This is a genomic window from Pseudomonas sp. 2995-1, from assembly GCF_002742505.1.
In the GTDB taxonomy this organism is placed as follows: Bacteria; Pseudomonadota; Gammaproteobacteria; order Pseudomonadales; family Pseudomonadaceae; genus Aquipseudomonas; species Aquipseudomonas sivasensis.
On the sequence record NZ_LJSA01000249.1, the window covers coordinates 57,148 to 113,817 of the forward strand.

The 56,670-nt window shown below is 58.4% G+C and carries 54 protein-coding genes (2 of these 54 cut by a window edge); 34 read left to right on the forward strand and 20 right to left on the reverse strand.

The genetic code is table 11. From position 1 onward, the window contains the following. The 3 genes from AOA61_RS03035 to AOA61_RS03045 form a co-directional block, all read right to left on the reverse strand. Positions 1–1,090 carry the 5' portion of an ABC transporter substrate-binding protein gene (locus AOA61_RS03035; RefSeq protein ID WP_099601124.1) on the reverse strand. Its footprint begins 512 nt before the window's first position, so only the first 1,090 of its 1,602 coding nucleotides appear in the window; its start codon is at positions 1,088–1,090; its stop codon lies beyond the left edge, outside the window. A 111-nt stretch (positions 1,091–1,201) separates the two neighbouring features. Then, complete coding sequence (locus AOA61_RS03040) at positions 1,202–3,703, reverse strand: hypothetical protein (protein WP_256583331.1); 2,502 nt, start codon at positions 3,701–3,703, stop codon at positions 1,202–1,204. A gap of 883 nt (positions 3,704–4,586) precedes the next feature. Further along, the gene (locus AOA61_RS03045; RefSeq protein WP_095183826.1) at positions 4,587–5,291 is read right to left on the reverse strand and encodes an SIMPL domain-containing protein; all 705 of its coding nucleotides are present in this window, start codon (positions 5,289–5,291) and stop codon (positions 4,587–4,589) included. A gap of 396 nt (positions 5,292–5,687) precedes the next feature. Between AOA61_RS03045 and AOA61_RS03050 the strand changes: the two genes are divergently transcribed. The 3 genes from AOA61_RS03050 (at position 5,688) to AOA61_RS03060 (ending at position 9,325) form a co-directional block, all read left to right on the forward strand. Next, a complete protein-coding gene (locus AOA61_RS03050) occupies positions 5,688–6,950 on the forward strand; it encodes an ATP-binding protein (protein ID WP_032886234.1) in 1,263 nt (420 codons plus the stop codon). Then, complete coding sequence (locus AOA61_RS03055) at positions 6,943–7,503, forward strand: response regulator transcription factor (RefSeq protein ID WP_003171731.1); 561 nt, start codon at positions 6,943–6,945, stop codon at positions 7,501–7,503. The genes AOA61_RS03050 and AOA61_RS03055 overlap by 8 nt, the downstream gene beginning before the upstream one ends. Positions 7,504–7,600: 97 nt before the next feature. Further along, the gene (locus AOA61_RS03060) at positions 7,601–9,325 is read left to right on the forward strand and encodes an ABC transporter ATP-binding protein/permease (RefSeq protein WP_099601125.1); all 1,725 of its coding nucleotides are present in this window, start codon (positions 7,601–7,603) and stop codon (positions 9,323–9,325) included. A 165-nt stretch (positions 9,326–9,490) separates the two neighbouring features. On the opposite strand, the gene AOA61_RS03065 is transcribed toward AOA61_RS03060, so the two are convergent. Next, positions 9,491–9,928: a YhcB family protein gene (locus AOA61_RS03065; RefSeq protein WP_032886236.1), complete on the reverse strand. Its 438-nt coding sequence runs from the start codon at positions 9,926–9,928 to the stop codon at positions 9,491–9,493. Positions 9,929–10,075: 147 nt separating this feature from the next. Between AOA61_RS03065 and AOA61_RS03070 the strand changes: the two genes are divergently transcribed. From AOA61_RS03070 to zapE, 3 genes are all read left to right on the forward strand, one after another. Further along, entirely contained in the window at positions 10,076–10,705 is a 630-nt protein-coding gene (locus AOA61_RS03070) for an alpha/beta hydrolase (protein WP_095183828.1), read from the forward strand. Between the two features lie 24 nt (positions 10,706–10,729). After that, entirely contained in the window at positions 10,730–12,085 is a 1,356-nt protein-coding gene (locus tag AOA61_RS03075) for a tryptophan--tRNA ligase (RefSeq protein WP_099601126.1), read from the forward strand. A gap of 79 nt (positions 12,086–12,164) precedes the next feature. Next, positions 12,165–13,259: a cell division protein ZapE gene (gene zapE / locus AOA61_RS03080; protein WP_032886239.1), complete on the forward strand. Its 1,095-nt coding sequence runs from the start codon at positions 12,165–12,167 to the stop codon at positions 13,257–13,259. A 112-nt stretch (positions 13,260–13,371) separates the two neighbouring features. Here zapE and AOA61_RS03085 read toward each other — a convergent pair whose 3' ends face one another. After that, on the reverse strand, positions 13,372–14,292 hold the full coding sequence (locus AOA61_RS03085) for a GlxA family transcriptional regulator (RefSeq protein WP_177326430.1): 921 nt from the start codon (positions 14,290–14,292) through the stop codon (positions 13,372–13,374). A gap of 220 nt (positions 14,293–14,512) precedes the next feature. On the opposite strand from AOA61_RS03085, the gene AOA61_RS03090 reads away from it, so the two are divergent. After that, positions 14,513–15,649 (forward strand): acyl-CoA dehydrogenase family protein, encoded by a 1,137-nt coding sequence (locus tag AOA61_RS03090; RefSeq protein WP_099601127.1) that lies wholly within the window; start codon positions 14,513–14,515, stop codon positions 15,647–15,649. 105 nt (positions 15,650–15,754) lie between these two features. Here AOA61_RS03090 and AOA61_RS03095 read toward each other — a convergent pair whose 3' ends face one another. Beyond that, the gene (locus AOA61_RS03095) at positions 15,755–16,795 is read right to left on the reverse strand and encodes an NADP(H)-dependent aldo-keto reductase (RefSeq protein ID WP_099601128.1); all 1,041 of its coding nucleotides are present in this window, start codon (positions 16,793–16,795) and stop codon (positions 15,755–15,757) included. A 248-nt stretch (positions 16,796–17,043) separates the two neighbouring features. Between AOA61_RS03095 and rplM the strand changes: the two genes are divergently transcribed. The 8 genes from rplM (at position 17,044) to AOA61_RS03135 (ending at position 22,836) form a co-directional block, all read left to right on the forward strand. Next, positions 17,044–17,472 (forward strand): 50S ribosomal protein L13, encoded by a 429-nt coding sequence (rplM, locus tag AOA61_RS03100; protein ID WP_003171742.1) that lies wholly within the window; start codon positions 17,044–17,046, stop codon positions 17,470–17,472. Positions 17,473–17,486: 14 nt separating this feature from the next. Next, a complete protein-coding gene (gene rpsI, locus AOA61_RS03105; protein WP_003216038.1) occupies positions 17,487–17,879 on the forward strand; it encodes a 30S ribosomal protein S9 in 393 nt (130 codons plus the stop codon). A 266-nt stretch (positions 17,880–18,145) separates the two neighbouring features. Further along, positions 18,146–18,739 (forward strand): ubiquinol-cytochrome c reductase iron-sulfur subunit, encoded by a 594-nt coding sequence (gene petA, locus AOA61_RS03110; protein ID WP_032886243.1) that lies wholly within the window; start codon positions 18,146–18,148, stop codon positions 18,737–18,739. Next, complete coding sequence (locus AOA61_RS03115; protein WP_032886244.1) at positions 18,739–19,950, forward strand: cytochrome bc complex cytochrome b subunit; 1,212 nt, start codon at positions 18,739–18,741, stop codon at positions 19,948–19,950. Before petA ends, AOA61_RS03115 begins: the two co-directional genes overlap by 1 nt. Next, positions 19,950–20,729: a cytochrome c1 gene (locus AOA61_RS03120; RefSeq protein WP_095183832.1), complete on the forward strand. Its 780-nt coding sequence runs from the start codon at positions 19,950–19,952 to the stop codon at positions 20,727–20,729. The genes AOA61_RS03115 and AOA61_RS03120 overlap by 1 nt, the downstream gene beginning before the upstream one ends. Before the next feature lie 148 nt (positions 20,730–20,877). Continuing rightward, complete coding sequence (locus AOA61_RS03125) at positions 20,878–21,495, forward strand: glutathione S-transferase N-terminal domain-containing protein (protein ID WP_032886246.1); 618 nt, start codon at positions 20,878–20,880, stop codon at positions 21,493–21,495. Between the two features lie 17 nt (positions 21,496–21,512). After that, positions 21,513–21,932: a ClpXP protease specificity-enhancing factor gene (locus AOA61_RS03130; RefSeq protein WP_032886247.1), complete on the forward strand. Its 420-nt coding sequence runs from the start codon at positions 21,513–21,515 to the stop codon at positions 21,930–21,932. A 157-nt stretch (positions 21,933–22,089) separates the two neighbouring features. Continuing rightward, positions 22,090–22,836 (forward strand): FadR/GntR family transcriptional regulator, encoded by a 747-nt coding sequence (locus AOA61_RS03135; RefSeq protein WP_032886248.1) that lies wholly within the window; start codon positions 22,090–22,092, stop codon positions 22,834–22,836. 80 nt (positions 22,837–22,916) lie between these two features. Here AOA61_RS03135 and AOA61_RS03140 read toward each other — a convergent pair whose 3' ends face one another. Beyond that, a complete protein-coding gene (locus AOA61_RS03140) occupies positions 22,917–23,159 on the reverse strand; it encodes a hypothetical protein (RefSeq protein ID WP_032886249.1) in 243 nt (80 codons plus the stop codon). Positions 23,160–23,435: 276 nt separating this feature from the next. Next, the gene (locus AOA61_RS03145; RefSeq protein WP_099601129.1) at positions 23,436–24,590 is read right to left on the reverse strand and encodes a phospholipase; all 1,155 of its coding nucleotides are present in this window, start codon (positions 24,588–24,590) and stop codon (positions 23,436–23,438) included. 234 nt (positions 24,591–24,824) lie between these two features. Between AOA61_RS03145 and kdgD the strand changes: the two genes are divergently transcribed. From kdgD to AOA61_RS03170, 5 genes are all read left to right on the forward strand, one after another. Then, on the forward strand, positions 24,825–25,736 hold the full coding sequence (gene kdgD / locus AOA61_RS03150; RefSeq protein WP_032886251.1) for a 5-dehydro-4-deoxyglucarate dehydratase: 912 nt from the start codon (positions 24,825–24,827) through the stop codon (positions 25,734–25,736). A 54-nt stretch (positions 25,737–25,790) separates the two neighbouring features. Continuing rightward, positions 25,791–27,236 (forward strand): aldehyde dehydrogenase family protein, encoded by a 1,446-nt coding sequence (locus AOA61_RS03155; protein ID WP_099601130.1) that lies wholly within the window; start codon positions 25,791–25,793, stop codon positions 27,234–27,236. A 98-nt stretch (positions 27,237–27,334) separates the two neighbouring features. Next, positions 27,335–28,699, forward strand: a complete 1,365-nt coding sequence (locus AOA61_RS03160) for an MFS transporter (RefSeq protein ID WP_032886253.1) — start codon at positions 27,335–27,337, stop codon at positions 28,697–28,699. A gap of 11 nt (positions 28,700–28,710) precedes the next feature. Then, positions 28,711–30,264, forward strand: coding sequence for a galactarate dehydratase (garD, locus tag AOA61_RS03165; RefSeq protein ID WP_032886254.1), 1,554 nt, complete (start codon positions 28,711–28,713; stop codon positions 30,262–30,264). 191 nt (positions 30,265–30,455) lie between these two features. Continuing rightward, positions 30,456–31,397, forward strand: a complete 942-nt coding sequence (locus AOA61_RS03170; RefSeq protein WP_099601131.1) for an AEC family transporter — start codon at positions 30,456–30,458, stop codon at positions 31,395–31,397. Here the strand turns inward: AOA61_RS03170 and AOA61_RS03175 are convergent. From AOA61_RS03175 to gatC, 6 genes are all read right to left on the reverse strand, one after another. Further along, positions 31,394–31,774 carry a carboxymuconolactone decarboxylase family protein gene (locus tag AOA61_RS03175; RefSeq protein WP_099601132.1) on the reverse strand — a complete coding sequence of 127 codons (381 nt, stop codon included), beginning with the start codon at positions 31,772–31,774 and terminating at the stop codon, positions 31,394–31,396. The two genes, AOA61_RS03170 and AOA61_RS03175, sit on opposite strands and share 4 nt — an antisense overlap. Further along, positions 31,771–32,826 carry a calcium/sodium antiporter gene (locus AOA61_RS03180; protein WP_099601133.1) on the reverse strand — a complete coding sequence of 352 codons (1,056 nt, stop codon included), beginning with the start codon at positions 32,824–32,826 and terminating at the stop codon, positions 31,771–31,773. Before AOA61_RS03180 ends, AOA61_RS03175 begins: the two co-directional genes overlap by 4 nt. Positions 32,827–32,875: 49 nt before the next feature. Further along, complete coding sequence (locus tag AOA61_RS03185; RefSeq protein ID WP_032886258.1) at positions 32,876–33,247, reverse strand: septal ring lytic transglycosylase RlpA family protein; 372 nt, start codon at positions 33,245–33,247, stop codon at positions 32,876–32,878. 159 nt (positions 33,248–33,406) lie between these two features. Further along, the gene (gene gatB / locus AOA61_RS03190) at positions 33,407–34,852 is read right to left on the reverse strand and encodes an Asp-tRNA(Asn)/Glu-tRNA(Gln) amidotransferase subunit GatB (RefSeq protein WP_032886259.1); all 1,446 of its coding nucleotides are present in this window, start codon (positions 34,850–34,852) and stop codon (positions 33,407–33,409) included. Positions 34,853–34,862: 10 nt separating this feature from the next. Then, positions 34,863–36,314 (reverse strand): Asp-tRNA(Asn)/Glu-tRNA(Gln) amidotransferase subunit GatA, encoded by a 1,452-nt coding sequence (gatA, locus tag AOA61_RS03195; RefSeq protein ID WP_032886260.1) that lies wholly within the window; start codon positions 36,312–36,314, stop codon positions 34,863–34,865. A 16-nt stretch (positions 36,315–36,330) separates the two neighbouring features. Continuing rightward, complete coding sequence (gene gatC / locus AOA61_RS03200) at positions 36,331–36,618, reverse strand: Asp-tRNA(Asn)/Glu-tRNA(Gln) amidotransferase subunit GatC (protein ID WP_003188556.1); 288 nt, start codon at positions 36,616–36,618, stop codon at positions 36,331–36,333. Positions 36,619–36,828: 210 nt separating this feature from the next. Between gatC and mreB the strand changes: the two genes are divergently transcribed. The 8 genes from mreB (at position 36,829) to tldD (ending at position 48,053) form a co-directional block, all read left to right on the forward strand. Further along, positions 36,829–37,866 (forward strand): rod shape-determining protein MreB, encoded by a 1,038-nt coding sequence (mreB, locus tag AOA61_RS03205; protein ID WP_002555108.1) that lies wholly within the window; start codon positions 36,829–36,831, stop codon positions 37,864–37,866. A gap of 138 nt (positions 37,867–38,004) precedes the next feature. Then, positions 38,005–39,126 (forward strand): rod shape-determining protein MreC, encoded by a 1,122-nt coding sequence (mreC, locus tag AOA61_RS03210; protein ID WP_081797680.1) that lies wholly within the window; start codon positions 38,005–38,007, stop codon positions 39,124–39,126. Next, positions 39,126–39,614 (forward strand): rod shape-determining protein MreD, encoded by a 489-nt coding sequence (mreD, locus tag AOA61_RS03215; protein WP_032886262.1) that lies wholly within the window; start codon positions 39,126–39,128, stop codon positions 39,612–39,614. Before mreC ends, mreD begins: the two co-directional genes overlap by 1 nt. 51 nt (positions 39,615–39,665) lie before the next feature. Continuing rightward, complete coding sequence (locus AOA61_RS03220) at positions 39,666–40,262, forward strand: nucleoside triphosphate pyrophosphatase (RefSeq protein WP_032886263.1); 597 nt, start codon at positions 39,666–39,668, stop codon at positions 40,260–40,262. 70 nt (positions 40,263–40,332) lie between these two features. Further along, positions 40,333–41,790, forward strand: coding sequence for a ribonuclease G (rng, locus tag AOA61_RS03225; protein WP_032886264.1), 1,458 nt, complete (start codon positions 40,333–40,335; stop codon positions 41,788–41,790). A gap of 76 nt (positions 41,791–41,866) precedes the next feature. Further along, the gene (locus AOA61_RS03230; protein ID WP_099601134.1) at positions 41,867–45,682 is read left to right on the forward strand and encodes a YhdP family protein; all 3,816 of its coding nucleotides are present in this window, start codon (positions 41,867–41,869) and stop codon (positions 45,680–45,682) included. Between the two features lie 63 nt (positions 45,683–45,745). Beyond that, positions 45,746–46,594, forward strand: a complete 849-nt coding sequence (locus AOA61_RS03235) for a carbon-nitrogen hydrolase family protein (RefSeq protein WP_099601135.1) — start codon at positions 45,746–45,748, stop codon at positions 46,592–46,594. 16 nt (positions 46,595–46,610) lie between these two features. Further along, positions 46,611–48,053, forward strand: coding sequence for a metalloprotease TldD (gene tldD, locus AOA61_RS03240; protein ID WP_099601136.1), 1,443 nt, complete (start codon positions 46,611–46,613; stop codon positions 48,051–48,053). A 45-nt stretch (positions 48,054–48,098) separates the two neighbouring features. Here tldD and yjgA read toward each other — a convergent pair whose 3' ends face one another. Continuing rightward, a complete protein-coding gene (yjgA, locus tag AOA61_RS03245) occupies positions 48,099–48,620 on the reverse strand; it encodes a ribosome biogenesis factor YjgA (protein WP_017138246.1) in 522 nt (173 codons plus the stop codon). A 108-nt stretch (positions 48,621–48,728) separates the two neighbouring features. Between yjgA and pmbA the strand changes: the two genes are divergently transcribed. The 6 genes from pmbA to AOA61_RS03275 all read left to right on the forward strand — a co-directional run bounded on the left by pmbA (position 48,729) and on the right by AOA61_RS03275 (position 53,977). After that, positions 48,729–50,075, forward strand: a complete 1,347-nt coding sequence (gene pmbA / locus AOA61_RS03250) for a metalloprotease PmbA (RefSeq protein WP_099601137.1) — start codon at positions 48,729–48,731, stop codon at positions 50,073–50,075. A 141-nt stretch (positions 50,076–50,216) separates the two neighbouring features. Next, on the forward strand, positions 50,217–50,612 hold the full coding sequence (locus AOA61_RS03255) for a FagA protein (RefSeq protein WP_095183841.1): 396 nt from the start codon (positions 50,217–50,219) through the stop codon (positions 50,610–50,612). Continuing rightward, entirely contained in the window at positions 50,605–51,981 is a 1,377-nt protein-coding gene (locus AOA61_RS03260) for a lyase family protein (protein ID WP_099601138.1), read from the forward strand. Before AOA61_RS03255 ends, AOA61_RS03260 begins: the two co-directional genes overlap by 8 nt. 27 nt (positions 51,982–52,008) lie before the next feature. Further along, positions 52,009–52,437, forward strand: coding sequence for a hypothetical protein (locus AOA61_RS03265; protein WP_032886271.1), 429 nt, complete (start codon positions 52,009–52,011; stop codon positions 52,435–52,437). Position 52,438: 1 nt separating this feature from the next. Further along, on the forward strand, positions 52,439–53,050 hold the full coding sequence (locus tag AOA61_RS03270; protein WP_095183844.1) for a superoxide dismutase: 612 nt from the start codon (positions 52,439–52,441) through the stop codon (positions 53,048–53,050). A 33-nt stretch (positions 53,051–53,083) separates the two neighbouring features. Further along, complete coding sequence (locus AOA61_RS03275) at positions 53,084–53,977, forward strand: ZIP family metal transporter (protein WP_099601139.1); 894 nt, start codon at positions 53,084–53,086, stop codon at positions 53,975–53,977. Between the two features lie 37 nt (positions 53,978–54,014). On the opposite strand, the gene AOA61_RS03280 is transcribed toward AOA61_RS03275, so the two are convergent. The 5 genes from AOA61_RS03280 to AOA61_RS03300 all read right to left on the reverse strand — a co-directional run. Beyond that, positions 54,015–54,287 carry an HPr family phosphocarrier protein gene (locus AOA61_RS03280; RefSeq protein WP_032886274.1) on the reverse strand — a complete coding sequence of 91 codons (273 nt, stop codon included), beginning with the start codon at positions 54,285–54,287 and terminating at the stop codon, positions 54,015–54,017. A gap of 16 nt (positions 54,288–54,303) precedes the next feature. Continuing rightward, entirely contained in the window at positions 54,304–55,161 is an 858-nt protein-coding gene (rapZ, locus tag AOA61_RS03285; protein WP_032886275.1) for an RNase adapter RapZ, read from the reverse strand. 2 nt (positions 55,162–55,163) lie between these two features. Beyond that, positions 55,164–55,628, reverse strand: coding sequence for a PTS IIA-like nitrogen regulatory protein PtsN (gene ptsN, locus AOA61_RS03290; RefSeq protein WP_032886276.1), 465 nt, complete (start codon positions 55,626–55,628; stop codon positions 55,164–55,166). Between the two features lie 12 nt (positions 55,629–55,640). Then, positions 55,641–55,946: a ribosome-associated translation inhibitor RaiA gene (gene raiA, locus AOA61_RS03295; RefSeq protein ID WP_095183847.1), complete on the reverse strand. Its 306-nt coding sequence runs from the start codon at positions 55,944–55,946 to the stop codon at positions 55,641–55,643. Between the two features lie 75 nt (positions 55,947–56,021). Beyond that, positions 56,022–56,670 carry the final stretch of an RNA polymerase factor sigma-54 gene (locus AOA61_RS03300; protein WP_032886277.1) on the reverse strand. 845 nt of this gene lie beyond the right edge of the window, so 649 of the gene's 1,494 nt are visible here — the last part of the coding sequence; its start codon lies beyond the right edge, outside the window; the stop codon is at positions 56,022–56,024.

Below are 56,670 nucleotides of genomic sequence, written 5' to 3' on the forward strand. Positions count from 1 at the left end.
CTTCTTTAAGTAGCGCCTTGGCTTTGGTGGGATCGTAAGGGGCGTCCTTGATGGTGGGGTCATAAGACCACTGCGCCGGTGGCAGTGCGTTCTGCGCCAATTGTCCGGCGCTCTGGTACACGGCCTTGATGATCGCCGGCTTGTCGATCGCCATGTCCAGGGCTTGGCGCACCTTGAGCTGGTCCAGTGGCGGGTGGGTCACGTTGTACGCCAGGAAGCCCAGGTTGAACCCGGCTTGCTGCAGCACGCGCAAATTCGGGTCTTGTTTCATCACTTCGATATCGGCGGGGCGCGGGTAGCCGCTGACCTGGCATTCGCCGGCCTTGAGTTTTTGCAGGCGCGACGCCGCATCCGGGGTGATGGCGAACACCAGGTTATCGAGCTTTACGTCCTCGGGTTTCCAATACTGTTTATTGGCCACGTAGCGAATCTGCGAGTCCTTTTGGTAGCGCTTGAACACAAATGGTCCAGTGCCCACCGGCTTCTGATTGATGTCCGAGGCTGCGCCTTGCTTGAGCAATTGCGCGGCGTACTCGGCGGACTGCACCGAGGCAAAGCTCATGGCCAGGTTTTGCACGAAGGACGCATCGACGTTGTTCAGGTTGAAACGCACGGTATGTTCGTTGAGTTTTTCGACGCTTTTGATCGTGGTGTTCAGGCCCATGTCAGTGAAGTACGGCGATTCGGAAGGGTAGGCCTTGCGAAACGGACTGTCGGCATCGAGCAGACGGTTGAAGGTGAACAGCACGTCTTCGGCATTGAAGTCACGGGTGGGCGTGAAGAAATCGGTGGTGTGGAACTTGACGCCATCGCGCAGGTGGAAGGTATACGTCAGGCCATCGCTGGACACATCCCAGCTTGTTGCCAGACCGGGTTCGACTTCGGTGCCACCGCGCTTGAATTGGGTCAGACGGTTGAACACGGTTTCGGCGGAAGCATCAAAATCAGTGCCGCTGGTGTACTGGCTGGGATCGAATCCGGCGGGGCTCGCTTCGGAGCAATAGACCAGGGTGCTGGCGGCCTGGGCCATTGGCATGAACGCCAGCAGGCCGGCGGCGAGGAGGAGCGGTTTTAAGGCGATTCTTTCCATGGAGACCCCTGAAGTGGCAGGCATGTAACCGTAGCCAAATGAAAACGGCGGTGACCGAGGTTACCGCCGTTCAGGGGCGTCATGTAAGGGGGCGTTGTAGCCAGGCTTCGGCTATGGGGCGACCACTACTTCGATGTGAGTGGGGGCGTCTTTGTCGATCGTGAATAAACTATCCAGATCATTGCCTTCCCGGATCGTGAACGTTCTTTTGATGATCACCTCCACACCCGGAACACGGTTGATATCTTTTTCCGGGTTGGAGAGGTGCCCTTTGGAGGTGATCTGGACCGTCGTCACACTATCGGACCCGCCATTAGACACGTCGTGATTGATGTGGAACTGGGTGTCGTCAGCGCCAAAGTAGTAGCCATCCTGCAGTACCGAACTGCCGTTCAATTCAATGGTGGCCGGGGCTATTGAGCCTTGATGGGCTACTTCGGAAATGCGCGCACGTAGGTCCGCATCAGCAATTGCGCTCTCAAACTGCCTGAGCCTCGCTTGCCTGATGCTTTCGGCCGAACCCGCCGTGGCGTCCAGTTGCAGGGTCTCGGTTAGCCCATTTTCGGTCGAGGTGACGCTGTAGGGATTGCGGTTTATATCCAAAACAAAGTTGGGTGAGTATTCGCTGGAGCTGTGTTCCGTGAGCTGTGCCTTTTCACCCGATTCAACGGAAAATCCAGTCTCGTCGATGTTCCAAAACACCTTGAAATTCGCTCTGGGGCGGCTTCCGCTGACCTCGAAATTGGTAGTGGCGAAGTCGTAGTTGGTTCCCGCTTTGATTTTCAAGAATTCATCGACTCTTGCGGAACCTTCCATCTGTTTGCCGTCGGTATTGAGGAAATGATTGGCAAAGGACGGTGTGGGCTTTATTTCCTCGATTTGTGGGGGTGAGATGCTGCGCCCCCAGGGCAACCTGATACCGCCGTTTCCTTTGGCCGACACCCATTCGCCATTGCCCGAAGAGTGGACAGTCGTCACTGGCAGTCTGGTTTCGCGGTCAATGATCTGCACATAGTTGTTGCTCAGTTTGAAATCCTCCCGGATCTCGTACACCTTGCTGGTGCCGGTTGCGTCGGCGTAGCGGATGAGCCAGCGGTCGGCGCCTGTGCTCGCATCTTTGATCTGATAAATACCCTTGGCGTTGGGTGCAGTGTTTTTGATCAGTTGCTCGCCGTCCGGCACCGCGTGCTGGCTGATGTTCCCCGCTTGGCTGGGGCGCAGCCGGTTGCCAGGCAGTCCTTTAGTTGGAGCGCTGATGTCATCGGTATTTTTTGGGGGCTTGGGAGCGTTCACGAACTCAAAGTCGTGTGTCTGCGAGTTTCGCTTCCAGGTGTAATTTTCGGCACTCGGAAGGCCAGTGCCCTTGAGGGTGTCACTCAGTCCGGACTCTACAGCGCCTGGAGCAAGTTCATGGGCCAATTGCAGGCTTGATATGACCGCTGCTGCATTGCCTCCCACACGATCTTCTGCCGTCATACCGTAGAGACCATCATGGACGCCGAATACGATGTTGCCCGTGTTACCAATGACAGGGACGTACCCGAATGTATTACCCCAGAAGTCTTTCGCAGACTTCCAGTCCTGCTGCGAGGAACCAAAGACTTCAGTCTGGTCGGACCATAACGCATTCTTGGCATTCACCGCTTGATAGTGAGAGGCCACGCCATTGTTCAAGGTGCCAAACTTCAACCGATAATCACCGCCTCGGGCTCGGGTGTAGTTAAATAGTTGCGCCGCCGGTATCTCTTCATCTGAAAGAAAGTTGTGATAACCAGGGAAGTGGGCATTGGCTCCTGAGATTAACGTATCAAGCACATAGGCCGCACTTGGCCAGTGCGAATCCTTGCCTCCTTGTATGTCTCGGGTATTAAAACTTCTCAGTAAGTTGGCGTGGTTGTCTTTAGCCCAGCTTGCAAAATCTGCATCACCATGTAATTCATGGACAGAACCATTCTTGATGTCAATCATTAACCCTTGGTTGGGTCGGTGTTCATAATTTCCATCATAAGGGGTGTACGCAATAAAGGCATATCCTGACATTGGATAGCCGTATACGTTTGGAATGATGACTTGCGAGTTGTTGTCCAGGGTGCGCGCGACCGCTTGTTGCCCTTGAGGGCTTAACTTGTTAAAGCTCCCTATATCACTGCGCAGGCTTTGCAATGTTCCTTTTACAACATACGCGTCCGCTTCTCCCGAGATGGCCGCCAGTGGGCCCGAAGGATCGCGCATGGGTTTGGGTACTTCATTTTCCCAATGATTTTGAAGGGTTTTACCAACCGACTCCAGTTGGTCGATCTTCCTTTTATCCTTCGCCGCTATATCCATTTCGTTGAAGTTGACCGGGCCGCCCCGTTGCACTTTATCGTGCGCTAAAGCACCTGCTGCAATTTCCCATGCAAAGTAGGTGCGCTCCGACCTGCTGCTCAGGTTTTCCGGCTTTCCCATTCCCGTGTAGGAAGAGAACGTCACTGTGAATTTTTCATGAGGGTCGTACCCCGCGGCCAATAAACCACCGCTGAAGTAGCCGGCGGGCTCCATGAACAGTCGGGCATTCTGGAAGTTAACGCTTCTTTCACCCTGATGGATGCTGGGTATTTTTTCAGTCAGCATCATTACGCGTAAAGCGTAATCATTGATGCGCTGCTTGCGTTCTTGCAGGGTGTAGCCAGCCGAAGGCGCAGATAAAGTGTCTGACCCATAAATCACTCTTGTTTGGACAGCTGCTTCAGGATTGCTGGGCGTGGCCGGACTCGTCGTATGGCGCGAGGTGCCCCTTCCGCTCTCAGTTATATTCTGTGAAGAGGGGGGAGCGCTGATTGAATGAGCATGATGGCGATGTGCAGGTGGAAGTGGGGACGCTGAATGTATGTTCATTAAAGGCTCATTTTACTCGTGGATGTCATAGTGTTAATCGTCCGTCGCCAAGCAATAGCTTCGGTGTGACTATTGTTTTCAACTGCCGGTATTTTGATGCTGGTTAGATTATGTTTCGCGTCGTTTCCATTGGGTTAACTCTCGCAATCCCATCATCCTTATGAGCGCTCGAATAATGTTTTCTATGTCGATCTATCAGGCATAAGTGTTTGTTCCGACTTCTTGTCGGTGCCTAGTTGCCCTGTGCCTGAATGGAGTTGTGTTGTAATTGAAATTTACGGTTTTCGTGTTTTGCGCCGAAGCATAAAAGTTGTGTGATTGGTTCCTGTTGGTGTGTTCGATTAGTTAAGCAGTGAGTTAGAAGTGGTTGGCTTAACTAAGTGGCAGCCCACAAGGCAACGGTTCAATTTTTATGTTGGCGTTTTATGTGCAATTTATTTTTAAGTATAGGTCTGCTTCGTTCGGGGGCAGCTGTATCGGCATCGCCCTCTTTGATAGCGGTGACCCTATTAAAGTGTGGTTTGTTTGGCGGGCGCCGCTGGGCGTTATTGCATTGATGGAATGACAGGCAAAAAAAAGCGCAGCCATCAGGCTGCGCCGTTTTTATGAATTGAAACGGTTACTGCAAGACTTCGATCACCCCGTCGGCGCTCATGTTGACCTGGCTGGTACCGGCCTCGACTTCCGGCGTCGGTGCAGAATCCATCTCGGCAGCTTTCATCATCATCGCGCCGCGTGCGTAGGGTTGTGGATAACCATTGGTGTTGAAGTTCAGGTTGACGATTTTGTAACCCTTGCCGCCCAAGGCGTCGGTGGCCAGTTGCGCGCGCGCTTTGAAGGCAGCCACCGCGTCCTTGAGCAGGGCGTCTTCGCTGGCCTTGCGGGTGCTGTCGGCGATAGCGAAATCCATGCTGTCCATTTTCAGGGTGCTCAGCAGCTCGCCTGTGAGTTTGGACAGTGCCGGGAAGTCCGCGCTTTCCAGACGCAGTTCGGCACGTTCACGCCAGCCGGTAATTTTCTGGGTCTTGTTGTCGTAGATCGGGTAGCTGTTGCGGCTGCCCTGGCGCAGAGTCACAGCCTTGACTTCACGAGCCTGGCCCAGCGCTGTGTTCATGGCGGTGGTGATAGTGGCGGCGAGTTTGGCCGGATCACTGTTCTGGGACTCGGTGTAGAGCGTAACGATCATCTTGTCGCGGGCCACTTCCTGGCTGACTTCGGCACGCAGAGAGATCTGGTTGTAATGCAGCTCATCGGCGGCCAGCGCCGGAAGGCTGGCCAGCGCGCTGAGGGTGAGAACGGCTGCACTGCGATTGAAACGAGACATGGAAGCTCCTTGGGATATTCGTGTTCGGTATGACTGTAGACGGCGACGTGGGGTTCTTCGGGTTTACACAATACAAACAAATTGTAGAAGGACCGTTTGCCAGGCTCAGCGACTGCGCCTTGCCGGGTGGAAGCGGTGGGCCTGTAGCTGAAGTTCCATTTCAGAGCTTCCGTAACCAGCCCTCGGTCCTGCTGTGATCAATTACAGTCATGGGCACCGCCTGAGTGAAGCGTGGGAAATGCGCCTTGGGTGGTCCGTCGTTCACAGCGGTTCCTGAATGAATGCCGCAGAATATGTGTGCGAAGGTGCTGTGGCGGTTTGCCGCACGCACCCTGCCATCGTCGTGTCTTGGTTATACTCGATGCGATCTACCCGCTGCGCTCACCGGGAGAGCTCATGCTCGCCGCCGTAAAACTGACTTCCGCCACCCGCCAGAATCTCTGGCGCCTGACGTTCATTCGTACCTTGGTACTGGCCGCACAGGCCGGTTCGGTCGGGCTTGCCTATTGGTTCGACCTGCTGCCGCTGCCGTGGCTACAACTGGGCGTGACCCTCGGTTTCTCTATCGTGCTGTGCGTGTTCACTGCCATCCGCTTGCGCACTACATGGCCGGTGACCGAACTCGAATACGCGCTGCAACTGGCCTGCGATCTGTTTATCCACAGTGTGTTGCTGTATTTCTCCGGTGGCTCCACCAACCCGTTCGTGTCTTATTACCTGGTGCCGTTGACCATCGCCGCCGTGACGTTGCCGTGGCGCTACTCGGTGGTGCTGTCGGGTATCGCCCTGACCCTCTACACCTTGCTGCTGGCACAGTTCTACCCGCTGCAAACGTTCCCAATTGCCCGGGAAAACCTGCAGATCTATGGGATGTGGCTGAGTTTTGCCCTGTCTGCCGCCGTCATCACCTTCTTCGCCGCGCGCATGGCCGAAGAACTGCGCCGCCAGGAAGAACTGCGCGCCATTCGCCGTGAAGAAGGCCTGCGCGACCAGCAACTGCTGGCCGTTGCCACCCAGGCCGCCGGAGCCGCCCACGAGTTGGGTACACCGCTGGCCACCATGAGCGTGCTGCTTAACGAAATGGTTCAGGACCACCCCGATCCTGCGCTGCAAGAAGACCTCGGCGTATTGCGCGAGCAGGTCAAGCAGTGCAAGCAGACTTTGCAGCAATTGGTGCGCGCCGCCGAAGCCAATCGCCGCCTGGCGGTGGAGATGCAGGACGTGACACAGTGGCTCGACGAAGCGCTCAACCGCTGGCACCTGATGCGTCCCGAAGCCAGTTATCGTTTCAGTCTGCTGGGGCAGGGCACCGTACCGCGCATGGCGCCGCCGCCGGACCTGACTCAGGCACTGCTCAATCTGCTGAACAATGCTGCCGACGCCTGCCCGGAAGGCCTTGGCGTACAGTTGGATTGGGACGCAGAAAACGTGACCATCAGCATTCGTGACCACGGCGCCGGTGTGCCGCTGGCCATTGCCGAGCAGATCGGCAAACCTTTCTTTACCACCAAGGGCAAAGGCTTCGGCTTGGGCCTGTTTTTGAGCAAGGCCAGCGTGACCCGCGCGGGTGGCTCAGTGAAGCTCTATAGTCATGAGGAAGGCGGCACGCTCACCGAGCTGCGCCTGCCCCGTGTTGCACGAGGAGATATCGATGAGTGACGAGATCCAAGTCGAAGGCGAAGAACTGCCGCACCTGCTGCTGGTAGATGACGACGCTACCTTTACCCGCGTGATGGCGCGCGCCATGAGCCGTCGCGGCTTTCGTGTGAGCACCGCAGGTTCGGCTGAAGAAGGCCTGACCATCGCACAGGCCGATTTGCCGGACTACGCCGCGCTCGACCTGAAGATGGACGGCGACTCCGGTCTGGTGCTGCTGCCCAAGCTGCTGGAACTCGACCCGGAAATGCGCGTGGTGATTCTCACCGGTTACTCCAGCATCGCCACCGCCGTCGAGGCCATCAAGCGCGGCGCCTGCAATTACCTGTGCAAACCGGCAGACGCCGACGATGTGCTGGCCGCCTTACTCTCCGAGCATGCCGACCTCGATACCCTGGTGCCGGAAAACCCGATGTCGGTGGACCGCCTGCAGTGGGAGCACATTCAGCGTGTCCTGACCGAGCACGAAGGCAACATCTCCGCTACCGCCCGCGCCCTGGGCATGCACCGCCGCACCCTGCAACGCAAGCTGCAGAAACGTCCGGTACGACGCTGAACCTAGGCTGAACAACCCGCTTCAGGCCGCACGGAGCCCTGAACCGATCAACTATGATCGGTTCAAACGCCTGCCTTCTTTCCTACGAGCCTGAACGATGAATCAGAACGCTGAGTACTCTGCGGTCAACGACGCTGTGCGTGGGCAATTTTTTCGGCGAACCTGGGCGATGATCACGCCCTATTGGCACAGTGAAGAGAAGGGCAAGGCCTGGTGGTTGCTGGCAGCGGTGATCGCCCTGTCGCTGTTCAGCGTGGCGATTTCCGTGTGGCTCAACCACTGGTACAAGGACTTCTACAACGCCCTCGAGAACAAAGACACCGCCGCTTTCTGGCAGCAGATCGGCTATTTCTGCGGCATCGCAGCGGTGGCCATTCTCGCCGCGGTGTACCGTCTTTACCTGACGCAGATGCTGACCATTCGCTGGCGGGCGTGGCTCACTGAAAAGCATTTTGCGCGCTGGCTAAGCCAAAAAAACTACTACCAGCTGGAGCAGGGCGGTTACACCGACAACCCGGACCAGCGTATTTCGGAAGACCTCAATAGCTTCACCTCGAACACGTTAAGTCTTGGCCTCGGGCTGCTGCGCAATGTCGTCAGCCTCGTCTCGTTCTCCGTCATCCTGTGGGGCGTGTCGGGTAGCATTGAGGTGTTCGGCATCACCATCCCCGGCTACATGTTCTGGTGTGCGCTGGTTTACGCCGGTGTCGGCAGTTGGTTGACCCATCTGATCGGTCGCCGCTTGATTGGCTTGAGCAACCAACAACAACGTTTCGAAGCTGACCTGCGTTTCTCCATGGTGCGGGTGCGCGAGAATGCCGAGAGCATTGCCCTGTACAACGGCGAGCCTAACGAGAACCAGCGCTTGAGCGCGCGTTTCGGCAAGGTCTGGCACAACTTCTGGGACATCATGAAGGTGTCCAAGCGCCTGACATTCTTCACCGCCGGCTATGAGCAGATTGCGATTGTCTTTGCATTTGTCGTGGCCGCGCCTCGCTACTTTGCCGGCAAGATCGAACTGGGTGAGCTCATGCAAATCAACTCGGCGTTCGGCAACGTGCAAAGTAACTTCAGCTGGTTTATCAGCGCTTACACCGACCTGGCCGCCTGGCGTGCTACCAGTGACCGTCTGCTGAGCTTCCAGCAAGCCATGAGTGAAAACGAGCAACGCCCGGCAGCCATAGAGGTCAGCGCGGAGGGCGAGCGTCTGGTAGTGCAGGGCTTGGGCATGAACCTGAGCGATGGTCGCCACTTGCTGACCGATGCCAACATGATTGTTGAACCAGGCCAGCGCCTGATGCTCAGCGGCCGTTCCGGCAGCGGCAAAAGCACCTTGCTGCGCGCGATGGGCCATCTGTGGCTGGAGGGTTACGGCAGCATTCGCATGCCGGCGGCGCGTTATCTGTTCCTTCCGCAGAAGCCCTACCTGCCGATTGGTACGTTGAAATCCGTGTTGAGTTATCCACAGGACGACAGCACCTACCCGGCAGAACGTTATGCACAGGTCCTGCTAACCTGCCGCCTGCCGCACCTGGTCACGCGTTTGGACGAGGCCAACCACTGGCAACGCATGCTTTCACCGGGCGAGCAGCAACGCCTGGCCTTTGCCCGGGCCTTGCTGTTCGCGCCGCAATGGCTGTACATGGACGAAGCGACTTCGGCGATGGATGAAGAGGATGAGGCGACGCTGTATAAGGCGCTGATCGATGAGTTGCCGGGGCTGAGCATTGTCAGTGTCGGCCACCGCAGCAGCCTCAAGCGCTTCCATGGGCGGCATGTGCGCATCGAGGCAGGGTGGCTTCAAGAACAGCCCGTGGCCTGAAAACCAATGTGGGAGGGGGCTTGCCCCCGATAGCTGTGTGTCAGTCGCCACATGTATCAACTGATCTACCGCTATCGGGGGTAGGCCTCCTCCCCCAAGGGCGAGGCCCAACAAAAAGCCCGGTTGATCATCGATCAACCGGGCTTTTTTATTGCTTGAAAATACTTACTTCTTCAAGCCGTAATGCTCATCCAACATCCCAGGGGCGTTTGGCGTTTTTGGCGCGTAGTCCCGTGGTGGCTCCTGGTTTTCCCGAGGTGGGGTCAGGCGTTCCCGCGGAGTTTGCGGTGCATCGGAATGCAGCGCAGCCAGCAGACGCTGACGAGTGATGTCGTCGAGGGCGAGGCGGTTGGCGCCATCGGCGAGATGATCCTGTACTTCCTGATAGCTCTGAGTGAGCTTCTTGACCAGGTTTGCGGTGCTGTTGAAGTGGGTAACAACCTCGTTCTGATAACTGTCAAAACGTTCCTGAATGTCATCCAACTGACGCTGCGTGCGGTTAGGCGCGGCATTCGGCAGCAGGCGAGCAACCAGGAATCCAATGGCGACACCGGCAACCAGGGCAAGAGTCGGCAACAACCAAACTAAGAGCGAGTGTTCCACGAGTCCTTCCTCTATAAACGGCTTTGCTTTACGTTAACGGCTCAAACCTGCGCTGTATACCGCGATTAAGCTCGCAATGATGCCATGCACAGACTTTTAGCTAGACGAGTCGACCCTTTGAGAGGTCACGGAGTTCATTCCTTGCTCATGCGTGAAACCCCCGTTTTGATCGATGGCCCGGTAGGCCAATTGGAAGCCCTGTACCTGGATCACCCCGAGCCACGTGGCCTGGCGCTGATCTGCCACCCTAATCCGGTGCAGGGCGGGACCATGCTCAATAAAGTCGTTTCGACCCTGCAACGTACCGCCCGCGACGCCGGTTTGATTACGCTGCGTTTTAATTACCGTGGCGTCGGTGCGAGTGCCGGTACCCACGACATGGCCACTGGCGAAGTCGACGATGCTGAAGCGGCCGCTACCTGGCTGCGGGAAAAACATCCCGGACTGCCGATGACCTTACTTGGTTTTTCCTTCGGTGGTTATGTGGCAGCCAGCCTCGGTGGTCGCCTGGAAGCCAAGGGCGAAAAACTCGCACACCTGTTTATGGTCGCTGCCGCTGTGATGCGCCTGCGCGACACGGATGTACTGCCCCAAGGCTGCCCGTTGACCCTGATCCAGCCGGAAACCGACGAAGTGGTCGAGCCGCAACTCGTCTACGACTGGTCCGCGGCCCTGAATCGCCCCCATGAGCTGCTGAAAGTGGCAGAATGCGGACACTTTTTTCATGGCAAGCTGACCGATCTCAAGGATCTGGTACTGCCGCGCCTCTCGAATTGATAGCAGTCTGATAAGCGATTACCCATGACGACTCGTACCCGTATCCTCACCGGCATCACCACCACTGGCACGCCGCACCTGGGCAACTACGCCGGTGCGATCCGCCCGGCGATCCTGGCCAGCCAGGACGCCAACGCCGATTCCTTCTACTTCCTGGCCGACTACCACGCCCTGATCAAATGCGATGACCCGCAGCGCATCCAGCGCTCGCGTATGGAAATCGCTGCGACCTGGCTCGCCGGTGGCCTGGATGTGGATCGAGTGACCTTCTACCGGCAGTCCGACATTCCAGAGATCCCCGAGCTCACCTGGCTGCTGACCTGCGTCGCCGCCAAGGGCCTGCTCAACCGCGCCCACGCCTACAAGGCCTCGGTGGACAAGAACGTGGAAGCCGGCGAAGACCCGGACGCGGGCATCACCATGGGCTTGTACAGCTATCCGGTGCTGATGGCGGCCGACATCCTGATGTTCAACGCGCACAAAGTGCCGGTCGGCCGTGACCAGATCCAGCACGTGGAAATGGCCCGCGACATCGGCCAGCGGTTCAACCACCTGTTCGGCAACGGCAAAGAATTCTTCACCATGCCCGAGGCGTTGATCGAAGAAAGCGTCGCCACCTTGCCGGGCCTGGACGGCCGCAAGATGTCCAAGAGCTACGACAACACCATCCCGTTGTTCACCAGCGCCAAGGACATGAAAGACGCCATCTCGCGGATCGTCACCGATTCGCGCGCACCCGGCGAAGCCAAGGACCCGGACAACTCGCACCTGTTCACCCTCTATCAGGCGTTTGCCAGCAAGGCCCAGGAAGAAGAGTTTCGCAGCGAGCTGCTGCAAGGCCTGGGCTGGGGCGAGGCCAAGAGCCGTCTGTTCCAGCTGTTGGACGGCCAACTGGGCGAAGCCCGCGAACGCTATCATCAACTGATGTCGCGCCCGTCGGACATGGAAGACCTGCTGCTGGTCGGCGCCAAGAAGGCCCGTGCCGTGGCCGCACCTTTCCTCGCCGAGTTGCGTGAGGCGGTTGGCTTGCGTTCATTCGTCGAGCAGGCTGCTGCTCCCGTCAGCACCAAGAAGAAAGCCGCAAAAGCAGCGCGCTTTGTGAGCTTTCGCGAAGACGACGGCAGCTTCCGCTTCCGCCTGTTGGCTGCCGATGGCGAGCAACTGCTGCTGTCGCGCAACTTTGCCGACGGTAAAGCCGCTGGCGCAGTGACCAAGCAGCTGCAAAGTGGCGTGATGCTGGACGTGCGTCCTGAAGCCTTGGGCTTCAGCGTTTGGCTGGACGGCGCGGCCGTGGCCGACAGCGCTCAGTTCGCCGACAGCGCGACCCGCGATGCCGCCATCCAAGCGTTGCGCATCGCGTTGACCCCAATCGAGGATTAACCCGACCAAGGGTTGATTGCCATTATCCAGGGCCGTCGTTACAGTGACGGCCCGTTTTTGTTGCCTTGCTAACGAAATTATGACGCCCCTAGAACGATATCAAGCTGATCTGAAACGCCCTGAGTTCTTCCACGACGCGGCCCAGGAAACGGCGGTGCGTCATTTGCAACGTCTGTACGACGACCTGGTCGCGGCCTCGCAAAGCAAGCCAGGGATGCTCAGCAAGCTGTTTGGCAAGAAAGACCATGCGCCGGTCAAAGGCCTGTATTTCTGGGGCGGCGTGGGCCGTGGCAAGACCTATCTGGTCGACACCTTCTTCGAAGCGCTGCCGTTCAAGGAAAAGGTCCGCACCCACTTCCACCGCTTCATGAAGCGTGTGCACGAAGAGATGAAGACCCTGCCCGGTGAGAAAAACCCGCTGACCATCATCGCCAAGCGCTTCTCCGATGAAGCGCGGGTGATCTGCTTCGATGAATTCTTCGTCTCCGATATCACCGACGCCATGATCCTTGGCACCCTGATGGAAGAGCTGTTCAAGAACGGCGTGACCCTGGTCGCCACCTCGAACATCGTGCCGGACGGCTTGTACAAGGACGGCCTGCAACGTGCGCGCTTCCTGCCAGCCATCGCGTTGATCAAGCAGAATACCGAGATCGTCAACGTCGACAGCGGTGTTGACTACCGCCTGCGCCATCTGGAGCAAGCGGAGCTGTTCCACTTCCCGCTGAATGAAGCCGCCCACGAAAGCCTGCGCAAAAGCTTTCGCGCGCTGACGCCGGAATGCACCCAGGCGGTGGAAAACGACAAGCTGATGATCGAGAACCGCGAAATCATCGCACTGCGTACCTGCGATGACGTGGCCTGGTTCGAATTCCGCCAATTGTGCGACGGTCCGCGTAGCCAGAACGACTACATCGAACTGGGCAAGATCTTCCACGCGGTGATCTTGAGCGGCGTGGAGCAGATGAGCGTCACCACCGACGACATCGCGCGCCGTTTTATCAACATGGTCGATGAGTTCTACGACCGTAACGTGAAGCTGATCATCTCGGCGGAAGTCGAGCTCAAGGACCTGTATACCGGCGGCCGCTTGAACTTTGAGTTCCAGCGCACACTGAGCCGCTTGCTTGAGATGCAGTCCCACGAGTTCCTGTCGCGCGGGCACAAACCCTAAGACCGACACAGTAAAAAATGCGGGAGGGGGCTTGCCCTCGATAGCGGTCTTTCAGTAACAGATGCACTGACTGATCCGCCGCTATCGGGAGCAAGCCCCCTCCCGCATTTGCTTACGCGGCCTGCTGGAACTGCTGGCGATATTGGTTTGGTGACAACTCAGTGTGTTGCCTGAACAACCGCGCAAAGAAACTCGCATCGTCGTAACCCACCTCATAACTGATGGTCTTGATGCTCTTGCGACTGCCCGAGAGTAGGCCCTTGGCCGTCTCGATACGCAGTCGTTGCAGGTAATGCAGCGGCTTATCGCCGGTGGCGGTCTGGAAGCGCCGCATGAAGTTGCGGATGCTCATGCCGTGCTCCCGGGCGACGTCTTCGAAGCGGAATTTGTCGGCAAAATGCTCTTCGAGCCAATGCTGGATCTGCAGGATGATCACATCCTGGTGCAGCTTCTGCCCACCAAAGCCGATACGCCCCGGCGAGTAGCTGCGCTGCACTTCGTAGAGAATGTCACGGGCCACGGCCTGGGCGATGTTGGCGCCGCAGAAGCGTTCGATCAGGTAGATATACAGGTCGCACGCCGAGGTAGTGCCACCGGCGCAATACAGGTTGTCGGCGTCGGTGAGGTGCTTGTCCTGGTTGAGTTGGACCTTGGGAAAGCGCTCGCTGAATGCATTGAAGAAGCGCCAGTAGGTGGTCGCCTCCTTGCCATCGAGCAGTCCAGCTTCGGCCAGCCAGAACACCCCGGTGGCTTCGCCACAGAGCACGGCGCCGCGAGCGTGTTGATCACGCAGCCACGGCAGCACTTGGGGGTAGCGGGTGCACAGGGCGTCGAAGTCATCCCAGAAGGCCGGTAATACGATGATGTCGGCGTCTTCGAGGCCGCCGTCCACGGGCATGATCACATCGCTGAAGCTGCGCACCGATTGCCCATCCGGGCTCACCAGGCGTGTTTCAAACGCCGGCGTCAGGCCCAGGCCTTGCTGTTTGCCATAACGCAGGCTTGCGAGGTGGAAGAAATCCTTGGCTTGCATGAGGGTCGAAGCGAATACCCGATCAATGGCCAAAATGCTGACGCGCCTCAGGGGCGTGGAGATTTGGTTAGACATAATTTCATTTATTCTTATAGGGGAAAGTGGTCACCAGACGGCTGGATCGTCTTATTTTTTGTCGCATGTGTCCAGTGTCCTGTCATGCTTTCGCGGCATAGGCTCTGTGGGCTTGTTTTTGTCCGACAATCCACGCAGGTGACCCATGATTCCCAGAACTTTGTTCAGCCCTGAGCACGAACTCTTTCGCGAGAGCGTGCGCACCTTCCTCGAAAAAGACGCTGCGCCGTTCCATGGGCAATGGGAAAAACAGGGGTATATCGACCGCACTCTATGGAGCAAGGCAGGGGAGGCGGGGATGCTGTGCTCCCATCTTCCAGAGGCGTATGGCGGGTTGGGTGCGGACTTTCTCTACAGTGCGGTGGTGATTGAGGAGATCAGTCGGCTGGGCCTGACCGGTATTGGTTTCTCTCTGCATTCGGACATCGTCGCGCCTTATATCCTGCATTACGGCAGTGAGGCGCTGAAGCACAAATACCTGCCCAAATTGATCTCCGGCGAGATGGTCACCGCCATCGCGATGACCGAGCCGGGTGCCGGTTCCGACCTGCAAGGGGTCAAGACCACCGCCGTGCTGGATGGCGACGAGTATGTGATCAACGGTTCCAAGACCTTTATCACCAACGGCTATCTGGCCGAGCTGGTAATCGTCGTGGCCAAGACCGATCCCAAGGCCGGCGCGAAGGGTACCAGCCTGTTTCTGGTGGAGGCTGACACGCACGGCTTCGCCAAGGGCAAGCGGCTGGAGAAGGTCGGCATGAAGGCCCAGGACACCTCGGAGCTTTTCTTCCAGGACGTGCGGGTGCCCAAGGAAAACCTGTTGGGCCAGGCGGGCATGGGCTTCGCCTACTTGATGCAGGAACTGCCCCAGGAGCGATTGACCGTGGCCATCGGCGCGATCACCTCAGCCGAAGCGGCGTTGCAATGGACGCTGGAGTACACCCGTGAACGCAAAGCGTTCGGCAAAGCGATTGCCGATTTCCAGAACACGCGGTTCAAGTTAGCGGAGATGGCGACTGAGATTCAGATCGGCAGAGTGTTTGTCGATAAATGCATGGCGCTGCACCTGGAGGGCAAGCTGGATGTGCCTACAGCCGCGATGGCTAAGTACTGGGCCACTGACCTGCAATGCAAGGTGCTCGACGAATGCGTGCAGTTGCACGGCGGTTACGGCTTCATGTGGGAGTACCCGATTGCACGAGCCTGGGCGGATGCTCGGGTGCAGCGGATTTATGCGGGAACCAATGAGATCATGAAGGAGATCATTGCGCGGGCGCTTTGATTTTTTGCTGGTCTTGGAGCGTCATCGGGGGCGAGCCCCCTCCCACACGTGGAGTGCATGCCAATGTGGGAGGGGGCTTGCCCCCGATAGCGGTCTACAGATCAATCAAGGCGCAGGATTCGGATGATCCTTCTGAATCGCCTCAATCCCTTCCAGTACTTCCTTCGACAGCTTCAGATCAGCACTGGCGATGTTGCTGTCCAGTTGCTCCAGCGACGTTGCGCCAATAATGTTGCTGGTCACGAACGGTTGCTGGGTCACGAACGCCAACGCCATCTGCGCCGGGTCCAGGCCATGCTCCCGAGCCAGTGCAACATATCGGCTGCAAGCCGCTTCCGACTGCGGGTTGAAGTAACGGCTGAACCGGCTGTATTCCGTCAGACGCGCTTTCGCCGGGCGTGCACCACCTTCGTATTTCCCGCTGAGCATGCCGAATGCCAGGGGCGAGTAGGCCAGCAGGCCGCACTGTTCACGAATGGCGACTTCCGCCAGGCCCACTTCAAAGCTGCGGTTGAGCAGGTTGTAGGGATTCTGGATCGACACTGCACGGGGCCAGCCACGGGCTTCGGCCAGAGCGAGGAATTTCATGGTGCCCCATGGGGTTTCATTGGACAGGCCGATGTGGCGAATCTTGCCGGCTTTTACCTGTTCGTCCAGCGCTTCGAGGGTTTCTTCCAGTGGGGTGAGGTCGTCTTCGTCCTTGTGCTTGTAGCTCAGTTGGCCGAAGAAATTGGTGCTGCGCTCTGGCCAGTGCAATTGATAGAGGTCGATCCAGTCTGTTTGCAGGCGCTTGAGGCTGGCGTCCAAGGCGTCGACGATGTGCTTGCGGTTGTGGCGCAGGTGGCCATCGCGGATGTAGTCGATGGTGTTGCCGGGGCCGGCGATCTTGCTGGCGAGGATCCAGTCGGCACGGTCGCCACGGCTTTTGAAGTAATTACCGATATAACGCTCGGTGGTGGCATAGGTGTCGGCCTTGGGCGGCACCGGATACATTTCGGCCGTGTCGAGGAAGTTGATCCCCGCGGCCTTGGCTCGCTCGATCTGCGCGAAGGCCTCTGCCTCGCTGTTTTGCTCGCCCCAGGTCATGGTGCCCAAGGCTATCGCGCTCACGTTCAGATCCGTACGGCCCAGCTGTCGATAATCCATCGGGTACTCCTTCGGGGAAAACAATCATAAAAGCAGGTTGAATTTTTTTTCGCAATCTGCATAATTGCCCACCTCTTTCTGCAGTGGAAGTGATGCGCCGCCTGCCGAAGAATCTTGCCGTTGAACGGACGCGCCGACCCGAGCCCCCGATAGCGTCTGTATCCGGCTGCCTTTGACTTGTCAAAGTACGCACTATTCAGTAAGATCCGCCGTCTAATTTACAGGGCGGCCCCTGAGGCTATTAAAGAATGACAACTTTTACTGCAAAACCGGAAACAGTTCAGCGCGACTGGTTTGTCGTCGACGCCGCTGGTCAGACCCTGGGTCGTCTGGCCACTGAAGTCGCCAGCCGTCTGCGTGGCAAGCACAAGCCTGAGTACACCCCTCACGTTGATACCGGTGACTACATCGTGATCATCAACGCTGAGCAGGTACGTGTTACCGGCAACAAAGCGCAAGACAAAATGTACTACCGTCACTCCGGTTTCCCAGGCGGTATCAAGTCTTCGAACTTCGAAGGCCTGATCTCCAAGAAGCCTGAAGCCCCGATCGAAATCGCGGTCAAAGGTATGCTGCCTAAGGGCCCACTGGGTCGCGATATGTTTCGCAAGCTGAAAGTCTATGCGGGCGCTGTACACCCTCATGCTGCTCAGCAGCCCCAAGAACTGAAGTTTTAACGGAATAGTTCATTATGTCGGCGACTCAAAATTACGGCACTGGCCGTCGCAAAACCGCAACCGCACGCGTTTTCCTGCGTCCGGGCACTGGCAACATCTCGATCAACAACCGCACTCTGGAAAATTTCTTCGGTCGCGAAACTGCCCGCATGGTAGTTCGTCAGCCGCTGGAACTGACCGAGACTGTTGAGAAGTTCGACATCTATGTCACCGTTATCGGTGGCGGTGTAAGTGGTCAAGCTGGCGCAATTCGCCACGGTATCACTCGCGCTCTGATGCAGTACGACGAAACCCTGCGTGGCGCTCTGCGCAAAGCTGGCTTCGTTACTCGCGATGCTCGTGAAGTTGAACGTAAGAAAGTCGGTCTGCGTAAAGCGCGTAAGCGTCCGCAGTACTCGAAGCGTTAATTCGCTTTACGTTCCACAAAAACGCCCAGCCTCCTCACGGAGCTGGGCGTTTTTTATTGCCTGCGATTTATCTAGATTTTTCGCCGTGACAACTTGCCACATCCGTAGACCCCCTATACTACAAGGCCTGGAGGCAGAGCCTCGGGCAATTCCCTTGTCATACGTGGGGCTTTTCATTACCATCCGACAAAATTTTTATAAGTAAAGATTCAATACTTAGTAGACGCCTGATTTAACAGGCCAAAAAGCTGATGGGAGAGGACTGAATGAGCAATGACGGCGTGAATGCAGGCCGGCGTCGCTTCTTAGTAGCAGCCACATCCGTGGTGGGTGCTGCAGGAGCGGTGGGGGCTGCGGTCCCGTTCGTGGGGTCATGGTTTCCCAGTGCCAAGGCGAAAGCCGCAGGTGCACCGGTGAAGGTGAATGTCAGCAAGATCGAGCCAGGCCAGCAGATGATTGCTGAGTGGCGCGGCCAGCCAGTCTTCATCGTTCGTCGTACTGAGGAAATCCTGGGGAATCTGAAAAAGATCGAAGGCCAGTTGTCTGACCCAAAATCTGAGAATTCCGACCAACCCGCCTACGCCAAAAACGAAGTGCGCTCGATCAAACCAGAGATTCTGCTACTGGTTGGTCTATGTACCCATCTGGGGTGCTCGCCCACCTTCCGCCCGGAAGTAGCCCCGGCAGATCTGGGGAAGGATTGGGTCGGCGGCTATTTCTGCCCGTGCCACGGTTCTCACTACGACCTCGCCGGTCGTGTCTACAAGTCCCAGCCTGCTCCTTTGAACCTGCCCGTGCCTCCGCATACCTACGAAACTGACGACCTTATTGTCATTGGCCTCGATAAGGAGAACGCGTGATGAGCAAGTTCATGGATTGGGTAGATGCGCGCTTCCCCGCCACTAAGATGTGGGAAGACCATCTCAGCAAGTACTACGCGCCAAAAAACTTCAACTTCTTCTACTTCTTCGGCTCCCTGGCCCTTCTGGTGCTGGTCAACCAGATCGTGACCGGTGTATGGCTGACGATGAGTTACACCCCGTCAGCGGAGGAGGCGTTTGCTTCCGTTGAAGGCATCATGCGTGACGTCAATCATGGCGCGATCCTTCGATTGCTGCATGCCGTGGGCGCGTCGATGTTCTTCATCGTCGTGTACCTGCATATGTTCCGTGGCCTGCTCTATGGTTCGTACCAGAAACCCCGCGAGTTAGTGTGGGTCTTCGGCATGCTGATCTACCTGGCGCTGATGGCCGAAGCCTTCATGGGTTACCTGTTACCTTGGGGGCAGATGTCGTACTGGGGCGCCCAGGTGATCATCTCGCTGTTCGGCGCGATCCCGGTTATCGGCAACGATCTGACCCAGTGGATTCGTGGTGACTACCTGATCTCCGGTATCACCCTGAACCGCTTCTTTGCCTTGCACGTGGTGGCCTTGCCTATCGTGATCCTAGGCTTGGTGGTTCTGCACATCTTGGCGTTGCACGAAGTTGGCTCTAACAACCCGGACGGCGTGGACATCAAGAAGCACAAGGACGAGAACGGCATCCCGCTGGATGGCATCCCATTCCACCCGTACTACACCGTGAAAGACATCGTCGGCGTGGTCGTGTTCTTGTTCGTGTTCTGCTCGATCGTGTTCTTTTTCCCGGAGATGGGCGGTTATTTCCTGGAGAAGCCGAACTTCGAACAGGCCAACGCTTTCAAGACACCTGAGCACATTGCCCCGGTTTGGTATTTCACGCCGTTCTACGCAATCTTGCGGGCCATCCCCGACAAGCTAATGGGCGTGATCGCCATGGGTGCAGCCATTGCCGTGCTGTTCGTGTTGCCTTGGCTCGATCGAAGTCCGGTCAAATCGATGCGCTACAAAGGCTGGCTGAGCAAGATCTGGTTGTGGGTGTTCTGCATTTCGTTCGTGATCCTGGGTGTGTTGGGCGTATTGGCGCCAACTCCTGAACGTACGTTGCTGTCGCAGGTCTGCACCTTCCTGTACTTCGCCTACTTCATTCTGATGCCGTTCTATACCCGGCTTGAGAAGACCAAACCGGTTCCGGAAAGGGTGACTGGCTGATGAAAAAATTATTCGTTGCATTGATGCTTGCGGCGCTGCCGCTACTGTCCTTCGCTGCCGAGCACGGTGGTCCGGAGCTGGAAAAAGTCGATATCGACGTGTCTGACAAGGCTGCCATGCAAGACGGCGCGCGTACGTTCGCCAACTATTGCATGGGCTGTCACAGTGCCAAGTTCCAGCGGTACGAGCGGGTTGCCGATGATTTGGGCATTCCCCACGAACTGATGTTGGATAAGCTGGTGTTCACCGGTGCCAAGATTGGCGACCACATGAATATTGGTATGCAACCGGCGGACGCCAAGGCCTGGTTCGGCGCCGCACCGCCTGATCTGACCCTGGTAGCCCGTGTGCGCGGCACCGACTGGCTGTACGGCTACCTGAAGTCGTTCTACGAAGATCCGGCCCGGCCTTATCGCGTGAACAACCGAGTATTCCCGAACGTCGGCATGCCTAACGTTCTGGTCGGCCTTCAGGGCAAGCAAGTGGTAGGATGCAAGCAGATCCAGGTCGTTGAAGACGGTAAGAAGCAATATGATCCGTTGACCGGTACGCCTTTGACTCATGAAGCGTGCGATCAACTGAAGATCGAAACCCCCGGTTCGCTGACTGACGAGCAGTTCGACGAGAAGGTCAAGAACCTCGTGACCTTCCTGGCCTACTCGGCCAACCCGGTCAAACTGCAGCACCAGCGCATCGGTACTTACGTCTTGCTGTACCTGGCTTTCTTCTTCGTATTCGCCTATCTGCTCAAACGCGAATACTGGAAGGATGTGCATTGATCCAACCGTAAGCAATTGCTGTTAATCTTGCGCGCCCAGCGGCATCTCTGAATACGTAGCGAACGGGTTAACCCGCCGTTACAGAGATGCTCTCTGGGCGCGCTCGTTTTTGAGCTTCCGATAATTTCAACAAGCGAGGAGGACCGCCATGGGCGTGACCAATCGGTTGGCCTGTTACTCCGACCCCGCCGACCACTATTCCCACCGAGTACGTATCGTGCTCGCAGAGAAGGGTGTCAGCGCCGAGATCATCAGTGTGGAGGCGGGCCGTCATCCGCCAAAACTGATCGAAGTGAACCCTTACGGCAGCTTGCCCACCCTGGTCGATCGTGACCTGGCGTTGTGGGAGTCGACCGTGGTGATGGAATACCTGGATGAGCGTTATCCTCATCCGCCTTTGCTGCCGGTATATCCGGTGGCGCGTGCCAACAGTCGCCTGCTGATCCATCGGATCCAGCGCGACTGGTGTGGGCTGGTGGATGTGATTCTGGATTCGCGCAGCAAAGAGGCGGCCCGTGTCGTGGCGCGTAAGGAATTGCGCGAGAGCCTGACCGGCGTTTCGCCGTTGTTCGCCGATAAACCTTTTTTCCTCAGCGAGGAACAAAGTTTGGTGGATTGCTGCCTATTACCGATACTCTGGCGTTTGCCGATTCTCGGTATTGAACTGCCGCGGCCGGCCAAGCCGCTGCTTGATTACATGGAGCGCCAGTTTGCGCGTGAGGCTTTCCAGGCAAGTCTGTCTGGTGTCGAACGCGATATGCGCTAAGGCTTAAGGAGCCGTTGATGAACTCCAGTCGACCTTACCTGGTCCGCGCGCTCTACGAGTGGATTGTGGATAACGATTGCACCCCGCACATGCTGGTCAATTCCGAATTTCCTGCGGTTCAGGTACCGCAGGGTTTTGCCAGTGACGGGCAGATTGTGCTCAATGTATCGCCGAGTGCCGTGCGCCACCTGCACATGGACAATGAGGCGGTCAGTTTCGAAGGGCGTTTTGGCGGTGTACCGCACACGCTCTACGTGCCGATTGGCGCCATTCTTGGGATTTATGCTCGGGAAAATGGTCAGGGCATGGTGTTTGATCTGGAGTCACCTTTCGAGGACGACGAATCGATCGAAAGCGAAGAAGGTGATGATCTGCCGCCACCAGATGCCGAGCCACCGCGTCCTAGCGGCCGGCCTAGCCTGAAAGTGGTGAAGTAATCGGCGCTTGCCTTCGGGGGTGCCTGAAAAATGCCTCGATTTGTGTCGGGGCATTTTTTTGCGTGAAGGATATAAGTGAAAGTCGCGACTGAACGGTGATCGTACAACCGCCATGGGCTATGATGCCTCTTTACTCAACCGAGATAGATGATTCCACATGGAAAACGCCAGCACCGCCCCTCGTCTTCCCCGCAAGCGCCGCAGCCTTGCCCAGGAATTGGTCACGGTGCTGTCTGAGCAGATCCGTGACGGCGAACTCAAACGGGGCGACAAGCTGCCCACGGAGTCCGCGATCATGGAGGCCCATGGCGTCAGTCGCACTGTAGTGCGCGAAGCCATCTCACGTTTGCAGGCGGCGGGGCAGGTGGAAACCCGTCATGGTATCGGCACTTTCGTGCTGGACACGCCGAGCCCCAGCGGTTTCCGGATTGATCCCGCCACGGTCGTGACCCTGCGCGATGTGTTGGCGATTCTGGAGTTGCGTATCAGCCTGGAAGTGGAGTCTGCCGGCCTGGCGGCCCTGCGTCGTAGCGAAGAGCAGTTGGCTGCGATGCGTGCAGCACTCGATGCGTTGAATGAAAGCGCCGCGCACGCCGGCGATGCCGTCGCCTCAGACTTCGCATTTCACCTGGAAATCGCACTCTCCACCGGCAACCGTTACTTCACCGACATCATGACGCACCTGGGCACCAGCATCATTCCACGTACCCGCCTGAATTCGGCGCGCCTGGCCCATGATGATCAACAGCATTACATGGGGCGCCTGAGCCGTGAGCACGAAGAGATTTACGAGGCGATTGCCCGCCAGGACTCAGATGCGGCGCGGGCGGCGATGCGTTTGCACCTGACTAACAGCCGTGAACGGCTGCGCCATGCCCATGAAGAGGCTGAAAGGGCAGGCTGATCAAGCCGCCGCTGGTTGGTATCACTGGGCGGCTTGGTGATCAGGGTGTCTAGCTTGACGATGTGCCATTCAGCGTTTTTCTATGACTGTTGCCTTGATTGGATATAGGCAGCCAATTCGTCCAGTGTTGGTTTCTCGGCCACGTCGTCAGGCAGTTGTAAATGAAGCTCCGTCATTGACGAGTTGATCACCCGAAGCCTTTCTTTCTTGTCAGCGATCAGCTCAGCCAAAGGCCTATCGGGATCAAAGTCTTGATCTTTTTCATCCCGACTGGCTTCGAAACCGGATGCCAGTAGGCCGAAAATTTCATCAGTGGTTTTCATGAAGCACCTCTCTTCTCAGTGTGAGTTCTAGAAGCAGAATCAAGCACGGACTGGAACCTGCGCCACGTTACGACCTCTTGATGTTCGTGGTGTCAGTTCCGTTGTCGGCATATTCGGAATGGGGCATGGCGACGTCCTGATGCGGCGACTTCAGGTATCAGGAGAGCTACAGCGAATCGCCTCAGGAGCTAATGCCTTAGCCCCTGAGGTTTTTTATCCCTCGTTTATGAACTGTGCATAACTGTTAGAAATCACAGTATCGACAAACGGTAGTGTCTAGGTCTGAGGACTCGGCTTGTAGTCCTTAAGCAACAAATACGTACTCCACCCCCACCAATCATTGGTCCAATGCTTGTCGTTCAGGTCATTCACGTCCTTGCGGCGCAGCACTTTTTCACCCTCCATCTTGAACAATGGCGAGAAGTTATTTGCCGGGTTCTGTGCTGCGTTCAAATCCGGCACATACAGTGGAGCCTTGAAGTTGGCCGGGGAGGGCGCGATACCACTGATGAAGGTCTCAAAGATCTCGTCTGCGGATGCCTGAACGGCGCGTTTGACCTGTGCTCGATTGTTGGCGTCAACGGTATCGAAATAGCGCTTATCTCCATAGGCGTGCCACTCATCACCCATGGCATTGCGCACCTTCAGCCCGAATTTGCTGTCTTCATCGTGCATGAAGCGACTGATCAGCGAGCCCAACTCTCCCGGCGTGACCACCGCCGCGAGTTGCTTGCGTGGCACCCGCAAGTGGCCGGCGGAAAACAGATCGGTCAAGAAGTGATCAGCAAAACTGTTCATGGCATACGCCAGTTCCAGTGCCTGATCGGTACCGGTTTGATGCGCTATCACGGCCTGTTGCAACGCTGCCGTATGCCCCGCCAGGTAGGCCGATAGCGCCCATTCGCCGAAGTGATCGGCGTTGTCCGCCGCCAGTTTCAGGTAACGGCCCAGCGGAACCAGCGCCGATAACGTACTGCCGCCCCCGGTGATGCGGTTCCATTCCTCGGACAACGTATCACCCAGCGCGTCATAGGCTTCATGGGGTTGTTTGCCATCTTTAATGGCTTGATTGACCGCGCTGATTTCCTTTTGCATCACCGCGAGAATCTTTCCTGCTTCATCCCTTGATGCCGGCAACACTGCCAGCGAGTTAAAGGCGGCGGTGAAGCGTTGCACGCGCTCGGCAGGGGAGGCGCCATCGCTGATCGGCTTGCCAGGAATGCCATAGAAGTCACCACCTAGGGCAATCACTTGGCCGTAAGTCAGTGCCAGCCCATTGGGTAGGTGCAGTTCGACTTGCCGGGCGGGAATCGCCGGGGCGTTCGTATTGAAGCGCAACAGTGTGTCGTCGCCGATGGCAGTGTGTTCGCCACCTTCGAAACGTAGGATCGGTTGAGTTTTTTCGGGTGCTACGAGATCAAGACCTGACATGTTAGCTCCTTGCTATGTCGTAGGAATCTTCCGTAATGTCTGTATGTATATACAGCGCTGACGAGCATAGAGGATAAATTTCCTACGTCAAGAACGCTTCTATCAACACCGTTTAAACCGAAGGTCGATGAATTGCAGTTGACGAATCTTTTTATAGTTGTACGATGACGTACGACATCACCAAAACCAACAACAATCTTTCGACAGAAAGTCTTTACCCAGGGTGTTCGAATAATGAATCCACAAGAGCTGAAGTCCATCCTCTCCCACGGTCTGCTGTCTTTCCCGGTGACCGATTTCAACGCCCAGGGTGACTTCCACCAAGCGGGCTATATCAAGCGTCTTGAATGGCTGGCCCCTTACGGCGCCACCGCATTGTTCGCCGCAGGCGGCACGGGTGAGTTTTTCTCCCTGGCGGCCAGCGAATATTCCCAAGTGGTAAAGACCGCTGTTGATACTTGCGCCACCAGCGTGCCGATTCTCGCCGGTGTTGGCGGTTCGACACGCCAAGCCATCGAATATGCCCAAGAGGCTGAACGCCTGGGCGCTAAAGGTCTGTTGTTGCTGCCGCACTACCTCACCGAAGCCAGTCAGGACGGCGTTGCAGCCCACGTTGAAGCCGTGTGTAAATCGGTCAAAATCGGTGTGGTGGTCTACAACCGTAACGTGTGCCGCCTGACCGCTCCGTTGCTGGAGCGTTTGGCCGAGCGCTGCCCGAACCTGATCGGCTACAAGGATGGCCTGGGCGATATCGAGTTGATGGTGTCGATCCGCCGCCGTTTGGGCGATCGTTTCAGCTACCTCGGCGGCCTGCCGACTGCAGAGGTTTACGCCGCTGCCTACAAGGCTCTGGGCGTGCCGGTGTACTCCTCGGCGGTGTTCAACTTCATCCCGAAAACCGCGATGGACTTCTATCACGCTATTGCCAAGGATGATCACGCCACCGTCGCCAAGATCATCGACGACTTCTTCCTGCCTTACCTGGACATCCGTAACCGCAAGTCCGGCTATGCCGTGAGTATCGTCAAGGCAGGCGCAAAAATCGCTGGCTATGACGCAGGCCCAGTGCGTACGCCGCTGACCGACTTGCTGCCGGAAGAATACGAAGCCCTGGCCGCGCTGATCGACAAGCAAGGTCCGCAATAACCCATTCACAAGGCCGCTGAGTAATCAGCGGCCTTTTGCGTCAGGAGAAGATTCGTGTCCCAAGTCCAACGTTACGAAAACTACATCAACGGCCAATGGGTAACCGGCGCCGACTACTGCACCAACCTCAATCCCTCGGAGTTGTCTGATGTCATTGGCGAATACGCCAAGGCTGACGTCACTCAAGTCAACGCTGCCATCGACGCCGCCCGCGCAGCATTTCCGGCGTGGTCCACGTCCGGTATCCAGGCGCGTCATGATGCGTTGGATAAAGTTGGCAGCGAAATCCTCGCGCGCCGTGAAGAGCTCGGCACCCTGCTGGCCCGGGAAGAGGGCAAGACCTTGCCTGAAGCCATCGGCGAAGTGACCCGCGCCGGTAACATTTTCAAGTTCTTCGCCGGTGAGTGCCTGCGTTTGTCCGGCGACTACGTGCCGTCGGTACGCCCGGGTGTCAACGTTGAAGTCACCCGTGAAGCGCTCGGTGTGGTCGGCCTGATCACGCCGTGGAACTTCCCGATCGCCATTCCTGCATGGAAGATCGCCCCGGCGCTTGCTTACGGCAACTGCGTAGTCATCAAGCCGGCCGAACTGGTACCGGGCTGCGCCTGGGCCCTCGCAGAAATTATCTCCCGCACCGGTTTCCCAGCCGGTGTGTTCAATCTGGTGATGGGCAGCGGCCGCGTGGTAGGCGACGTGCTGGTCAACAGCCCGAAAGTCGACGGCATCAGCTTCACCGGCTCCGTCGGTGTGGGCCGTCAGATCGCCGTCAGCTGCGTGTCGCGCCAGGCCAAAGTGCAGTTGGAAATGGGCGGCAAGAATCCGCAGATCATTCTCGACGACGCCGACCTCAAGCAAGCTGTCGAGCTGTCGGTACAGAGCGCGTTCTACTCCACTGGCCAGCGTTGCACCGCGTCCAGCCGTTTGATCGTCACCGCTGGTATTCACGACCAGTTCGTCGCGGCCATGGCCGAGCGCATGAAGTCGATCAAGGTTGGCCACGCGTTGAAAAGCGGTACCGACATCGGTCCGGTGGTTTCCCAGGCTCAGTTGGATCAGGACTTGAAATACATCGACATTGGCCAAAGCGAAGGCGCGCGGCTGGTCAGCGGTGGCGGCCTGGTGACGTGTGACACTGAGGGTTACTACTTGGCACCGACGCTGTTTGCCGACAGCGAAGCCGCCATGCGCATCAGCCGTGAAGAAATTTTCGGTCCAGTGGCAAACGTTGTGCGCGTTGCGGACTACGAGGCTGCACTGGCCATGGCCAACGACACCGAATTCGGTTTGTCGGCGGGCATTGCGACCACATCATTGAAATACGCCAACCACTTCAAGCGCCACTCCCAGGCTGGGATGGTGATGGTCAACCTGCCCACGGCAGGCGTGGATTACCACGTTCCGTTCGGTGGCCGTAAAGGCTCGTCCTACGGCTCGCGGGAGCAAGGTCGCTATGCACAAGAGTTCTACACAGTGGTGAAAACCAGCTACATCGGCTCGTAAGACGCTGCACCCAGTGGGGGCCGGACGCCTGCCGGCTCCCACGCTAAAAACACAAAACTATTACCCGCAAAAAAAATAATTAGTGGGAGTACTTCTACATGCAAGCGACCAAGCCGACTCACGTCCGCTATTTGATCCTGCTCATGCTGTTCCTGGTGACCACGATCAACTACGCCGACCGGGCGACCATCGCCATCGCGGGCTCCAGCCTGCAGAAAGACCTCGGCATCGACGCGGTCACCCTCGGTTATATCTTCTCTGCATTCGGTTGGGCCTACGTGGCCGGGCAAATTCCCGGTGGCTGGCTGCTGGACCGATTCGGCTCGAAAAAAGTCTACGCCCTGAGCATCTTCACCTGGTCACTGTTCACCGTGCTGCAAGGCTATGTCGGTGAGTTCGGTGTATCCACCGCGGTTGTTGCGCTGTTCATGCTGCGCTTTATGGTGGGCCTAGCCGAAGCGCCTTCCTTCCCGGGTAACGCTCGGATTGTGGCGGCCTGGTTCCCCACCGCCGAGCGCGGTACGGCCTCGGCGATCTTCAACTCGGCGCAGTACTTCGCCACGGTGTTGTTCGCGCCGCTGATGGGCTGGATCGTCTACCGCTTTGGCTGGCAGCACGTGTTTATCGTGATGGGCGTGATCGGCATCGTGTTCTCGCTGATCTGGCTGAAAGTGATCCACAGCCCGCGCCAGCACCCGATGATCAACGAAGCTGAGCTCAACCACATCGCTGCCAATGGCGCGATGGTCGATATGGATCAGGACAAAGGCAAGGGTAAGAAAACCGACGGGCCGAAGTGGGATTACATCCGCCAGTTGCTGACCAACCGCATGATGTTAGGCGTGTACCTGGGCCAGTACTGCATCAATGGCATCACTTACTTCTTCCTGACCTGGTTCCCGGTGTACCTGGTGCAGGACCGTGGCATGACCATCCTCAAGGCAGGTTTCATCGCCTCGTTACCGGCGATCTGCGGGTTTATCGGTGGCGTGTTGGGTGGGGTCATTTCCGACTACCTGCTGCGCAAAGGCCATTCGCTGACGTTCGCCCGCAAGGCGCCGATCATTGCGGGCTTGCTGGTCTCCAGTAGCATCATCGCGTGTAACTACGTTGACGTTGAATGGATGGTGGTGGGCTTCATGGCCTTGGCCTTCTTTGGCAAAGGCGTTGGCGCACTGGGTTGGGCGGTGGTGTCCGACACCTCGCCGAAACAAATCGCCGGTCTCAGTGGTGGCTTGTTCAACACCTTCGGTAACCTGGCTTCTATCACCACGCCTATCGTGATCGGCTACATCATCAGCACCACCGGTTCCTTTAAATGGGCCCTGGTGTTTGTCGGCGCCAATGCACTGGTGGCGGTGTTCAGCTATCTGGTCATCGTCGGTCCGATCAAACGTGTAGTACTCAAAGAGCCGCCAACCAAGGGGCCAGAGTTGACCAACCTAACCGAAGCGCATTCCTGAGGGGCCCCGTGATGCAGTTGATTGAACATGCCGACTCGCCGCGTTCCATTCGTTTGCACGAGCGCGACAACGTAGTGATCGTGGTCAATGACCAGGGCGTACCGGCCGGTACCGAGTTTCCGGACGGCCTGGTGACCGTGGATTTCATCCCCCAGAGCCACAAAGTGACCCTGGAAGACATCCCCGAAGGCGGTCAGATTATTCGCTACGGCCAGACCATCGGTTACGCCCTGGCGCCGATTCCGCGCGGCAGTTGGGTCCAGGAAGATCAATTGCGCATGCCGACCGCGCCACCGCTGGACAGCTTGCCGCTGTCCACCGAGGTGCCCGAAACCCAGGCACCGCTGGAGGGGTTTACCTTCGAGGGCTATCGCAACGCCGACGGTACTGTGGGCACGCGTAACATCCTTGGCATCACCACCACGGTGCAGTGTGTGACCGGGGTGCTGGACCATGCGGTCAAGCGCATCAAGGACGAATTGCTGCCCAAGTACCCACACGTCGATGACGTAGTGGCGCTGACCCACAGCTACGGCTGCGGGGTGGCGATCACGGCGACAGATGCGTACATCCCGATCCGTACCGTACGCAACCTGGCGCGCAACCCGAACTTGGGCGGCGAAGCCCTGGTGATCAGCCTGGGTTGCGAGAAATTGCAGGCCGGGCAGGTGATGCACGACAACGACAGCTCGGTCGACCTGAGCGAGCCGTGGCTGTATCGGTTGCAGGATTCCAGCCACGGCTTTACCGAGATGATCGAGCAGATCATGGACTTGGCCGAAGTCCGCCTGAAGAAACTCGACCAGCGCCGCCGGGAAACCGTGCCGGCATCCGAACTGATCCTGGGTATGCAGTGCGGCGGCAGTGATGCGTTTTCCGGCATCACCGCCAACCCCGCGCTGGGTTACGCCTCTGACTTGTTGTTGCGGGCTGGGGCGACGGTTATGTTTTCCGAAGTGACCGAAGTCCGCGATGCCATCTACCTGCTGACTTCTCGTGCGCAGACAAAGGAAGTTGCCGAGGAGCTGGTCAGGGAAATGGACTGGTACGACCGTTACCTGGCCAAAGGCGAAGCAGATCGCAGCGCCAATACCACGCCGGGCAACAAGAAGGGCGGGTTGTCGAATATTGTCGAGAAGTCCTTGGGTTCCATCGTCAAGTCCGGCAGCAGCGCGATCAACGGCGTGCTGGGTCCGGGTGAGCGCTTCAAGAGCAAGGGCCTGATTTTTTGTGCGACGCCGGCCAGCGACTTTGTCTGCGGTACGCTGCAATTGGCGGCGGGGATGAACCTGCATGTGTTTACCACCGGGCGTGGTACGCCGTACGGGCTGGCAATGGCGCCGGTGGTGAAGGTGTCGACCCGTACGGAGCTGGCGCAGCGCTGGCCGGACCTCATCGATATCGACGCCGGGCGCATCGCTACCGGGCGTGCGAGTATCGAGGAGCTGGGTTGGGAGTTGTTCCACTTCTATCTGGATGTGGCCAGCGGTAAGAAAAAGACCTGGGCGGAGCATCACAAGCTGCATAACGACATCACGTTGTTTAACCCGGCGCCGATTACCTGAGACCGAGTCGCCTGCATCAGGGGCAAGGCCCCTCCCACAGTTTGACCGCGTTTATCCTGTAGGAATGCGGTCGAGTGTGGGAGGGTCGGTGCGACGATTCGACTTGCCCCCGATAGCGGTCTACCGGGCGCCGTTGGGCTGTATGGCTTATCATTAGCCACCTAACGACGCTCACCAAGGTTCTCCCCGGCATGCTGGCTATCTTCCTCACCACCCTCACCATCACCGCGCCGGTATTTGCCATGCTGTTCCTGGGTGTGCTGCTCAAGCGCATCAACTGGATCAACGACAACTTTATCCACACGGCTTCGTCCCTGGTGTTCAACGTCACCATGCCGGCGTTGCTGTTCCTGGGCATCCTGCATGCCGACCTGCATTCGGCGCTCAAGCCGGGTTTGCTGATCTATTTTTCCGTCGCCACGCTGGCGAGCTTTGCCCTGGCCTGGGGCTGGGCGATCTTTCGCTGCAAGCGTGAAGACCGGGGCATCTACACCCAGGGCGCGTTTCGCGGCAATAACGGGGTGATCGGTCTGGCCCTGGCCGCCAGCATGTACGGCGACTACGGCATTTCCCTCGGCGCGATTCTCGCGGCGCTGGTCATCCTGTTCTACAACACCCTGTCGACCATCGTGCTGGCGGTGTACAGCCCGGTGATCAAGTCCGACCCGTGGAGTATCTGTAAAAGTGTGGTGGCCAACCCGCTGATCATCAGCGTCATCGTGGCGGCGCCGTTCGCGTTTTTTCAGATTGGCCTGCCGGGCTGGCTGGAAAAATCCATGCAGTACCTGGCGGATACCACCTTGCCGCTGGCCTTGATTTGCATTGGCGGCACTTTGTCACTGGCGGCGTTGCGCAAGAGCGGCAATATGGCGCTGAGCGCGAGCTTGATGAAGATGGTCTGGCTGCCGGTTGTCGCGACCTTGGGCGCGTGGCTGCTGGGCTTTCGCGGTCCGGAGTTGGGGATTCTGTTCCTGTACTTCGGCGCGCCGACGGCCGCTGCAAGTTTCGTGATGGCCAGGGCGGCCGAGGGGAATCATGAGCTGGCGGCGGCGATTATCGTGATCACTACGCTGATGGCGGCAGTGACCACGAATATTGGGATTTTCGTATTGCAGGCGGGTGGCTGGATCTAGCCTTCCTTCTGGTAGCTGTCGATCACTTCCTGGGCCGCGCGGAACGCATCAATCGCAGCCGGTACACCGGCATACACCGCGCAATGCAGCAGCGCTTCGCGAATTTCCTCCACAGTACAGCCGTTGTTCAACGCGCCACGCACGTGGCCTTTGAGCTCCTGTGGGCACTTGAGCGCGGTGAGGGCGGCGAGGGTGATCAGGCTGCGCGTCTTCAGCGGCAAACCTTGGCGGTTCCACACACTGCCCCACGCATGTTCATTGACGAAATCCTGCAGCGGCTGGGTGAAGTCGGTGGCGTTGCCCAGGGCGCGGTCGACGAATACATCGCCCATGACCTGGCGACGCATCTCAACCCCAGGCTTTTTCTGATCGGTCATTTCGATTCCCTCTTGTGTTGGCGGCGCCAGGCGCGCAGCGAGGTGAATAGCAGGATCACCACCAGCGCTGGCAGGACGTAATACAGCATCAATTGTTCAAGCTTGTTGGCCAGGGGCATGCCGGTGGTAAACGACATCACGTGCAGCCCATACGCCAGGTACAGGCCCAGCAATACCAGACCTTCGGCGCGGGTGACGCGGTAGCCGGTATAAAACACCGGCAGGCACAGCACCACCACGCCGAGCATCACCGGCAGGTCGAAATCCAGGGCGTTGGGCGACACCGACAGTGGCGATGGCGCCAGCAGCGCGGTTAGACCCAACACGCCCAGCAGGTTGAACAGGTTGCTGCCGATCACGTTACCCACGGCAATTTCTCGCTGGCCGCGCAGGGCGGCAATCAGTGAAGTCGCGAGGCACGGCAGCGAGGTACCGACGCCGATAAGCGTCAGGCCGATGATGCGTTCCGACAAACCCAGGTCGCTGGCCACGTCCACCGCCGCACCGAGCAGCAGGTGGCCGGCTAGCACCAGGATCAGAAAACCGCCGAGCATCAGCAATACGCTGCTCAGCCAGGGCGCCTGGGTCACGGTGTCCAGCGTGCGTGGACGCCGCGAGTGTCGGGTCTGGTAGTGCAGCACGCCAAGGTAGGCCATCAAAGCAATCAGCAGCAGAAGACCATCGAGCGGCGTCAGTTCTTCATTGGCTGCAAGGGTAAACACCAGCAGGCCGGCGAGGATCATTACCGGTATATCCAGGCGTACCAACTGACGCGAGACTCGCAAGGGGATGATCAGCGCCGACAGGCCAAGGGTCACCAGGATGTTGAAGATGCTGCTGCCGATTACGCTGCCCACGGCGATGTCGGTATTGCCGGCCAGGGTGGCCTGCAGGCTGACGGTCATCTGTGGCGCGCTGCTGCCGAAGGCCACGATCGTCAGGCCGATGATTAACGGTCGCACTTTGAGGCTGGCCGCCAGGCGCACCGCGGCGCGCACCAGGATTTCGGCGCCGATGATCAGCAGCACAAGCCCGCTGACAAGTTCGAGCAGGCTCCAGGGCGAGAGGGCGGTTAATCCGAAAATGGCCAGGGCTCCGTCTTCAGTTGCTCAGGGCTTGCACGCGAACCCGTGCAGTGCCGCTGCTCAGCATACCCAGTTGCTCGGCAGCCTTGCGTGAAAGATCAATCAAGCGCCCGCGGGTATGCGGGCCGCGATCATTGATGCGCACAACGACGGATTTGTCGTTGTCGAGATTAGTGACCTTGACCTGGGTGCCGAAGGGCAATTGCCGGTGGGCGGCGGTCAGGGCGTTCTGGTTGAAAGGTTCACCGCTGGCTGTTTTCTTGCCATGGTGCCGGGCGCCGTAATAGGAGGCGGTGCCGGTTTCGTCGTAGCCGTTGGGGTTGATGAGGCCGCTGGCGCAGCCGGCCAGTAGTGAAAACAGGGCGCATAGGCCTAATAGACGCTTCATTATCAAGGTGCCCCCATCACAAATATGGGAGGGGGCTCGTCGCCGATAGCGGTGATTCAGTCAAAACAGTAATGACTGACACTCCGCCATCGGGGGCAAGCCCCCTCCCACCGCGGGCCCGAGTTAAGCGTGAATTCTCAACCGGACCATTCATCGCATTCAGCCTTCGAGCTTGCTTTTCAGCAGTTCGTTCACCTGTTGCGGGTTGGCCTTGCCTTTGGAGGCTTTCATGGCTTGGCCGACAAAGAAGCCGAACATCTTGCCGCGCTTGGCTTCGTCTGCCGCTCGGTATTGCTCGACCTGTTCGGCGTTGGCCGCCAGCATCTCATCCAGCACCGCCGAGATTGCGCCGCTGTCGGTGACTTGCTTCAGACCGCGCTTCTCGATGATCTCGTCGGCGCTGCCTTCACCGCTCGCCATGGCTTCAAACACGGTCTTGGCGATTTTGCCGGAGATGGTGTTGTCCTTGATGCGCAGCAGCATGCCGCCCAACTGCTCGGCGGTCACCGGGGCTTCGTCGATTTCCAGGCCCTGCTTGTTCAGCAGGCTGCCCAGCTCAACCATCACCCAGTTGGCCGCCAGCTTGGCGTCACCGGCAATGCTCACGACTTTTTCGAAGTAGTCGGCTTGCTCGCGGCTGGACGCCAATACGCTGGCATCGTAGACCGACAGGCCGAACTGCTCCTGGAAGCGCTCGCGTTTTTGCGGAGGCAATTCCGGCAGGGTTGCGCGGATGTCATTGAGGAACGAATCCTCAAGTACCACCGGCAACAGGTCCGGATCGGGGAAGTAACGGTAGTCGTTGGCTTCCTCTTTGCTGCGCATGGCGCGGGTTTCGTCTTTGTTCGGGTCGTACAGGCGGGTCTGCTGGATCACCTTGCCGCCGTCTTCGATCAGTTCGATCTGGCGACGTACTTCGGTGTTGATCGCCTTCTCGATAAAGCGGAACGAGTTGACGTTCTTGATCTCGCAGCGGGTGCCGTACTCGGCCTGGCCTTTTGGCCGCACCGACACGTTGCAGTCACAGCGCAGTGAGCCTTCTGCCATGTTGCCGTCGCAGATGCCCAGGTAGCGGACCAGCGCGTGGATGGTCTTGACGTAGGCCACGGCTTCCTTGGCGCTGCGCATGTCCGGCTCGGACACGATCTCCAGTAGCGGAGTGCCGGCGCGGTTCAGGTCGATCCCGGTGGCGCCGTTGAATTCTTCATGCAGGCTCTTGCCAGCGTCTTCTTCAAGGTGCGCACGGGTCACGCCGACACGCTTGATGGTGCCGTCTTCCAACGGGATGTCCAGGTAGCCCTTGCCGACAATTGGCAGTTCCATCTGGCTGATCTGGTAGCCCTTGGGCAGGTCCGGGTAGAAGTAGTTTTTGCGCGCGAACACGTTGTGCTGACCGATCTCGGCGTCAATCGCCAGGCCGAACATCACCGCCATGCGTACCGCTTCCTGGTTCAGCACCGGCAATACGCCGGGCATGCCCAGGTCTACCAGGCTCGCCTGGGTGTTGGGCTCGGAGCCGAACGTGGTGGCGCTACCGGAGAAAATCTTCGATTGGGTGGCGAGCTGGGTATGAATCTCCAGCCCGATCACAACTTCCCATTGCATAGTGTTCTCCTCAGAAGCCGTTAGGGGTGCGAGTGTGCCAGTCGGTGTTCAACTGGTACTGGTGCGCCACATTGAGCAGGCGGCCTTCTTGGAAGTACGGCGCGAGCAGTTGCACGCCCACCGGCAGGCCATCGACGAAGCCGGCGGGCATGGACAAGCCCGGCAAGCCCGCGAGGTTGGCGGTGATGGTGTAGAGGTCTTCCAGGTACTCGGCAATCGGGTCGCCGGTCTTGGCGCCGATCTTCCAGGCCGGGTTCGGCGTGGTTGGGCCGAGGATCACGTCGACTTCTTCAAAGGCAGCCATGAAGTCGTTCTTGATCAGGCGACGGATTTTTTGCGCCTTGAGGTAGTACGCGTCGTAGTACCCGGCCGACAGGGCGTAGGCACCGACCATAATGCGGCGTTGAACTTCGGCGCCGAAACCTTCGCCACGGGAGCGTTTGTACAGATCGGTCAGGTCCTTCGGGTTTTCGCAGCGGTAGCCGAAGCGCACGCCGTCGAAACGCGACAGGTTGGACGAAGCTTCCGCCGGCGCGATCACGTAGTACGCAGGAATGGCGTGCTGGTTGTTCGGCAGGCTGATTTCCTTGATCACGGCGCCCAGGCCTTCCAGCGTCTTGACGCTGTTGTGCACCAATTCGGCGATACGCGGGTCGAGACCGGCGCTGAAGTATTCCTTCGGCACGCCGATGCGCAGGCCTTTGAGCGAGGTATTCAGGCTGCTGCTGTAGTCCGGGACTGGCTCATCGATGCTTGTGGAGTCCTGCGGATCAAAGCCAGCCATGCCTTGTAACAAAATCGCGCAGTCTTCGGCGGTGCGGGCCAGAGGCCCGCCCTGATCGAGGCTGGATGCGTAGGCGATCATGCCCCAACGGGAAACGCGACCGTAAGTCGGCTTCAAACCGGTGAGGTTGGTGAAGGCGGCTGGTTGGCGAATGGAGCCGCCGGTGTCAGTGGCCGTGGCGGCCGGGAGGAGGCGCGCGGCAACGGCGGCGGCGGAACCACCGGACGAACCGCCCGGCACGTGTTCCAGGTTCCACGGGTTTTTCACCGCGCCGTAGTAGCTCGACTCGTTGGCCGAACCCATGGCGAATTCGTCCATGTTGGTTTTGCCCAGGGTCACGGCCCCAGCAGCGGCCAGCTTGGATACCACGGTGGCGTCGTAGGGCGCTTTAAAGTTGTCGAGCATCTTCGAGCCGCAACTGGTGCGAATACCCTGGGTGCAGAACAGGTCTTTGTGGGCGATAGGTGCGCCCAGCAGCGCGCCATTTTCACCGTTGGCGCGACGTACGTCGGCGGCCTTGGCCTGGCTCAGGGCCAGCTCTTCGGTGATGCTGATGAAGCTGTTGACCTTGGGATCGAGCTCGGCGATACGCGCCAGCAAGGTCTTGGTCAGCTCTTCGGAAGAAAACGTTTTGTCGGCGAGACCGCGGGCGATCTCGGCCAGAGTCATGTGATGCATTGCAGGCTCTTTCCCTTTAGTCGATGACTTTCGGAACCAGGTACAGGCCGTTTTCGACCGCTGGCGCGATGGACTGGTAGGCCTCGCGATTATTGCGCTCGGTCACGACGTCTGCGCGCAGGCGCTGGCTCGCTTCCAGCGGGTGAGCCAGGGGCTCGATGCCGTCGGTGTTTACGGCCTGCATTTGGTCAACCAGCCCGAGAATGCTGTTCAGGGCTGCGGTGGTCTGTGGAAGATCGGCGTCATTGAGGCCAAGCGAGGCCAGATGCGCGATTTTTTCCACGTCGGAGCGTTCAAGCGCCATGGGAATCTCCTGTGGAAAACAGAACGGAGGCTGTCCGTGTGTTAGATTGTCGGAACACTACCGCATTTCTACGGTCATAAGGCCGCGATTGTGGGGGTTGGTGCACAGAAAGTCGGCCAATTTAGCACATTGGCGCCTTGCCCAAAATCCCTGTCGTTGTTAGAGTTTGCCGCACTTTTTTACCCACGCGTTGCCTAGGGTCCTTTCCCCATGTTCAAGAAACTGCGTGGCATGTTTTCCAGCGATCTTTCCATTGACCTGGGCACTGCCAACACCCTTATTTACGTGCGCGAGCGCGGTATCGTTCTGAATGAGCCATCGGTTGTGGCCATTCGGACCCATGGTAATCAGAAAAGTGTCGTTGCCGTTGGCACCGAGGCCAAGCGCATGCTCGGCCGTACACCAGGCAATATTGCTGCCATTCGTCCGATGAAAGACGGCGTGATCGCCGACTTCAGTGTCTGCGAGAAGATGCTGCAGTACTTCATCAACAAGGTTCACGAAAACAGTTTCCTGCAGCCCAGCCCTCGTGTGCTGATCTGCGTTCCATGCAAGTCCACCCAGGTTGAGCGTCGTGCCATCCGTGAATCGGCCCTTGGCGCCGGTGCCCGCGAAGTATTCCTGATCGAAGAGCCAATGGCTGCTGCGATCGGTGCCGGCCTGCCGGTTGAAGAAGCTCGCGGTTCGATGGTGGTGGATATCGGTGGTGGTACTACCGAGATCGCCCTGATTTCCCTGAACGGTGTGGTGTATGCCGAATCCGTACGCGTAGGCGGCGACCGTTTCGACGAAGCGATCATCACTTACGTTCGTCGTAACTACGGCAGCCTGATCGGCGAATCCACCGCCGAGCGCATCAAGCAGGAAATCGGTACTGCTTACCCGGGCGGCGAAGTTCGCGAAGTCGATGTTCGCGGTCGCAACCTGGCCGAAGGCGTTCCACGTGCCTTCACCCTGAACTCCAATGAAGTGCTGGAAGCTCTGCAAGAGTCCCTGGCCACCATCGTTCAGGCTGTGAAGAGCGCCCTGGAGCAATCGCCGCCGGAGCTGGCTTCCGATATCGCCGAGCGAGGCCTGGTGCTGACCGGTGGTGGCGCCCTGTTGCGTGACCTCGACAAGTTGCTGGCCCAGGAAACCGGCCTGCCGGTGATCGTCGCCGAAGACCCGCTGACCTGCGTTGCGCGTGGCGGTGGTCGTGCACTGGAAATGATGGATAAACACACCATGGACCTGCTTTCCAGCGAATAAGCTCGTTGGTTGCGCCATGTTTCGCCCGCAGGCAGCACTTCTCAGTGCTGCCTGTCGGCGTTTATCTTCTTCAATCTGCATCCAGGCCGGTTAGATGCCGTATGAATAAAGAGAACATTTGCCTGGGAGGAGCGGCTTATTAAACCGCTTTTCGCCAAAGGCCCCTCATTGGGCGTGCGCTTATTGGTGCTGGTCGTGCTTTCGGTCGCGCTGATGGTGGTCGATGCCCGCTTCTCACTGCTCAAGCCGGTGCGTAGCCAAATGTCGCTGGTGTTGATGCAGACTTACTGGATCACCGACCTGCCGCAACGTCTGTTCCAGGGCGTGTCCAGCCAATTTGGTAGCCGCACCGAGCTCGTCGCCGAAAACGAAAAACTCAAGACTGAAAACCTGCTTTTGCAGGGGCGCATGCAAAAGCTCGCGGCCCTCACGGAGCAGAACGTTCGGCTGCGCGAGCTGCTCAATTCTTCGGCACTGGTCAACGAGAAGGTCGAAGTGGCCGAGTTGATCGGCATGGACCCGAATCCCTTTACTCACCGCATCATCATCAACAAGGGTGAGCGCGACGGTGTGGTCCTCGGGCAGCCGGTACTGGATGCCCGTGGCCTCATGGGGCAAGTAGTAGAGCTGATGCCCTACACATCGCGGGTTCTGCTGCTGACGGACACGACCCACAGCATTCCGGTGCAAGTGAACCGTAACGGCTTGCGCGCGATTGCCAGTGGCACCGGCAACCCCGAGCGCCTGGAGCTGCGTCACGTCGCCGACACCGCCGACATCAAGGAAGGCGACCTGTTGGTCAGCTCCGGTCTGGGTCAGCGGTTCCCCGCGGGTTACCCGGTAGCGACAGTTAAGGAAGTGATCCACGATTCCGGTCAGCCCTTCGCCATTGTACGCGCCGTGCCCACTGCCGCCTTGAACCGCAGCCGCTACCTGCTGCTGGTGTTCAGCGATAACCGCACCCCGGAAGAGCGCGCCAACGACGCCGCCCAGGCCCAGGAAGCGGAAGACAAGAAAAACGGCACGGCGCCGGTGATTCCCGCGACCGTACCCAAGCCCGCAGCGGCGACTCCCGTTGTTCCGGCGGCAACTCCAGCAGTTGCAGCGCCCGTGGCCACGCCGGTCAAGCCCGCGGCCCATAACGCGCATCCGGTGAAACCGGCCGCAGCGAAACCGCCGGTCAGCACGCCTGCCACCACGACGCCCGCTACGAAGCCTCCAGCCGCAGCTGCGGCTACCACGCGGCAGAGGGAGGAATAATGGCCAGTACTCATTCGAGCAATGGCTGGATCGTTTGGTTGACGTTCGCCATTGGACTGCTGCTCAGCGTTTCACCGCTGCCGCAATTCATGGAAATCTTGCGACCGCTCTGGCTGGCATTGCTGCTGGCCTTCTGGTCACTGAACCTGCCGCATAAAGTGGGCATGGTCACAGCCATGTTCCTGGGCTTGGCGGAAGATGTGCTATATGGCACCTTGCTGGGCCAGAACGCGTTGATCCTGACCCTCATCACCTTTCTGGTGCTGTCGTTGCAGCAGCGTTTGCGCATGTTCCCGATGTGGCAGCAGTGCCTGGTGATTCTGGTGATCTTCGGCCTGGCGCAGTTGGTACAACTGTGGCTCAGTGCCTTGACCGGTAACCGTCAGCCGACCCTGGCGCTGGTTTTGCCAGCTTTGGTCAGTGCGCTGTTGTGGCCCTGGATCAGTTTCGGTCTGCGTGGGTTACGTCGACGCTATAAAATCAATTGAATGGATTGCGAGGCTCTGCCTGGTTATCGAACCCCACAGGGAGAGTCTGCAATGAATTCGCTTTATCTGGCCTCGGGCTCCCCAAGACGGCGTGAATTGCTGACCCAGATCGGTGTGCCTTTCACCGTGGTCAGCGCCGCTATCGATGAAACTCCTCTTACCAATGAATCAGCTGTTGCCTACGTCGAGCGTCTTGCGCGCGGCAAGGCGTTGGCCGGATTTGCTGCGCTTGATCATCCATTGGGTGCTTGTGTGCTGGGTGCCGACACGGCAGTGATCGTGGACGGTCAGATCCTCGGTAAGCCGGTAGACCAGGCCGATGCCCTGGCGATGTTGATGGCCTTGTCTGGACGTGAGCATGAGGTGCTCACCGCCATCGCGCTCACCGATGGCCAGCGCTGCGAAACCCAATGTGTAAGCAGTCGTGTACGTTTTTGTGGGATCACTGTCGAACAAGCGACAGCCTACTGGCACAGTGGCGAACCCCAGGACAAGGCGGGCGGCTATGCTATTCAAGGGCTTGGCTCGGTGTTTGTCGCGGGCCTCAATGGCAGTTATTCCGCCGTAGTAGGGCTGCCGGTGTGCGAAACCGCGCAACTGCTCGACCAATTCGGCATACCCTGTTGGCAAAACCTTACCGTGCGCTAAACGCCTTGCATCAGCGCCCAGCCTTAAGCGATCGGTCACTATTGTGAAAACGCCTGAACGAGACCCAGCCATGAGTGAAGAGATTCTGATCAATATCACGCCGATGGAATCGCGCGTGGCGGTGGTAGAGAACGGTGTTCTGCAAGAAGTGCACGTTGAGCGCACCCAGAAACGCGGGATCGTGGGCAATATCTATAAAGGCAAAGTAGTGCGGGTGTTGCCGGGCATGCAGGCGGCTTTTGTCGACATAGGCCTGGACCGCGCTGCGTTTATTCACGCGTCGGAAATTTCCCTGCGCGAAGGGCCAGCGGTAGAAAGCATCAGCGCCCTGGTACATGAAGGGCAGAGCCTGGTGGTGCAAGTCACCAAGGACCCCATCGGTTCCAAGGGCGCACGCCTGACCACCCAGCTGTCGATTCCGTCGCGTTACCTGGTGTACATGCCGCGTACTGCCCACGTCGGCATTTCGCTGAAGATCGAAGATGAGGCTGAGCGCGAGCGCCTGAAAAAGGTGGTCAGCGACTGTGTGGCCGCCGAAGGCATCAAAGAGGCGGGCGGTTTTATTCTGCGTACTGCCGCTGAAGGCGCGGGTGCTGATGAAATCCTAATGGACATCCGCTACCTGCGGCGTCTGTGGGATCAGATCGGCGCACAGATCAAAACCATCGGTGCGCCAAGCGTCATCTATGAAGACCTGGGCCTGGCGCTGCGCACGTTGCGCGACCTGGTCAGCCCCAAGATCGAGAAAATTCGTATCGACTCGCGGGAAACCTTCCAGCGAACCACGCAATTTGTTGCCGAGTTGATGCCGGAAATTGCTGACCGCTTGGAACACTACCCTGGCGAGCGGCCGATCTTCGACCTGTATGGCGTCGAAGACGAAATCCAGAAGGCCCTGGAGCGCAAGGTCCCGCTCAAGTCCGGGGGCTATCTTGTGGTGGACCCGGCGGAAGCTATGACCACCATTGACGTCAACACTGGCGCTTTCGTTGGCCATCGCAATCTCGAAGAGACCATCTTCAAGACCAACCTTGAGGCCGCTACTGCGATTGCGCGCCAACTGCGCCTGCGTAACCTGGGCGGCATCATCATCATCGACTTTATCGACATGGAAGATGAAGACCACCAGCGTCAGGTGCTGCGCACCCTGGAGAAGCAGCTCGAACGCGATCACGCCAAGACAAATATCATCGGTATTACCGAGCTGGGCCTTGTGCAGATGACGCGCAAGCGCACCCGTGAAAGCCTTGAGCAGGTGCTATGCGAACCGTGCAGCAGTTGCCAGGGACGGGGTAAGTTAAAGACCCCCGAAACGGTTTGCTACGAGATTTTCCGGGAAATCTTACGAGAGGCGCGGGCCTATCAGGCCGAAGGTTATAGAGTGCTTGCCAATCAGAAAGTGGTCGACCGGCTGCTGGACGAAGAGTCCGGCAACGTTGCCGAGCTGGAAGGATTTATTGGGCGCACGATTCGTTTCCAGGTTGAAACCATGTATTCCCAGGAACAATACGACGTGGTGCTGCTCTGATCCCCATTCGCGTTCTTTCTTCGAGACCGGCAGACCTTGAGCTGCCGTCCGCCTACTGCCTTGAGGGTCGCCTGACATGGAGCGTCTGATACGCTTTTTTGCCGCTTTGACCCGCTGGGGCCTGGGTCTGTGCGCCTTGCTGCTGGTTTTGGCGGCGGTGTATGTGAGCTTGGGTCGTGAATTGACCCCCCTGGTAGCCGAATACCGTGCCGAAGTTGAAGCCAAGGCCCAGGCGGCGTTGGGCGTGCCGCTGCACATCGGCAGCCTGGAAGGGCGCTGGAGCGGTTTTGCCCCGGTGTTGCTGGCCCATGACGTGATGGTCGGCGAGGGCAGCAGTGCCTTGCGTCTTGACCAGGTCGAAGTGGTGCCGGCTATCTGGGAAAGCCTGATGGCGCGTGAGGTGCGTCTCGCGCACCTGCAGGTCAGCGGTCTGCAACTGAGCGCCAAGGAAGACAAGGACGGTCATTGGGCGCTTCAGGGCATGCCGGTTCAGGACGAGCAGCCGCTGGATCCGGAGCAATTGCTCAAGCGCATGCAGATGGTAAAGCGCGTGTCCTTGCTCGACAGCCAGCTCACTTTGCAACCGTTCGATCAGGCACCGGTCACGTTGACCTACGTGGGGCTGAGTCTGCACACCGGCATCACCCGTCAACGTCTGGACGCACGCCTGACCCTGCCAGACGGGCAGCCTATGGCGCTCAGCCTGCGCAGCCGCATTCGCGCCAGCCAATGGAAGGATGCCGAGGTTCAGGCCTATCTCAGCCTGCCGCAAAGCGACTGGGCCAAGTGGATTCCGGCCAAGCTGACTCAGCAGTGGACACTCACGCAGTTCAAAGCCGGCGGTGAATTCTGGCTGAACTGGGGCAAAGGTACTGTGCAGAGCGCGGTGGTGCGCCTCAACTCTCCACAAGTGAAAGGCCGCTACGCAGAACGCAAGCCAGTGTTCATCGAAAACCTGGCCCTCACGGCTTACCTGCAACGCAGTGATACGGGACTTAAGGTGCTGTTTGATTCCCTGGCGATGAACCTGGGTGAAACTCGCTGGGAGTCGCGCCTGCAATTGCAACAGACTCTGGCTACCGATAAGGACCAGGAAGTCTGGAAGCTGCAGGCTGACCGCCTCGACCTGACCCCTATCACGCCATTGCTGAACGCTCTGGCGCCGCTGCCGGAAGGCTTCGCCAAGTCCGTCGAGCATCTGAAGGCCATCGGCCTGTTGCGCAACGTGCTGGTGGATTTCCGTCCTCAGGATACGACCGATCAAAAAGTCAGTTTTGCTGCCAACCTTGAGCGGGTCGGGTTTGACGCCTATTTCGGAGCACCGGCCGCGCGAAACGTGTCTGGCAGTATCAGCGGCGACTTGGGCGGTGGCGAGTTGCGCATGGACAGCAAGGATTTTTCCCTGCACCTTGATCCGATCTTCGCCAAGCCCTGGCAATATCTACAGGCCAATGCGCGCCTGACCTGGAAGCTGGATAAAGAAGGCTTCACCCTCATCGCCCCGTATATCAAGGTGCTGGGAGAAGAAGGCAAGATCGCTGCGGACTTCCTGATCCGCCTGCATTTCGACCATAGCCAGGAAGACTACATGGACCTGCGGGTCGGTATGGTCGACGGCGATGGGCGTTTCACTCCAAAGTACCTGCCTGCGGTGCTGAGCCCGGCCCTTGATGAATGGCTGCGCACGGCGATTCTCAAGGGGGCGGTGGATCAAGGTTTTTTCCAGTATCAGGGTTCGTTGAATCACGACGCGTTGCCGGCTTCGCGCAATATCAGCCTGTTCTTCAAGGTGCATGACGCCGAGTTAGCGTTCCAGCCGGGCTGGCCTCATGTGAGCAAGGTCAAGGGTGAGGTGTTTGTCGAAGAGACTGGTGTGCGTATCCTGGCCAGCAAGGGCCAGTTGTTGGATACCAAGGTCAAGGACGTGTACGTCAATATTCCCCACGCACCGTCCGGCAAGGAAAGTCACCTGCTGCTGACAGGTGGTTTTGCCGGCGGCCTGGGGGATGGGCTGAAGATCCTTCAAGAAGCGCCGATTGGTACCGCTTCCACTTTTGCCGGCTGGAAAGGCGAAGGCGACCTGCAAGGCAAGTTGGACCTGGATGTTCCGCTTGTTAAAGGCATCGAGCCCAAGATCGTAGTGGATTTCCAGACCGACAAGGCACGCCTGCAACTGGCTGAACCACCCCTGGACCTGACTCAACTCAAGGGCAATTTCCGCTTCGACAGCGCCAAGGGCCTCAGTGGCGAGAACATCACGGCCCAGGCGTTTGACCGGCCGATCTCCGCGCAAATCTTTGCCGATGGCAAACCGGGCAATATCAGCACCCGTGTAACCGCCAGGGGCCAGGTGACGGTCAAGCGGCTGACAGAGTGGTTGAAAATCAGCCAGCCGTTGCCGGTTTCCGGTGATATTCCGTATCAGTTGCAGCTCAACCTGGACGGTGCCGACAGCCAGTTGATGGTCAGCTCCAATCTCAAGGGTGTTGCGGTGGACTTGCCTGCACCGTTCGGCATGCCAGCGAGCCAGGGGCGTGACAGCGTATTCCGCATGACCTTGCAGGGCGCCGAACGACGCTACTGGTTTGATTACGGTGAGCTGGCCAACTTTACCTTTGCTGCGCCGCCGGACAAATTCAATGATGGCCGTGGCGAGTTGTTCCTCGGCGATGGCGATGCAGTGCTGCCCGCTGCCAAGGGCTTGCGCATTCGTGGAGTGCTTTCGGAGCTCGACATCGATCCGTGGAAAAAACTGGTGAGCCAGTATGCCGGCAACGATCCGGGTGGCAGTGCCAAGCAACTGCTAAGCGGTGCCGACTTCAAGATAGGCAAGCTCACCGGTTTAGGTACTCAGTTCGATCAGGTCAATCTGCAGTTGGACCGAAAACCCGTTGCCTGGGGCTTGCAGTTCGACAGTCAGCAGGCCAAGGGCAGTGTGACCTTGCCTGATAGTAAGGTCGCGCCGATTGGGGTCAACCTGCAATACGTAAAACTACCGGCGGTGGACCCTACGGTGCAGGCCGATGAAAACGCCCCCGACCCGTTGGGCAGCATCGACCCAAAGGATATTCCGGCTCTGGATATCGCCATTGCGCAACTGTTCCAAGGGCCCGAGCTGCTGGGCGCGTGGTCGCTAAAAATCCGTCCAACTACTAAAGGCTTGGCTTTCAGCGATCTGGACCTGGGTCTGAAGGGCATGCAGCTCAAAGGCGCTGGCGGATGGGAAGGCGCTCCAGGGGGAAGCAGCAGTTGGTACAAAGGCCGCCTGGACGGTAAAAATATCGCCGATGTACTCAAGGGCTGGGGCTATGCACCCACTGTAACAAGCGAAGACTTCCATCTGGATGTGGATGGGCGTTGGCCGGGTTCGCCGGCCTGGGTCGGGCCAAAGCGCTTCTCCGGTAGCCTGGATGCAGCGTTCCGAAAAGGTCAGTTTGTTGAAGTAGAAGGTGGCGCCCAGGCGCTGCGGGTGTTCGGTCTGCTCAACTTCAACTCCATCGGGCGACGCCTGCGGCTGGATTTCTCCGACCTGCTCGGCAAAGGCTTGAGCTATGACCGAGTCAAAGGCCTGTTGGCGGCGAGCAACGGTGTGTTCGTCACGCGGGAGCCGATCACTATGACCGGGCCGTCGAGCAACTTGGAACTGAACGGTACCTTGGACTTGGTAGCTGACCGCGTCGATGCCAAGTTGTTGGTGACGTTGCCTGTGACCAACAACCTGCCGATCGCTGCACTGATCGTCGGTGCACCTGCCATTGGTGGGGCTTTGTTCCTGATCGACAAGCTGATTGGTGATCGGGTTTCGCGTTTTGCCAGCGTCCAATACAAGGTGGAAGGACCGTGGAAGGATCCAAAAATCACCTTCGACAAGCCATTTGAAAAACCAAACTGAGGGCCTGCGGAGTAGCATGGGGCTCTCTTTTTTTGGTGCATGCCCATTACGGAGTGTCGGCTCATGTCCTTTGCGGTAATTCAAATGGTCAGCCAGAGCGATGTGTTGGCCAATCTGGCACAGGCTCGGCGTTTGTTGGAAAAAGCGGCGGCGGGCGGAGCGAAGCTGGCGGTGCTGCCGGAAAACTTCGCCGCAATGGGCCGCCGCGACGTGGCGGACATCGGTCGGGCTGAGGCTCTGGGCGAAGGTCCGATCCTGCCGTGGTTGAAACAGACCGCCCGCGACCTCACCTTATGGATAGTGGCCGGCACATTGCCGTTGCCGCCCAAGGACCAACCGAACTCCAAATCCAATGCCTGCTCGCTGTTGATCGATGATCATGGCGAAATCGTTGCTCGGTACGACAAGCTGCATTTGTTTGACGTGGATGTGGCGGATGCCCGGGGTCGCTATCGGGAGTCCGACGACTATGCTTTCGGGAGTAACGTGGTGGTGGCGGATACACCGGTCGGCCGTTTGGGCCTGACGGTGTGTTACGACCTTCGCTTTCCTGAGCTGTACAGCGAGTTGCGGGCGGCGGGGGCTGAATTGATCACTGCGCCCTCGGCCTTTACCGCTGTAACCGGTGCCGCGCACTGGGACGTGCTGATACGCGCACGGGCCATCGAAACCCAGTGCTATGTGCTGGCGGCGGCCCAGGGCGGCGTGCATCCGGGGCCACGGGAAACCCATGGTCATGCAGCGATTGTCGACCCGTGGGGGCGTGTGCTGACACAACAGGATCAAGGCGAAGCGGTGTTGCTGGCCGAGCGCGATAGCAGTGAACAGGCGTCGATAAGGGCGCGCATGCCGGTGGTCAACCATCGGCGCTTTTTCTCGCAGGGCGCGCAGCGACCTGCTTCAGAACGATGAATTTAAGGCCAAACCTATGAGCGAGTTGTTGTCCTCAGTCAGTGAACACCTCCTGGCACCCGGTGGCGTGACCATCGAAAGCTTGCAAACCGTGTTGGGCGATCTTGCCGGGCCAGGAATCGACGCCGCTGACCTGTATTTCCAGGGCCAGATTTCCGAGTCCTGGGCGCTGGAAGATGGCATCGTCAAGGAAGGCAGTTTCAACCTCGACCAAGGTGTCGGCGTGCGCGCGCAATCCGGTGAAAAGACCGGTTTTGCCTACAGCAACGCAATTACTTTGGAGGCCTTGGGTCTTGCCGCACGTGCAGCGCGTTCTATCTCCCGGGCTGGCCAAAATGGCACGGTGCAAGCGTTCAGTACTCAGGACGTTGCCCAGCTATACGCGCCGGACAACCCTTTGGAAGTGATCAGCCGGGCGGAAAAGGTCGATTTGCTCAAGCGCATCGACGCGGCTACCCGCGCCCTGGATCCACGTATCCAGCAGGTCACCGTGAGCATGGCCGGTGTGTGGGAGCGCATTCTGGTGGCATCCACCGACGGCGGCCTGGCGGCGGATGTACGGCCTTTGGTGCGCTTCAATGTCAGTGTGATCGTCGAACAGAACGGTCGCCGCGAGCGCGGTGGGCATGGCGGCGGCGGGCGTACTGACTACCGTTATTTCCTTAATGAAGACCGCGCGATGGGCTATGCCCGTGAAGCGCTGCGCCAGGCGTTGGTGAACCTGGAAGCTATTCCGGCCCCGGCGGGTACGCTGCCGGTGGTGCTGGGTTCTGGCTGGTCAGGGGTATTGCTCCACGAAGCCGTGGGCCACGGCCTGGAAGGTGACTTCAACCGCAAGGGCAGCTCTGCCTACAGCGGGCGTATGGGCGAGATGGTTGCGTCCAAGCTCTGCACCATTGTCGATGACGGAACCTTGGCTGGTCGCCGTGGTTCGCTGAGCGTCGATGACGAAGGCACGCCTACCGAGTGCACCACCTTGATTGAAAATGGTGTGCTCAAGGGTTACATGCAAGACAAACTCAATGCCCGCCTGATGGGCGTGGCGCGCACCGGTAATGGCCGCCGTGAGTCCTACGCGCACCTGCCGATGCCCCGCATGACCAACACCTACATGCTCGGTGGCGAAAGCGATCCGGCGGAAATCATCGCCTCGGTTAAACGCGGTATCTACTGCGCCAACCTCGGCGGCGGCCAGGTGGATATCACCAGTGGCAAATTCGTGTTCTCCACCAGCGAGGCGTACCTGATCGAAGACGGCAAGATTACCGCGCCGGTCAAAGGGGCAACGTTGATTGGCAATGGCCCGGAAGCCATGAGCAAGGTGTCGATGGTCGGCAACGACTTGGCGCTGGACAGCGGCGTAGGCGTGTGCGGGAAAGATGGGCAGTCAGTACCGGTCGGTGTCGGCCAGCCAACCCTGAAAATTGATGCGATCACCGTGGGTGGCACGGGGTCGTAAGGGATGGAGCTTCGGGTGGCGAAGACCGCCACCCGGGGAAGGGCATCAACGCAGTCCGCGTTGAGTCTCGTCCAGCTCACGGATGTATTTGAAGATTTTACGGCTGGTGGCGGGCGCCTTGTTATGCGCCTGCTCGTGCTGGGCCTGACGGATCAGGGAGCGCAGTTGTTGGCGGTCCGCATCCGGGTAGTCCAGCACGAATTTCTCCAGCACTGCGTCATCGCCCGAGATCAGGCGGTCACGCCAACGTTCCAGATTATGGAAACGTTCGTTGTACTGGCGAGTGGAGGCATCGGTTTGATCAAGCAAGGCCAGAATGGCGTCAGTGTCCTGATCGCGCATCAGCTTGCCGATAAACATGATGTGCCGTTTACGCGCGATATTCGCAGTGTGCTTGGGTGCGTCAGCAAGCGCCCGGCGCATCTCGTCGGTCAGTGGCAGTTTTGCAATCAAGTCTTTCTTGAGCGTTGTAAGGCGCTCGCCAAGGTCAACCAGAGCATGCAGCTCACGTTTGACCTGGGTTTTGCTTTTCTCCCCATCGAGGGAGTCGTCGTAAGAATCAACCATGGTGGCAGTCCGCAAAGAAACGCCGCCATGATAACCAGTCGGGGGCCGCTTGTCCGGCCCGGTCGCTCGATGGCCTTAACCGAAAGCAGAATTTGAGTGGAGAAAACCATGAGTGCAGCCCAAAGCGTCGGTCCGCAAGCGTTACCGGCCCTGCAGGAACAAGTCGAGCAGATCCTTGCCGAGGCTAAGCGCCAGGGGGCCAGTGCCTGTGAAGTTGCGGTCTCGCTGGAGCAGGGTCTGTCGACGTCGGTACGTCAGCGGGAAGTGGAAACTGTTGAATTCAACCGCGACCAGGGCTTTGGCATCACCTTGTATTCGGGGCAGCGCAAAGGGTCGGCCAGTACCTCCGCCAGTGGCCCGGAAGCCATTCGCGAGACTGTGGCCGCCGCGTTGGCGATTGCCAAGCACACTTCCGAAGATGAAAGCTCAGGTCTGGCAGACAAAGCGCTGATGGCCAAGGACTTGAAGGATTTCGATCTTTTCCATGCCTGGGACATTACGCCCGAGCAGGCCATTGAGCTGGCGCTGACCTGTGAAGCCGCTGCGTTTGATGCTGATGCCCGCATCAAGAACGCCGATGGCACCACGTTGAATACTCACCAAGGCTGTCGTGTTTATGGCAACAGCCACGGGTTTATCGGGGGATATGCATCCACCCGTCATAGCTTGAGCTGCGTGATGATCGCCGAGGCCAATGGCCAGATGCAGCGTGATTACTGGTATGACGTGAGCCGTCAGGGTGAACTGCTGGCCGACCCGGTCAGCATTGGTCAGCGTGCCGCACAACGTGCCGCTAGCCGCCTGGGCGCCCGTCCGGTGCCAACCTGCGAAGTGCCGGTGCTGTTTTCAGCGGAGCTGGCGGGCGGTTTGTTTGGCAGTTTCCTTGGCGCGATTTCGGGCGGCAATCTGTATCGCAAGTCGTCGTTCCTTGAAGGCGCCATTGGCCAGAAGCTGTTTCCCGATTGGTTGACCATTGATGAGCGTCCGCACTTGATGCGCGCCATGGGCAGCTCGGCGTTCGATGGCGATGGCCTAGCCACGTACGCCAAGCCGTTCGTCGAGAACGGTGAGTTGGTGTCTTACGTACTGGGTACTTACTCAGGCCGCAAACTCGGCCTGCCCAGCACTGCCAACTCCGGCGGCGTACATAACCTGTTCGTGAGCCATGGCGATGAAGATCAGGCAGCGCTGTTGCGGCGTATGGGACGTGGCCTGTTGGTAACCGAATTGATGGGGCACGGCCTGAACATGGTCACCGGCGATTACTCACGCGGCGCGGCGGGTTTCTGGGTGGAAAATGGCGAGATTCAGTTCGCGGTTCAGGAAGTGACGATTGCCGGCAATATGCGTGACATGTTCAAGCAGATCGTTGCCGTGGGTAACGACCTGGAACTGCGCAGCAATATTCGCACCGGTTCGGTGTTGATCGAGCGGATGACTGTCGCCGGCAGCTGATCGATCCTCTCTGAGAAGCGCGCTATCCCACGGATAGCGCGCTTTTTTTGTGCTTGGAATTCAGGGCGATCACGATGCCGCCATTGCGTTGATTCTCAATATCATTTAATAATAAATATCATTATCGAATGAGCGTGGATCATGAGTTCTGTCCTGCATGAGGATCCGTACCTGGAAAGCTGGCGCTGGATGAGTCGTCAGATTCGCTGCGGCCTCGATCCTGATGAACCTCGCCTGATCGAACATTACCTAAATGAGGGTCGATACCTGGCGTGCTGCACTGCGACTCATCCGTGGACGATCGCTGAAACATCATTCCGCCTGTTAATCGATACCGCCAGTGATATCGCCTTGCCTTGGCATTGGCGTTCCACTTGTCTGGATCAGGCTTGGCGCCCGCTGCGCGACTTGGAAAAACTCTCCCACTGTGCCTGTCGCCTCAAGCGCTGGCAGACCTTTGCCTGGCAATTGGCGACGTGCGAATTGCTGCCATCAATCTCCCACTCCGACCTGGTGCAAGGATCTAACGATGAGTAACACCCGTATCGAACGCGACAGCATGGGCGAACTGCAAGTGCCTGCCGAGGCCTTGTATGGTGCACAGACCCAGCGCGCAGTGAACAACTTCCCTATCAGCCACCAACGTATGCCGGCACAGTTTATTCGCGCCTTGATCCTTGCCAAGGCTGCTGCTGCCAAGGTCAACGTCGACCTCAAGCAAATCAGCGAAGGGCATGGCAAGGCCATCGTTGATGCTGCCCAAGGGTTGCTGGAAGGCGACTTCATGCAGCACTTCCCGGTGGATATCTTCCAGACCGGCTCTGGTACCAGCTCCAACATGAACGCCAACGAAGTGATCGCGACCCTCGCCAGCCGTTTGCTGGGCGAAGCGGTGAACCCGAACGATCACGTCAACTGCGGCCAAAGCAGCAACGACATTATCCCGACCACTATTCACGTCAGCGCGGCGCTGGTATTGCACGAGCAAACGCTTCCGGCGCTTCTTCACCTAGTGCAGGTGATCGAGCAGAAAGCCATAGAAGTTCACCCGTTCATCAAGACAGGCCGCACGCACCTGATGGACGCCATGCCGGTCCGTATGAGTCAGGTACTCGATGGTTGGGCGCAGCAACTCAAAGCCAATATCGGTCATCTGCAGGACTTGCTGCCAAGCCTGAAGGCCCTCGCGCAAGGCGGAACGGCGGTGGGCACTGGGATCAACGCCCATCCGGAATTCGCGGCGCGTTTCAGTCAGCAACTAAGCAGCCTGACGGATGTGAAATTCACTCCGGGTAAAAACCTGTTTGCGCTGATTGGTTCCCAGGACACAGCCGTGGCGGTGTCCGGCCAACTGAAAGCCACCGCCGTATCGCTGATGAAAATCGCCAATGACCTGCGCTGGATGAACTCCGGTCCACTTGCCGGCCTGGGTGAGATCGAGCTGGAAGGCCTGCAGCCGGGGTCTTCGATCATGCCCGGCAAGGTCAACCCTGTAATCCCTGAAGCGACTGCCATGGTGGCTGCACAAGTCATTGGCAATGACACGGTGATTACCGTCGCTGGCCAATCCGGCAACTTCGAGCTGAACGTGATGCTGCCTATCATCGCCCAGAACCTGCTCAGCAGCCTCGAACTGCTGGCCAACTCCAGCCGCCTGCTGGCGGACAAAGCCATCGCCAGCTTCAAGGTCAATGAAGTCAAGCTCAAGGAAGCACTGTCGCGCAACCCGATACTGGTTACTGCACTCAACCCGATCATTGGATACCAAAAGGCTGCTGAAATCGCCAAGAAGGCCTATCAGCAAGGCCGTCCAGTGATTGATGTCGCCCTTGAGCACACCGACTTGCCGCGCAGCCAACTGGAAATCCTGCTGGATCCGGAAAAGCTCACGGCTGGCGGCGTTTAATCACCGACTCTGCTTTGGAGGCTCACCATGGAGCACTGGAAGCGCACGATCGAACGGGCCAATCGCTGCTTTATGCAAGGCGAGTTGGTTGACGCTCGCGAGGCCTATTTGCAAGCCCTGGCCTTGGCCCAGGTGTTGTTCGAACGCTGGGCGAATGCCGACGAAGCAGTGGCGGCTTGCGTCATTTCCCATCACAACCTGGCGGACCTGCACCTGCACTTGAATCAGCCTGAGGAAAGCGCCGAATACCTTTGCGCCATTCACCAGCGCTTGCTGCAGACCATGCAGGACGCGCGCCTGAGCCCGCAGCTGCGGGAGGCCGCCCTGCGCCAGAGCAGCAAGACTTACGTCGAACTGTTGAATTTCATCAGCGATCACGGCGAGTACCCGCGCACCCATCGCTTACTGGGCGGTACTGCGGCGCAACCAACTACGCCTCAATACGGAGCACATTAATATGACCTATACCTTGCCTGCCTTGCCTTACGCCTACGATGCCCTGGAGCCGCATATTGATGCGCAAACCATGGAAATTCACTACACCAAGCATCACCAGACCTACATCAACAACCTTAATGCCGCCGTCGAGGGCACTGAGTTCGCCGGCTGGCCGGTGGAAAAACTGGTGTCCAGCGTGCAGCAACTACCGGAAAAGCTTCGCGCTGCCGTGATCAACCAAGGTGGCGGCCACGCTAACCACTCGCTGTTCTGGGCGGTGATGTCACCTCAAGGGGGCGGTAAGCCAGAGGGCGCATTGGGCAAGGCAATTGACGAGCAAGTTGGAGGTTTTGATAGTTTCAAGGAGGCCTTCACCAAAGCCGCATTGACCCGCTTCGGCAGTGGCTGGGCTTGGCTGAGCGTTACGCCGCAAAAAACCTTGGTGGTGGAAAGCAGCGGTAACCAAGACAGCCCGCTGATGAACGGCAACACACCGATCCTCGGCCTGGACGTATGGGAGCATGCTTACTATTTGCGCTACCAGAACCGCCGCCCGGAATACATCAATGCCTTCTACAGTGTTATTAACTGGCCAGAAGTTGCCGCACGCTATCAGGCTGCTATGGCCTGACATTTACCTCTATAACAAGATCTAAGGCCGACTATGGGCACTGAAACACTGGCGATCGGCAGCGTGCGGCTGTTTCGCTATGCGCTTGGCTCGCTACTGCTACTGGCAGGTACTGCATTGCTGGTGGCCCACGGGCTGGCCTGGCTGGACCTTGAACCGCGCATCCTGCGTGCTTTGCAGGGCGGGGCGATCTGCGCGCTCGGTACTGCGCTGGGCGCGGTTCCGGTATTGGTGATTCGGCGGATGCCGGTGGCCGTGAGCGATACCTTGCTGGGCTTTGGGGCTGGCGTGATGCTGGCTGCAACCGCCTTTTCGCTGGTGGTACCGGGTATTGCTGCTGCAGAAAGCCTGGGGCTTACGTCCTGGGGCGCGAGCGGGCTGATCAGTTTCGGCATTATGTTGGGAGCGTTCGGGCTGTATCTGGTTGACCGCAGGGTCTCCGGCGCGAGTCCGGAAATGCTGGTGGGCACACCGGACAAACCGGTGATACCGCCGCGCATCTGGCTATTCGTGTTCGCTATCATTGCTCACAACATTCCGGAAGGCATGGCGGTTGGCGTCTCCGCCGGCGGCGGCATGCCGGATGCCGACAGCCTGGCCATGGGCATCGCCTTGCAGGATGTGCCCGAAGGTCTTGTGATTGCGTTGGTGTTGGCCGGGGCAGGGATGTCGCGGGCCAAGGCATTCCTGATTGGTGCTGCTTCAGGCTTGGTGGAACCGGTGTTTGCCGTGCTCTGCGCTTGGCTGGTGAGCCTGGCCGAGGTGTTGTTGCCTTTGGGGCTGGCGCTGGCTGCCGGGGCGATGCTGTTGGTAGTGACCCATGAGGTGATCCCGGAGTCGCGGCGCAATGGCCACGAAAAGCTCGCCAGCTTGGGGCTCTGCATCGGATTTTGCTTGATGATGGCGATGGATACCGCATTGGGGTGAAGCCGTTGCGGCTTCACGTTTGTGTCAAAGGGTGAGGTTACTCACCTTCATCAAAGTAGTTGTTGATCAACGCCACCAGAGCTTCCATCGCTTCCTGGTCTTGCTCGCCTTCGGTCTTCAAATGAATTTTGGTGCCTTTGCCGGCCGCCAGCATCATCATCGCCATGATGCTTTTGCCGTCGACCATGCTTTCAGGTGTGCGTCCAGCCCTGATCTGGCAGGGGAACTGCCCGGCTACTCCGACAAACTTGGCCGAGGCGCGGGCGTGCAAGCCCAACTTGTTGATGATTTCAATTTCCAGAGCGGGCATCGCGCAGGTGTTCCTTTCAGCTAAGGTCGCGGTGGCGAACCTGGACGTTCTTGAGGGTTTGTTGCAGTGCTTGGCCCAAGCGCTCGGTCAGGTATACCGAACGGTGATGACCGCCGGTGCATCCAATGGCAATAGTGACATAGGCCCGGTTGCTCGCGGCAAAGCGCGGCAGCCACTTGAGCAGATAGCTGGAAATGTCCTGGAACATCTCCTCCACATCCGGCTGCGCGGCTAGGTACTCAGCCACAGGCAGGTCCAGCCCTGATTGGTCGCGTAACTCTGGCTTCCAGTAGGGGTTGGGCAGGCAGCGCACGTCGAACACCAGATCGGCATCCACCGGCATGCCACGTTTGAAGCCAAAAGACTCGACGAGAAACGCCGTGCCAGGCTCCGGTTGGTTCAGCAGGCGCAGCTTGATGGCATCGCGCAGCTGGTAAAGGTTAAGGCCGGTGGTGTTGATCTTAAGGTCGGCGAGGTCAATGATCGGCCCCAGCAACTTGGTTTCGTCCTCGATGGCTTCAGCCAGAGAACGGTGAGGGCTGCTGAGGGGGTGGCGTCGACGGGTTTCGGAGAAGCGTTTGAGCAGCGTCTCTTCATCGGCGTCCAGGTACAGCACATCACAATGAATATGCTTGGCGCGCACTTCTTCCAACAGTTCCGGGAACCGAGAGAGGTGGCTGGGTAGGTTGCGGGCGTCGATCGAAACGGCAACCAGAGGTTGCGCCAGCTCGGTGTGGATAAGAGCGCGTTCCGCCAACTCCGGCAGTAGGCCGGCCGGCAGGTTATCGATGCAATAGAAGCCGTTGTCCTCAAGAACGTTGAGGGCGGTACTTTTACCCGAGCCGGAGCGGCCGCTGACGATGATCAAACGCATGATTACTGCCCGTTTTGCTCATCCAAGACAACTTGGTACAGCGCCTCATTGCTGCCGGCACTGCGCAGTTTGTCGCGTACTTCTTTGCGGTCGAGCATGCTGGCGATCTGCCGAAGCAGTTCCAAGTGCGCATCGGTGGCGGCCTGTGGGACCAACAGAACAAACAGCAGGTCGACCGGGGCGCCATCAATGGCATCGAAATCGATAGGCGCGTCCAAGTGCAGCAGCGCGCTGACAGGTGTCTCACAGCCTTTGAGGCGACAGTGAGGAATGGCGATGCCGTTACCAAAACCGGTGGAACCCAGTTTTTCACGGGCAATCAGAGCCTCGAAGACATCTTGCATCTCCAGTTCAGGCACTTGGCTGCTGATCAGGTTGGCAATTTGTTCGAGGGCTTTCTTCTTGCTGCCGCCCGGCACGTTCACGAGGGAACGGCCGGGGGTCAGGATGGTTTCAAGTCGAATCATGGGTGGGGAGTGTTAGCGGCCTGTGCCCTGAAGAAGGCTCTGCTGCTTTTCCTTATGCTTTTTAAGTTGGCGGTCGAGCTTGTCAGTCAAGGCATCGATTGATGCATACATGTCTTCATGCTCGGCGTTGGCGACTACTTCGCCACCAGGAATCTGTAGGGTCGCTTCGATTTTCTGCTGAAGCTTGTCGACCTTCATGATCACTTGCACATTGGTGATCTTGTCAAAATGACCCTCAAGCTTTTTCAGCTTTTGCTCGACATATTCGCGCAGGGGAGGGGTGACTTCTACATGGTGTCCACTGATGTTGACTTGCATACAGCTTCTCCTTCGTTGCCAGTGCATAAAGCGGCGGGTAGGAATACCCGCCACTGGAACGCTATGGCCCGCCCGTCACATCAAACGCTTACGCTCGCTGGAAGGCGCGATCCCAAGGGATTCGCGGTACTTGGCGACGGTTCGACGGGCGACCTGAATGCCTTGTGCCTCCAGTAAACCAGCGATCTTGCTGTCACTCAACGGCTTTTTCTGATTTTCCGCGGCAACCAGTTTTTTGATGATTGCGCGGATTGCCGTGGACGAGCATTCGCCGCCTTCTGAGGTGCTGACATGGCTGGAGAAAAAGTATTTCAACTCATAAATACCCCGTGGGGTATGCATGAATTTTTGCGTGGTAACGCGGGAAATCGTCGACTCGTGCATGCCTACCGCTTCGGCGATATCGTGCAGAACCAAAGGCTTCATCGCTTCATCGCCGTATTCCAGGAAGCCGCGCTGATGCTCGACGATCTGCGTGGCGACTTTCATCAGGGTTTCGTTACGGCTTTGCAGGCTCTTGATGAACCAGCGCGCCTCCTGCAACTGGTTGCGCATGAAGGTGTTGTCGGCACTGGTGTCGGCGCGTCGCACGAAACCTGCATATTGCGGGTTGACTCGCAGGCGTGGCACTGACTCCTGGTTAAGCTCCACCAGCCAGCGCTCGTTGTCCTTGCGCACGATCACGTCAGGAACTACGTATTCGGCTTCGCTGGACTCGATCTGC

What these genes read in the sequence shown, in the direction of transcription:
- AOA61_RS03040 (WP_256583331.1), bottom strand. Translation starts at nt 3,703, where the DNA reads ATGCTGACTGAAAAAATACCCAGCATCCATCAGGGTGAAAGAAGCGTT.
- AOA61_RS03045 (WP_095183826.1), bottom strand. Translation starts at nt 5,291, where the DNA reads ATGTCTCGTTTCAATCGCAGTGCAGCCGTTCTCACCCTCAGCGCGCTG.
- AOA61_RS03050 (WP_032886234.1), top strand. Translation starts at nt 5,688, where the DNA reads ATGCTCGCCGCCGTAAAACTGACTTCCGCCACCCGCCAGAATCTCTGG.
- AOA61_RS03055 (WP_003171731.1), top strand. Translation starts at nt 6,943, where the DNA reads ATGAGTGACGAGATCCAAGTCGAAGGCGAAGAACTGCCGCACCTGCTG.
- AOA61_RS03060 (WP_099601125.1), top strand. Translation starts at nt 7,601, where the DNA reads ATGAATCAGAACGCTGAGTACTCTGCGGTCAACGACGCTGTGCGTGGG.
- AOA61_RS03070 (WP_095183828.1), top strand. Translation starts at nt 10,076, where the DNA reads ATGCGTGAAACCCCCGTTTTGATCGATGGCCCGGTAGGCCAATTGGAA.
- AOA61_RS03075 (WP_099601126.1), top strand. Translation starts at nt 10,730, where the DNA reads ATGACGACTCGTACCCGTATCCTCACCGGCATCACCACCACTGGCACG.
- zapE (WP_032886239.1), top strand. Translation starts at nt 12,165, where the DNA reads ATGACGCCCCTAGAACGATATCAAGCTGATCTGAAACGCCCTGAGTTC.
- AOA61_RS03085 (WP_177326430.1), bottom strand. Translation starts at nt 14,292, where the DNA reads ATGCAAGCCAAGGATTTCTTCCACCTCGCAAGCCTGCGTTATGGCAAA.
- AOA61_RS03090 (WP_099601127.1), top strand. Translation starts at nt 14,513, where the DNA reads ATGATTCCCAGAACTTTGTTCAGCCCTGAGCACGAACTCTTTCGCGAG.
- AOA61_RS03095 (WP_099601128.1), bottom strand. Translation starts at nt 16,795, where the DNA reads ATGGATTATCGACAGCTGGGCCGTACGGATCTGAACGTGAGCGCGATA.
- rplM (WP_003171742.1), top strand. Translation starts at nt 17,044, where the DNA reads ATGACAACTTTTACTGCAAAACCGGAAACAGTTCAGCGCGACTGGTTT.
- rpsI (WP_003216038.1), top strand. Translation starts at nt 17,487, where the DNA reads ATGTCGGCGACTCAAAATTACGGCACTGGCCGTCGCAAAACCGCAACC.
- petA (WP_032886243.1), top strand. Translation starts at nt 18,146, where the DNA reads ATGAGCAATGACGGCGTGAATGCAGGCCGGCGTCGCTTCTTAGTAGCA.
- AOA61_RS03115 (WP_032886244.1), top strand. Translation starts at nt 18,739, where the DNA reads ATGAGCAAGTTCATGGATTGGGTAGATGCGCGCTTCCCCGCCACTAAG.
- AOA61_RS03120 (WP_095183832.1), top strand. Translation starts at nt 19,950, where the DNA reads ATGAAAAAATTATTCGTTGCATTGATGCTTGCGGCGCTGCCGCTACTG.
- AOA61_RS03125 (WP_032886246.1), top strand. Translation starts at nt 20,878, where the DNA reads ATGGGCGTGACCAATCGGTTGGCCTGTTACTCCGACCCCGCCGACCAC.
- AOA61_RS03130 (WP_032886247.1), top strand. Translation starts at nt 21,513, where the DNA reads ATGAACTCCAGTCGACCTTACCTGGTCCGCGCGCTCTACGAGTGGATT.
- AOA61_RS03135 (WP_032886248.1), top strand. Translation starts at nt 22,090, where the DNA reads ATGGAAAACGCCAGCACCGCCCCTCGTCTTCCCCGCAAGCGCCGCAGC.
- AOA61_RS03140 (WP_032886249.1), bottom strand. Translation starts at nt 23,159, where the DNA reads ATGAAAACCACTGATGAAATTTTCGGCCTACTGGCATCCGGTTTCGAA.
- AOA61_RS03145 (WP_099601129.1), bottom strand. Translation starts at nt 24,590, where the DNA reads ATGTCAGGTCTTGATCTCGTAGCACCCGAAAAAACTCAACCGATCCTA.
- kdgD (WP_032886251.1), top strand. Translation starts at nt 24,825, where the DNA reads ATGAATCCACAAGAGCTGAAGTCCATCCTCTCCCACGGTCTGCTGTCT.
- AOA61_RS03160 (WP_032886253.1), top strand. Translation starts at nt 27,335, where the DNA reads ATGCAAGCGACCAAGCCGACTCACGTCCGCTATTTGATCCTGCTCATG.
- garD (WP_032886254.1), top strand. Translation starts at nt 28,711, where the DNA reads ATGCAGTTGATTGAACATGCCGACTCGCCGCGTTCCATTCGTTTGCAC.
- AOA61_RS03170 (WP_099601131.1), top strand. Translation starts at nt 30,456, where the DNA reads ATGCTGGCTATCTTCCTCACCACCCTCACCATCACCGCGCCGGTATTT.
- AOA61_RS03175 (WP_099601132.1), bottom strand. Translation starts at nt 31,774, where the DNA reads ATGACCGATCAGAAAAAGCCTGGGGTTGAGATGCGTCGCCAGGTCATG.
- AOA61_RS03185 (WP_032886258.1), bottom strand. Translation starts at nt 33,247, where the DNA reads ATGAAGCGTCTATTAGGCCTATGCGCCCTGTTTTCACTACTGGCCGGC.
- gatB (WP_032886259.1), bottom strand. Translation starts at nt 34,852, where the DNA reads ATGCAATGGGAAGTTGTGATCGGGCTGGAGATTCATACCCAGCTCGCC.
- gatA (WP_032886260.1), bottom strand. Translation starts at nt 36,314, where the DNA reads ATGCATCACATGACTCTGGCCGAGATCGCCCGCGGTCTCGCCGACAAA.
- gatC (WP_003188556.1), bottom strand. Translation starts at nt 36,618, where the DNA reads ATGGCGCTTGAACGCTCCGACGTGGAAAAAATCGCGCATCTGGCCTCG.
- mreB (WP_002555108.1), top strand. Translation starts at nt 36,829, where the DNA reads ATGTTCAAGAAACTGCGTGGCATGTTTTCCAGCGATCTTTCCATTGAC.
- mreD (WP_032886262.1), top strand. Translation starts at nt 39,126, where the DNA reads ATGGCCAGTACTCATTCGAGCAATGGCTGGATCGTTTGGTTGACGTTC.
- AOA61_RS03220 (WP_032886263.1), top strand. Translation starts at nt 39,666, where the DNA reads ATGAATTCGCTTTATCTGGCCTCGGGCTCCCCAAGACGGCGTGAATTG.
- rng (WP_032886264.1), top strand. Translation starts at nt 40,333, where the DNA reads ATGAGTGAAGAGATTCTGATCAATATCACGCCGATGGAATCGCGCGTG.
- AOA61_RS03230 (WP_099601134.1), top strand. Translation starts at nt 41,867, where the DNA reads ATGGAGCGTCTGATACGCTTTTTTGCCGCTTTGACCCGCTGGGGCCTG.
- AOA61_RS03235 (WP_099601135.1), top strand. Translation starts at nt 45,746, where the DNA reads ATGTCCTTTGCGGTAATTCAAATGGTCAGCCAGAGCGATGTGTTGGCC.
- tldD (WP_099601136.1), top strand. Translation starts at nt 46,611, where the DNA reads ATGAGCGAGTTGTTGTCCTCAGTCAGTGAACACCTCCTGGCACCCGGT.
- yjgA (WP_017138246.1), bottom strand. Translation starts at nt 48,620, where the DNA reads ATGGTTGATTCTTACGACGACTCCCTCGATGGGGAGAAAAGCAAAACC.
- pmbA (WP_099601137.1), top strand. Translation starts at nt 48,729, where the DNA reads ATGAGTGCAGCCCAAAGCGTCGGTCCGCAAGCGTTACCGGCCCTGCAG.
- AOA61_RS03255 (WP_095183841.1), top strand. Translation starts at nt 50,217, where the DNA reads ATGAGTTCTGTCCTGCATGAGGATCCGTACCTGGAAAGCTGGCGCTGG.
- AOA61_RS03260 (WP_099601138.1), top strand. Translation starts at nt 50,605, where the DNA reads ATGAGTAACACCCGTATCGAACGCGACAGCATGGGCGAACTGCAAGTG.
- AOA61_RS03265 (WP_032886271.1), top strand. Translation starts at nt 52,009, where the DNA reads ATGGAGCACTGGAAGCGCACGATCGAACGGGCCAATCGCTGCTTTATG.
- AOA61_RS03270 (WP_095183844.1), top strand. Translation starts at nt 52,439, where the DNA reads ATGACCTATACCTTGCCTGCCTTGCCTTACGCCTACGATGCCCTGGAG.
- AOA61_RS03275 (WP_099601139.1), top strand. Translation starts at nt 53,084, where the DNA reads ATGGGCACTGAAACACTGGCGATCGGCAGCGTGCGGCTGTTTCGCTAT.
- AOA61_RS03280 (WP_032886274.1), bottom strand. Translation starts at nt 54,287, where the DNA reads ATGCCCGCTCTGGAAATTGAAATCATCAACAAGTTGGGCTTGCACGCC.
- rapZ (WP_032886275.1), bottom strand. Translation starts at nt 55,161, where the DNA reads ATGCGTTTGATCATCGTCAGCGGCCGCTCCGGCTCGGGTAAAAGTACC.
- ptsN (WP_032886276.1), bottom strand. Translation starts at nt 55,628, where the DNA reads ATGATTCGACTTGAAACCATCCTGACCCCCGGCCGTTCCCTCGTGAAC.
- raiA (WP_095183847.1), bottom strand. Translation starts at nt 55,946, where the DNA reads ATGCAAGTCAACATCAGTGGACACCATGTAGAAGTCACCCCTCCCCTG.